General features: G+C 71.5%; 50 protein-coding genes (1 of these 50 only partly in view). 13 read left to right on the top strand and 37 right to left on the bottom strand.

Annotated features, from left to right (window positions below; translation table 11 throughout):
- From ABZ725_RS08385 to ABZ725_RS08350, 8 genes are all read right to left on the bottom strand, one after another.
- Positions 1–764: the 5' portion of a carboxylesterase family protein gene (locus ABZ725_RS08385; protein WP_358801945.1), read on the bottom strand. It extends 631 nt beyond the left edge of the window; the window shows 764 of its 1,395 coding nt (coding positions 1–764); its start codon is at positions 762–764; its stop codon lies off the left edge, out of view.
- 5 nt (positions 765–769) lie between these two features.
- Positions 770–1,651, bottom strand: coding sequence for a carbohydrate ABC transporter permease (locus ABZ725_RS08380; protein WP_358801944.1), 882 nt, complete (start codon positions 1,649–1,651; stop codon positions 770–772).
- Entirely contained in the window at positions 1,648–2,568 is a 921-nt protein-coding gene (locus tag ABZ725_RS08375) for a sugar ABC transporter permease (protein WP_358801943.1), read from the bottom strand. The genes ABZ725_RS08380 and ABZ725_RS08375 overlap by 4 nt, the downstream gene beginning before the upstream one ends.
- A gap of 7 nt (positions 2,569–2,575) precedes the next feature.
- Positions 2,576–3,874: an extracellular solute-binding protein gene (locus tag ABZ725_RS08370; protein ID WP_358801942.1), complete on the bottom strand. Its 1,299-nt coding sequence runs from the start codon at positions 3,872–3,874 to the stop codon at positions 2,576–2,578.
- Positions 3,875–4,097: 223 nt separating this feature from the next.
- The gene (locus tag ABZ725_RS08365) at positions 4,098–4,448 is read right to left on the bottom strand and encodes a helix-turn-helix domain-containing protein (protein WP_358801941.1); all 351 of its coding nucleotides are present in this window, start codon (positions 4,446–4,448) and stop codon (positions 4,098–4,100) included.
- Positions 4,449–4,515: 67 nt separating this feature from the next.
- Positions 4,516–6,057 (bottom strand): MFS transporter, encoded by a 1,542-nt coding sequence (locus tag ABZ725_RS08360; protein WP_358801940.1) that lies wholly within the window; start codon positions 6,055–6,057, stop codon positions 4,516–4,518.
- A gap of 460 nt (positions 6,058–6,517) precedes the next feature.
- Positions 6,518–7,387, bottom strand: a complete 870-nt coding sequence (locus ABZ725_RS08355) for a dienelactone hydrolase family protein (protein ID WP_358801939.1) — start codon at positions 7,385–7,387, stop codon at positions 6,518–6,520.
- A gap of 22 nt (positions 7,388–7,409) precedes the next feature.
- The gene (locus ABZ725_RS08350; RefSeq protein ID WP_358801938.1) at positions 7,410–8,072 is read right to left on the bottom strand and encodes a Tat pathway signal sequence domain protein; all 663 of its coding nucleotides are present in this window, start codon (positions 8,070–8,072) and stop codon (positions 7,410–7,412) included.
- Between the two features lie 315 nt (positions 8,073–8,387).
- Between ABZ725_RS08350 and ABZ725_RS08345 the strand changes: the two genes are divergently transcribed.
- Positions 8,388–9,083 carry a TetR/AcrR family transcriptional regulator gene (locus ABZ725_RS08345; protein ID WP_358801937.1) on the top strand — a complete coding sequence of 232 codons (696 nt, stop codon included), beginning with the start codon at positions 8,388–8,390 and terminating at the stop codon, positions 9,081–9,083.
- Between the two features lie 64 nt (positions 9,084–9,147).
- Here ABZ725_RS08345 and ABZ725_RS08340 read toward each other — a convergent pair whose 3' ends face one another.
- The 9 genes from ABZ725_RS08340 to ABZ725_RS08300 form a co-directional block, all read right to left on the bottom strand.
- Entirely contained in the window at positions 9,148–10,149 is a 1,002-nt protein-coding gene (locus ABZ725_RS08340) for an alpha/beta hydrolase family protein (RefSeq protein WP_358801936.1), read from the bottom strand.
- Between the two features lie 42 nt (positions 10,150–10,191).
- The gene (locus ABZ725_RS08335) at positions 10,192–14,271 is read right to left on the bottom strand and encodes a type I polyketide synthase (protein WP_358801935.1); all 4,080 of its coding nucleotides are present in this window, start codon (positions 14,269–14,271) and stop codon (positions 10,192–10,194) included.
- Complete coding sequence (locus ABZ725_RS08330; protein WP_358801934.1) at positions 14,268–16,097, bottom strand: fatty acyl-AMP ligase; 1,830 nt, start codon at positions 16,095–16,097, stop codon at positions 14,268–14,270. Before ABZ725_RS08330 ends, ABZ725_RS08335 begins: the two co-directional genes overlap by 4 nt.
- 65 nt (positions 16,098–16,162) lie before the next feature.
- Positions 16,163–17,755 carry an acyl-CoA carboxylase subunit beta gene (locus ABZ725_RS08325; protein WP_358802076.1) on the bottom strand — a complete coding sequence of 531 codons (1,593 nt, stop codon included), beginning with the start codon at positions 17,753–17,755 and terminating at the stop codon, positions 16,163–16,165.
- Between the two features lie 170 nt (positions 17,756–17,925).
- The gene (locus ABZ725_RS08320) at positions 17,926–19,041 is read right to left on the bottom strand and encodes an NAD(P)/FAD-dependent oxidoreductase (protein WP_358801933.1); all 1,116 of its coding nucleotides are present in this window, start codon (positions 19,039–19,041) and stop codon (positions 17,926–17,928) included.
- A gap of 191 nt (positions 19,042–19,232) precedes the next feature.
- The gene (locus ABZ725_RS08315) at positions 19,233–20,978 is read right to left on the bottom strand and encodes a putative PEP-binding protein (RefSeq protein WP_358801932.1); all 1,746 of its coding nucleotides are present in this window, start codon (positions 20,976–20,978) and stop codon (positions 19,233–19,235) included.
- Positions 20,978–21,247, bottom strand: a complete 270-nt coding sequence (locus ABZ725_RS08310; protein ID WP_358801931.1) for an HPr family phosphocarrier protein — start codon at positions 21,245–21,247, stop codon at positions 20,978–20,980. The genes ABZ725_RS08315 and ABZ725_RS08310 overlap by 1 nt, the downstream gene beginning before the upstream one ends.
- An 80-nt stretch (positions 21,248–21,327) precedes the next feature.
- Positions 21,328–21,939: a histidine phosphatase family protein gene (locus ABZ725_RS08305; RefSeq protein ID WP_358801930.1), complete on the bottom strand. Its 612-nt coding sequence runs from the start codon at positions 21,937–21,939 to the stop codon at positions 21,328–21,330.
- Positions 21,936–22,955 carry a Gfo/Idh/MocA family oxidoreductase gene (locus tag ABZ725_RS08300; RefSeq protein WP_358801929.1) on the bottom strand — a complete coding sequence of 340 codons (1,020 nt, stop codon included), beginning with the start codon at positions 22,953–22,955 and terminating at the stop codon, positions 21,936–21,938. Before ABZ725_RS08300 ends, ABZ725_RS08305 begins: the two co-directional genes overlap by 4 nt.
- Positions 22,956–23,381: 426 nt before the next feature.
- Between ABZ725_RS08300 and ABZ725_RS08295 the strand changes: the two genes are divergently transcribed.
- From ABZ725_RS08295 to ABZ725_RS08280, 4 genes are all read left to right on the top strand, one after another.
- Positions 23,382–25,292 (top strand): beta-glucoside-specific PTS transporter subunit IIABC, encoded by a 1,911-nt coding sequence (locus tag ABZ725_RS08295; protein ID WP_358801928.1) that lies wholly within the window; start codon positions 23,382–23,384, stop codon positions 25,290–25,292.
- 12 nt (positions 25,293–25,304) lie between these two features.
- The gene (locus ABZ725_RS08290) at positions 25,305–26,747 is read left to right on the top strand and encodes a glycoside hydrolase family 1 protein (RefSeq protein ID WP_358801927.1); all 1,443 of its coding nucleotides are present in this window, start codon (positions 25,305–25,307) and stop codon (positions 26,745–26,747) included.
- 78 nt (positions 26,748–26,825) lie between these two features.
- Entirely contained in the window at positions 26,826–27,689 is an 864-nt protein-coding gene (locus tag ABZ725_RS08285; RefSeq protein ID WP_358801926.1) for a PRD domain-containing protein, read from the top strand.
- A complete protein-coding gene (locus ABZ725_RS08280; protein WP_358801925.1) occupies positions 27,676–27,945 on the top strand; it encodes a PTS transporter subunit EIIB in 270 nt (89 codons plus the stop codon). Before ABZ725_RS08285 ends, ABZ725_RS08280 begins: the two co-directional genes overlap by 14 nt.
- Positions 27,946–28,002: 57 nt before the next feature.
- Here ABZ725_RS08280 and ABZ725_RS08275 read toward each other — a convergent pair whose 3' ends face one another.
- From ABZ725_RS08275 to ABZ725_RS08255, 5 genes are all read right to left on the bottom strand, one after another.
- Positions 28,003–28,908: an intradiol ring-cleavage dioxygenase gene (locus ABZ725_RS08275; RefSeq protein ID WP_358801924.1), complete on the bottom strand. Its 906-nt coding sequence runs from the start codon at positions 28,906–28,908 to the stop codon at positions 28,003–28,005.
- Positions 28,905–29,960, bottom strand: a complete 1,056-nt coding sequence (locus ABZ725_RS08270) for a maleylacetate reductase (protein ID WP_358801923.1) — start codon at positions 29,958–29,960, stop codon at positions 28,905–28,907. Before ABZ725_RS08270 ends, ABZ725_RS08275 begins: the two co-directional genes overlap by 4 nt.
- 3 nt (positions 29,961–29,963) lie before the next feature.
- Complete coding sequence (locus ABZ725_RS08265) at positions 29,964–31,754, bottom strand: FAD-dependent monooxygenase (protein WP_358801922.1); 1,791 nt, start codon at positions 31,752–31,754, stop codon at positions 29,964–29,966.
- A 131-nt stretch (positions 31,755–31,885) separates the two neighbouring features.
- Positions 31,886–32,845 (bottom strand): helix-turn-helix domain-containing protein, encoded by a 960-nt coding sequence (locus ABZ725_RS08260; RefSeq protein ID WP_358801921.1) that lies wholly within the window; start codon positions 32,843–32,845, stop codon positions 31,886–31,888.
- Between the two features lie 87 nt (positions 32,846–32,932).
- On the bottom strand, positions 32,933–33,814 hold the full coding sequence (locus ABZ725_RS08255; RefSeq protein ID WP_358801920.1) for a LysR substrate-binding domain-containing protein: 882 nt from the start codon (positions 33,812–33,814) through the stop codon (positions 32,933–32,935).
- A gap of 78 nt (positions 33,815–33,892) precedes the next feature.
- Here ABZ725_RS08255 and ABZ725_RS08250 point away from each other — a divergent pair, with 78 nt between their 5' ends.
- The 4 genes from ABZ725_RS08250 (at position 33,893) to ABZ725_RS08235 (ending at position 36,985) form a co-directional block, all read left to right on the top strand.
- The gene (locus tag ABZ725_RS08250) at positions 33,893–35,080 is read left to right on the top strand and encodes a thiolase family protein (RefSeq protein WP_358801919.1); all 1,188 of its coding nucleotides are present in this window, start codon (positions 33,893–33,895) and stop codon (positions 35,078–35,080) included.
- Entirely contained in the window at positions 35,077–35,772 is a 696-nt protein-coding gene (locus ABZ725_RS08245) for a 3-oxoacid CoA-transferase subunit A (RefSeq protein WP_358801918.1), read from the top strand. Before ABZ725_RS08250 ends, ABZ725_RS08245 begins: the two co-directional genes overlap by 4 nt.
- Positions 35,772–36,458, top strand: coding sequence for a 3-oxoacid CoA-transferase subunit B (locus ABZ725_RS08240; protein ID WP_358801917.1), 687 nt, complete (start codon positions 35,772–35,774; stop codon positions 36,456–36,458). The genes ABZ725_RS08245 and ABZ725_RS08240 overlap by 1 nt, the downstream gene beginning before the upstream one ends.
- Positions 36,459–36,547: 89 nt before the next feature.
- On the top strand, positions 36,548–36,985 hold the full coding sequence (locus ABZ725_RS08235; RefSeq protein ID WP_358801916.1) for a DUF4279 domain-containing protein: 438 nt from the start codon (positions 36,548–36,550) through the stop codon (positions 36,983–36,985).
- A gap of 38 nt (positions 36,986–37,023) precedes the next feature.
- On the opposite strand, the gene ABZ725_RS08230 is transcribed toward ABZ725_RS08235, so the two are convergent.
- Together ABZ725_RS08230 and ABZ725_RS08225 are read right to left on the bottom strand one after the other, a co-directional pair.
- On the bottom strand, positions 37,024–37,989 hold the full coding sequence (locus ABZ725_RS08230; protein WP_358801915.1) for a D-2-hydroxyacid dehydrogenase family protein: 966 nt from the start codon (positions 37,987–37,989) through the stop codon (positions 37,024–37,026).
- The gene (locus ABZ725_RS08225; protein WP_358801914.1) at positions 37,986–39,584 is read right to left on the bottom strand and encodes a PLP-dependent aminotransferase family protein; all 1,599 of its coding nucleotides are present in this window, start codon (positions 39,582–39,584) and stop codon (positions 37,986–37,988) included. Before ABZ725_RS08225 ends, ABZ725_RS08230 begins: the two co-directional genes overlap by 4 nt.
- 21 nt (positions 39,585–39,605) lie before the next feature.
- Between ABZ725_RS08225 and ABZ725_RS08220 the strand changes: the two genes are divergently transcribed.
- Complete coding sequence (locus ABZ725_RS08220; protein WP_358801913.1) at positions 39,606–40,553, top strand: EamA family transporter; 948 nt, start codon at positions 39,606–39,608, stop codon at positions 40,551–40,553.
- Positions 40,554–40,608: 55 nt separating this feature from the next.
- Here the strand turns inward: ABZ725_RS08220 and ABZ725_RS08215 are convergent, their stop codons facing one another.
- Genes ABZ725_RS08215 through ABZ725_RS08205 form a run of 3 tightly spaced genes read right to left on the bottom strand, consistent with a single transcriptional unit; the run spans position 40,609 to position 43,168 of the window.
- Positions 40,609–41,712, bottom strand: a complete 1,104-nt coding sequence (locus ABZ725_RS08215; protein WP_358801912.1) for a HAMP domain-containing sensor histidine kinase — start codon at positions 41,710–41,712, stop codon at positions 40,609–40,611.
- A gap of 37 nt (positions 41,713–41,749) precedes the next feature.
- The gene (locus ABZ725_RS08210; protein WP_358801911.1) at positions 41,750–42,469 is read right to left on the bottom strand and encodes a response regulator transcription factor; all 720 of its coding nucleotides are present in this window, start codon (positions 42,467–42,469) and stop codon (positions 41,750–41,752) included.
- A gap of 9 nt (positions 42,470–42,478) precedes the next feature.
- Positions 42,479–43,168: a VanZ family protein gene (locus tag ABZ725_RS08205; RefSeq protein ID WP_358801910.1), complete on the bottom strand. Its 690-nt coding sequence runs from the start codon at positions 43,166–43,168 to the stop codon at positions 42,479–42,481.
- A gap of 350 nt (positions 43,169–43,518) precedes the next feature.
- On the opposite strand from ABZ725_RS08205, the gene ABZ725_RS08200 reads away from it, so the two are divergent.
- Positions 43,519–44,046 carry a hypothetical protein gene (locus ABZ725_RS08200; RefSeq protein WP_358801909.1) on the top strand — a complete coding sequence of 176 codons (528 nt, stop codon included), beginning with the start codon at positions 43,519–43,521 and terminating at the stop codon, positions 44,044–44,046.
- Between the two features lie 16 nt (positions 44,047–44,062).
- Here the strand turns inward: ABZ725_RS08200 and ABZ725_RS08195 are convergent, their stop codons facing one another.
- From ABZ725_RS08195 to ABZ725_RS08170, 6 genes are all read right to left on the bottom strand, one after another.
- On the bottom strand, positions 44,063–44,647 hold the full coding sequence (locus tag ABZ725_RS08195; protein WP_358801908.1) for a hypothetical protein: 585 nt from the start codon (positions 44,645–44,647) through the stop codon (positions 44,063–44,065).
- Positions 44,644–46,053 (bottom strand): hypothetical protein, encoded by a 1,410-nt coding sequence (locus tag ABZ725_RS08190; RefSeq protein ID WP_358801907.1) that lies wholly within the window; start codon positions 46,051–46,053, stop codon positions 44,644–44,646. Before ABZ725_RS08190 ends, ABZ725_RS08195 begins: the two co-directional genes overlap by 4 nt.
- The gene (locus tag ABZ725_RS08185; protein WP_358801906.1) at positions 46,050–46,868 is read right to left on the bottom strand and encodes an ABC transporter ATP-binding protein; all 819 of its coding nucleotides are present in this window, start codon (positions 46,866–46,868) and stop codon (positions 46,050–46,052) included. Before ABZ725_RS08185 ends, ABZ725_RS08190 begins: the two co-directional genes overlap by 4 nt.
- A 23-nt stretch (positions 46,869–46,891) precedes the next feature.
- Positions 46,892–47,722, bottom strand: coding sequence for a zf-HC2 domain-containing protein (locus ABZ725_RS08180; RefSeq protein WP_358801905.1), 831 nt, complete (start codon positions 47,720–47,722; stop codon positions 46,892–46,894).
- A complete protein-coding gene (locus ABZ725_RS08175; protein ID WP_358801904.1) occupies positions 47,719–48,279 on the bottom strand; it encodes an RNA polymerase sigma factor in 561 nt (186 codons plus the stop codon). Before ABZ725_RS08175 ends, ABZ725_RS08180 begins: the two co-directional genes overlap by 4 nt.
- A gap of 100 nt (positions 48,280–48,379) precedes the next feature.
- Complete coding sequence (locus ABZ725_RS08170; protein ID WP_358801903.1) at positions 48,380–49,582, bottom strand: erythromycin esterase family protein; 1,203 nt, start codon at positions 49,580–49,582, stop codon at positions 48,380–48,382.
- Between the two features lie 58 nt (positions 49,583–49,640).
- Here ABZ725_RS08170 and ABZ725_RS08165 point away from each other — a divergent pair, with 58 nt between their 5' ends.
- Both ABZ725_RS08165 and ABZ725_RS08160 read left to right on the top strand, forming a co-directional pair.
- Positions 49,641–50,375 (top strand): TioE family transcriptional regulator, encoded by a 735-nt coding sequence (locus ABZ725_RS08165; protein WP_358801902.1) that lies wholly within the window; start codon positions 49,641–49,643, stop codon positions 50,373–50,375.
- A gap of 116 nt (positions 50,376–50,491) precedes the next feature.
- Positions 50,492–51,139: a dihydrofolate reductase family protein gene (locus tag ABZ725_RS08160; protein WP_358801901.1), complete on the top strand. Its 648-nt coding sequence runs from the start codon at positions 50,492–50,494 to the stop codon at positions 51,137–51,139.
- A gap of 24 nt (positions 51,140–51,163) precedes the next feature.
- Here ABZ725_RS08160 and ABZ725_RS08155 read toward each other — a convergent pair whose 3' ends face one another.
- From ABZ725_RS08155 to ABZ725_RS08140, 4 genes are all read right to left on the bottom strand, one after another.
- A complete protein-coding gene (locus ABZ725_RS08155) occupies positions 51,164–52,258 on the bottom strand; it encodes a magnesium and cobalt transport protein CorA (RefSeq protein ID WP_358801900.1) in 1,095 nt (364 codons plus the stop codon).
- 124 nt (positions 52,259–52,382) lie between these two features.
- Positions 52,383–53,504: a PP2C family protein-serine/threonine phosphatase gene (locus ABZ725_RS08150; RefSeq protein WP_358801899.1), complete on the bottom strand. Its 1,122-nt coding sequence runs from the start codon at positions 53,502–53,504 to the stop codon at positions 52,383–52,385.
- 107 nt (positions 53,505–53,611) lie between these two features.
- Positions 53,612–54,310 (bottom strand): alpha/beta hydrolase, encoded by a 699-nt coding sequence (locus tag ABZ725_RS08145; protein WP_358801898.1) that lies wholly within the window; start codon positions 54,308–54,310, stop codon positions 53,612–53,614.
- 141 nt (positions 54,311–54,451) lie between these two features.
- Positions 54,452–56,686, bottom strand: coding sequence for a helix-turn-helix domain-containing protein (locus ABZ725_RS08140; protein WP_358801897.1), 2,235 nt, complete (start codon positions 56,684–56,686; stop codon positions 54,452–54,454).
- Between the last annotated feature and the right edge of the window lie 103 nt (positions 56,687–56,789).

Here is a 56,789-nt window from a genome sequence, read left to right as displayed (position 1 = left end):
ACGGCGCGGCCGGCGAATCCGGCTCGCGTCACCGGCACGCCGAGCCGGCGCCCGAGCCGTCCGAGGAAGTCGCGTGCCGCGTCCCCGTCTGCTGTGAAGGTGCCGCCGGACAGGCTGGCCGCGCGGTGGAAGCGGCCGCTGCCCGCGGGCGACGAGAGCAGCGCGAGGACGGCCGCGCCCCCGGCCGACTGACCGGCGACGGTGACCCGGTCCGGATCGCCGCCGAAAGCGGCGATGTTGTCCCGCACCCAGTCGAGCGCGAGCAGCAGGTCGCGCAACCCGAGGTTCGCGGGGACGTCGTCCAGTACGGCGAATCCGTCGACGCCGAGCCGGTAGCCGACGGTGACGCAGACGACACCGTCGCGGGCGAAGGCGCGGCCGTCGTACCACGGACTGGCCGGGCTCCCCGCCAGAAAGGCGCCGCCGTGGATCCATACCAGAACCGGGCAGGGCCCGCGGTCGTCGTCGGCGTCAGGAGCGACGATGCCGAGGTTCAGCACGTCGTCGCCCGGCACCGAGGGCTCCGGCACTGTGGTCGTGGCGAACAGGGGCACCTGCTGCGCGGTGGCGCCGTGCCGGGAGGCGTCGAACGGCTCCGTGAACCGGCCGCGTCGGGCGGGCGCGGCGAACCGCCGTGCACCGGTGGGAGCTTCGGCGTACGGGATGCCGAGGAAGCGCCGAACCGAGCCGGTGCGACGGCCGATGATCGTGCCCGCTGGAGCGCGTACGGTGACCGACTCGCCGGGCGTGTCGAACGGGTCCATGGTGATCACCGCATTCCCGTTCCGGCGACGCCCTGCACGAAGTAGCGCTGCAGGAACAGGAAGAGCACCAGCACCGGCAGCATCACGACGATCGCACCGGCGAGCAGCAGGCCGTAGTCGGTGACATGCGCCGCCGCCTGGCTGGTGGCGGCCAGGCCCACCGGCAGTGTGTAGCTGGACATGCTCTGGGCGACGATGAGCGGCCAGAGGAAGTTGTTCCACGAATAGAGGAACGACATGATCGTGATCGTCGCGACAGCGGGTCCGGCCAGCGGGAGGAAGATCCTGAAGAAGATCCGGAACTCGCCCGCGCCGTCGATCCGGGCTGCTTCGAGCAGTTCGTCGGGGATCGACATCGCGTACTGCCGCATGATGAAGACCGACAACGGCAGTGCCACGCTCGGCAGCGCGACACCGGTGAGGGTGTCCGCCAGGCCCAGGTCGACCGTGATCACGAACTGTGTGACGAACACCGTGGTGAGCGGCATCATCATCGCGCCCATCACCGCGGCGAACGCGATCCGTCTGCCGGCGAAGTCGAGCTTCGCGAGCGCATAGCCGGCGGCGGACGCCGCAACGATGTTGCCGGCCACCACCATGATCGCGACCACGACGCTGTTGACCAGGAACCGGCCGAAGCCCTCTGTGGCGAACAGCCGCTCGAAGTTGTCGAAGGTGAGGTGCTGAGGGACCCAGGCACCCGGGTCGGAGCGAATCTCGTCGAGGCTGCGCAACGAACCACTGATCACCCAGATGAACGGCAGCAGCGTGAGCAGCGCGCACAGCACCAGCGCGCCGTACAGCAGGCGCGGGGAGACGGACCGGCGGCGCACCGCGATCCGGTCGGTGGTCATGTCGGCGTTCTCCAACACGGCGAGGGCGGTCATGCGCGGGGCCTCAGCAGTCGGAACTGGACGGCGCTCACCAGCATCACGAGCACGAGCATCACGAAGGACGCGGCCGAGGACGTCCCGAACTCTCCGGCCCCGAACTGGTGGTAGGTGTACAGCGCCACCGATTCGGTGGAGCCCAGCGGGCCGCCGTTGGTGAGCAGGTACGGCTCGTCGAAGACCTGCAGGTAGAAGACGGTCAGCAGCACCGACACCATGAGGGTGGTGGGCCGCAGCAGCGGCAGGGTGATGTTCCTCAGCTGCCGCCACCGGCCGGCCCCGTCGAGGGAGGCGGCCTCGTACACGTCCTGCGGAATCGCCTGCAGGCCGGCGAGGAACAGCACCATCGCGATGCCGAAGTTGCGCCAGACGCCGAGCAGGATGACCACGGGCATGGTCAGATTCGGGTCGTCCAGCCAGTTCGGCCCGGCGAAGCCGACGGCGCCGAGCATCTTGTTGACGGTGCCGCCCTCGTTGAAGGCGTACTGCCAGATCAGGGCGACCGCCACGATGTTGGTGACGACCGGTGCGAAGAAGACCGTGCGCAACACGCCGCGCAGCCGACGGATGCCGGAGTGCAGCGCGAGGGCCAGCGCGAACCCGATCCCCATGGTCAGCGGCACACCGACAACCACGAAGACGGCGGTGTTCAGGATGTCCCGCAGGAAGCTCTGGTCCTGGAACAGGCGGAGATAGTTGTCCGCTCCGGTGAAGTCCACCGCGAACGGATGACGCAGATCCGCGCCCCGCAGGTCGGTGAGGCTGAACCCGAGCGCGGCGACGGCGGGGATCGCCGTGTAGACCAGGAACACGACGCTGAACGGCGCCAGGAACAGCCAGCCCACAGCCGTTCGACGGACGCCCCGAGGACGACGCGTTCTGCGCGGCGCCCTCGGGAGGACGGTGACGGTCATCGGCGGATCACTCCGTACCGGTGCCGAGGCTCTTGGCGTACGACTGAAGGTTCGCGGCGGCCTTCGCGGCGGTCTCCTTGCCCTTGGCCACGGCCTCCATCTCCTTGCCCAGCCGGGTCGCGACCTGTGGCCAGGTGCTGACCTGCGGGAACGCCCGGGTGTTCGTCAACTGCGTCAGGAAGGCATCCAGCAGCGGCTGGCCCTTGATGGCGGAGTCGTCCCAGGCGGAGACGACCGCCGGCAGCGAGCTGTACGCCTTGTACTGCGAGACCTGCGTGCTCGGGCTGGAGATGTGTCGGATGAGCTTCCACGACGCGTCCGCGTTGTCGCTGTCGGCGAGCACTCCCCAGCTGCCGCCGGCGGAGAAGGAGGTGCTGCCCGAGGCTCCGGCCGGCAGCGGCGCGGTGGCGACGTGGGACGCCGTCCAGCCGGTCTTCTTCGCGGCGGTGTCGAGCTGACCGATGACCCACGGGCCCGTGATCATCGTGGCGGTCCTGCCCGAGACGAAGTACGGCTGCGAGTCGAGGAATCCGGGCCCGGTGGTGTCGGCGGTTCCCGAGGTGTAGAACGACGCGTTGTACTTGATCGCGTCGACCATCGCCGGCGTGTCGAGCGTCCACTCGCCGCCCGGGGACAGCAGCGAGCCGCCCGCCTGCCAGGCGTACATCGCGGCGTCCTGACCGTTGAAGATGTCCCAGCCGATGTCGGCCCCGAGGCCGTGCGCGGCTCCGGCGCCCTGAAGCGCCTTGAGGAACGGCACCATCTCGTCCCAGGTCTTCGGCGCCTCGACGCCCTCCTTCTTCGCCAGGTCGGAGCGGTAGACGAGCGCGTAGGTGTACGCGTACCAGGGCACCGTGTAGGCGACGTCCTTGACCACACCGGCGTCCCACAGGCTGGTGAAGAAGCTGTCCGGGTCGACGAGGCCGTCCGGAACGGGCTGGAGGATCGACGGGTCGAGGAACTGGGCCTGCGACTCGGGGAAGAACTGAGCGATGTCGGGCCCCTTGCCCGCCGCGATCGCCGACTGGAGCTTGGTGTAGTAGTCGGCGTTCGGGATCAGCGTGAACTTCACGTCGAGGTCGGGGTTCGCCGTCTTGAAGGGCTCGATGACCTTGTCGAGCACGTCGGCATCGCCCTGGGCGGCCCAGACACTGACGGCGCCCGTGGCCGGGGTGCTGTCGATGGGCTCGGCGGCGGCTTTCGCGGTGGTGTCGTCACTGCGACCACAGCCCGCCAGGGCGAAGCTGCCGAGGAGGGCTATCCCGCCGGTCAGCCGTAGGGCACCGCGTCTGGAGAGGTTGGACACTCGGGGCTCCTGTCACATGAAGGCGCTGAGGACAGTGATGCGCTTTCTGACGAAAGCAGCATTTTTGACCTGATGGACCTAATGCGTTCGATGGGTCCTATGCGGCCGATAGCGACGGTATGAATGGTGTGTTTCGGCGGTGTACCGGAGGCCGTCCCGGATAATTTCGGAACTTGTAGCGAAATCGACTCGTCACGCTCTGTTACGACCGTCGTCCGCTCGCTCACACACCCGAGGAAGTCCGGTCCTGCTGCCCCGTGCGGGGCAGCAGGTGTTCCGCTCCCCAGACAGCCAGCGCGGCCAGCGGAATCACGAACGCCTTGCCGTGCTCCGTGAGGGCGTAGTGCGAGCGGGTGGGCGGACCTGGGATCGCGGTGCGGGTGACGAGACCGGTGCCGGTCAGTTCGTGGAGGCGGTCGGCGAGCATGCGGTCGCTGATGCCGGGTACCCGCTCGCGCAACTGTCCGAAGCCGGCGGGACCGTGGGCGAGCGCGGCAAGGATCAGGCCGTTCCAGCGTCTGCCGAGGAGGGCGAAGGCCCGGGCGAGGCCGGGCAGGTAGTCCGTTGTCGTCATGGTGTCCTCCAGGGATGCGGGAGCCGCCGCCCGCCGGAACGGGCGACGGCTCTCGCGGTGTTCGGGATCAGCCCATGTGCACCGGGGCCGCCTCGCCCTCGGCGTGGTGCTGCTTGCCGGCGTTCACGGCGAACGCGGTGACGGCCAGGCCCGCCAGGAACATCGCGCCGGCGGCCACGAACGCCATGGTGTAGCCGTGGGTCACCGCGTCCCCGGCCCTGGCGACCAGGGCGAGGTCCTTGGTCGCCAGGCCCCGGTAGAGGGAGGAGGCCGCTTCGGGGAGCTTGTCGTCGGCCGCCGACGTGGAGATCGTCGACAGGACGGCGAGGCCGAGGGCGCCGCCGATCTGCTGGGCGGTGTTCAGCAGCGCGGAGGCGACACCCGTGTCCTGGTGATCGACCCCGCTGACCGCGCCGAGCGTCATCGGGACGAAGCTCATGCCCAGCCCGAGGGCGGTCACGAACATCGCGGGCATGAGGTGGGCCGCGTAGGAGGAGTCCGGTTCCAGCGTGGCGAACCAGAACATGCCCGCGGCGGCGACCAGCAGACCGGGACCGGCGATCAGCCGGGGCGCGTAGTGGGTGACCAGCTTGGAACTGATGCCCGCGGCCGCCGCCATGCCGAAGCTGAAGGGGAGGTAGGCGAAGCCGGTCTTCACCGGGCTGTAGCCCAGGATGAGCTGCATGTAGAGGGTCAGGAAGTAGAAGGTGGCGAACATGCCGGAGCCGATGAACAGCATCGTGGCGTAACTGCCCGAGCGGTTGCGGTCCTTGAACAGACGCAGGGGCATCATCGGGTCCGCGGTGCGGGCCTGGAGGAGCAGGAAGGCGACGAGCAGTACGGCGGCGGCCGCGAAGGAGGCCAGGGTCAGGCCGTTCGTCCAGCCGTGTTCGCCGCCGCGCGTGATGCCGTAGACGAGGGAGATCAGGCCGCCGGTGCCGGTGACGGCGCCGGGCACGTCGAGGCGGCCGGGGTGCCGCTCGGCCTCGACGAGGGTCTTTGTGCCGGCCAGGACGGCCAGGCCGATGGGGATGTTGACGAAGAACACCCAGCGCCAGTCGAGTACGTCGGTCAGCGTGCCGCCGAGCAGCAGGCCGACCGTGGCGCCGACACCGCCCATCGCCGCGTACACGCCCATCGCCGTGTTGCGCGACCTGCCCGCCGGGAAGGTGGTCGTTATCAGGGCCAGGGCGCTGGGCGCGGCGAGTGCCGCGCCGACACCCTGGAGGATGCGGGCGCCGATCAACAGCCCCTCGTTCGGGGCGAGTCCGCCCAGCAGCGAGGCAAGGGTGAAGACGATGACGCCGACCTGGAACATCCGCCGACGGCCGAACAGGTCACCGGCCTTGCCGCCGAGCAGCAGCAGGCCGCCGAAGGCCAGGGCGTAGGAGTTGACGATCCACGCCAGGTTCGCGTCGGACACGCCCAGGTCGGTCTGGATGGCGGGCAGGGCGATGTTGGTGATCGTGGCGTCGAGGACCACCATCAGCTGGGCGGCCGCGATCACGACCAGGGCAAGGCCCAGATGACGGCCTCCCCCTGACGAGGTCTCCGACGCCGCGGTGTCCCCCCGCGAGGACGCGGTGGTGACCGTACTGTCTGCAGACATTGACGTGCTCCCCCAAAGTGGATTGAAGAATTCCCGGCCGAACACGCAACAGGAAGAGAAGTCGCATTTCCTTTTCGGGAAAGAGGTCTGGGTGAACCATCATTGAAAAGATGGGGAACACCCGCCATGCAATCCGAGACGGCACGCCAGAACGGCATGTGACCTGAACTCGGGACGAGCCAGAAGCTTAACACCCCGAAGTCGCAGGTGACGGCACTGATCGTTACTCACAATGTGACCATGGTCGCGCTTGACACCAGCGCTCGACATGTGGGCACAAAAGGCCGGACCAAAGCCGTGCCCACACAATTGCTCACCGGTCAAGCGGAATGTTCGAGGATTCGGCGAGTTGCATTTGTGGCCCCCGTCGTAGGTCGCGCCCGGCATCCGGCGTCGCAGGCGAGAGCGCGGCAGGCACCGGCGGCCGTGAGGGCCGGCGCCTGCCGCGCTCTCGGTGGGGTTACAGCGGGCAGGTGTTCAGGAAGGCGACGGTGTTGGGGTCGTTCGGGATCGGGCAGAGGAACTGGTCGTAGCGGGTGTCGTTGTCGATGAAGCGTTTGAGCCAGGCGATGCTGTATTCGGCGACCGTGGTGTTGGCGACGGCGAAGGTGAAGTGGTCGGCGTTCCGGAGTTCGACGAACGCCTTGTTGCGGACGTTCGTCAGCTCGTTGTAGGCGGGCAGGGCGAAGGTGGAGACAGGGGCGACGGTGTCGCCGTCGGCGCCGAAGATCATGGTGGGTACCTTGATCTGGCTGGAGGGGTTGATGACGTCCCAGGGCGCAAGTGCGATGGCCGCCTTGAGCGACGGGGTGCTCGCCGCGCTCTCCAGCGTGCCGCCGCCGCCCATCGACCAGCCCATCACGGCCGATCGCTTGGGGTCGATCCTGTTCTTGACCACGCTCTGGGTCGTCAGATAGGTGAGCGCGGCGAGTTGCTGATTGCTGCGGTCGGTCGGGAAGTCCCACAGCGCGTTGCTGTCCAGGGTCATCACCACGAAGCCCTGGGAGGCCAGCCGGGGCCCGTACCAGGCGATCTCCGCCTGCGGGGCGACGAAGCCCGGCATGATGACGACGGAGCCGAAGGCGCCCTGGCCGGAGTCGATGGGGAAGTAGACGGTGCCGGTGTTGAAGCCCGGGCCGCTGCCGGACGGCACGGTGACCGAGGCGACGGTGAACGGACCGGTTTCGGCGGTGATGCTCGCCCAGGTCGGGGCCGGGCCGCGCTCGTAGGGGTTGGCGGGGGCGGCCTGGGCGGGGGCGACGAGGGCGAGGGCCAGCGCGGCGAGGACGGCGAAGATCGCCATGAGCGCCCGGGACGGGAACAGTTTCACGGGAGTCCTCTCGGACGGGCCGTCAGTTGATGTAGACAGCGGGGGTGCCATCGACGCTGCTGTCGACCACCGGGGCGTAGGTGGCCGTGAAGTAGCCCTTGCCGGTGCACAGCAGCGAGCCGGAGACCTTGCTGAACACCTGGTTGGTGAAGGTCAGGCTGGTGTCGCTGTTGGAGCTCACCGCGGAGAGGCTGGGCGCCTGATAGACGCAGGTGACGGAGCCCAGCAGGGTGGAGAGCACCACCGTGGTCTGGATCGCACTGCCCGAGGCCGGAGTCACCGTGACGGTGCCGTCGGAGGCGGCGGAGGTGGTGTACGGCATGTCGTTGACCGTGATGCTCTGCACCCCGCGGACGCCGAAGACGTTGCTGGTGCAGCCGCTGAAGGTCTGGGCGGTGGCGGACTCGGTGGCGGTGCCCGGCGCGGCGGGGTTGTCCGTCACCGTGGCGGAGAGCGTCGAGCCGGTGCAGGTGATGCCGGAGGTGCCGGTGCTGCTGGTGGCGAGGGTGGCCGTGGTGCCGTTCGCCAGCGAGGCGGTGAGCACGTCGCCCACGGAGACGGCGTTGCCGGCGGCGCTGCCGTAGGTGAGCACGGCATCGTCCGCCGAGGCGGCGGTGGCGGGGAGGAAGGCCAGGGCCGTCAGGACTGCGCTGGCGGCGAGGGCGGGGACGGTGTGTCTGCGCATGCGGGGTCCTCTGTTACAGGTGCGGGTGGCGAAGGCGGGTGCCGATCCCCGGCTCGGGGTGAAGGCGGTGACCCGCGCGGGGTGGTTCCCGAACTGCGGGAACGACCGGACCAGTGCGCGTCTCTGACCCCAGATCAGGGACGCGAGCACACTTGTTGGCGGCCTTGCGGGTGCGTGACACTGTCGGCTTCAGCGGGTCTCCGGCCGCAGGTCCGCGCAAGAAGAAAACCTGTGAGAGTTGTAAACCTGACGGGTATTCAAGTCAAGACGGTGCGCGCAAGTCGGTGTGTGCAAGTTCCCGAGGGAGGAAGTGGAATGGCAACAGGCCCGTCGGCTACGCCCGCGCTGGTGCTGCCCGGTACGCGTACGGGACGCGACCCGGAGCGCTCGCTGCGGCGAGGACCGCGCCGCACCTCTCCCGAGGCGGTCGCCGCCAACCAGCGCGACCGGCTGCTCGACGGGTTCGTCCGCACCGTCGCCGAGGTCGGCTACGCCCGCACCCGGGTCAGCGACATCTGCCAGGCGGCGGGCGTGACCAGGCCGGTCTTCTACGAGCTCTTCAAGGGCAAGGAGGACGCCTTCCTCGCCGCCCACCGCTACGGCACGGCCATGGTCATCAAAGCCATGGAGGAGGCGCACGCCCGGACCTCCGACTGGCCCGGGGCGGTGCACGCCGGGCTCGGCGCGCTGCTCGACATCCTCGCCGAGGCGCCCGCGTTCGCGACCATGGCCATCGTGGAGATCGACGCGGTCGGCCCCGCCGGGTGGGAAGCGCGCGAGGCGCTGCTGACCCGCTTCCGGGACTTCTTCACCGACGTTCCCGAGAGCGGACTTCCCATCCTCACCGAGGAGTTGGTCGACTTCGTGGTCGGCGGAGCGTACTCCGCGATCCACCGGCGGATCGTCGCCGGCCGGACTGCCGAGCTGCCCGGCCTGCTGCCCGGCCTGACCTTCTCCGTACTGGCCCCCTTCCTCGGCCCGGAACGCGCCGCCGCCCACCTCGCCGGGTGAGCATCAGTGCGCGACAAGGCGTGCGGCGGCGACGGCACGCGGCATGCAGACAGGTCCGTACAGGTCAGACCGGCAGGCCGAGCGCTCCGGCGAGGACCGGCCACGAGGCGGTGAACTCCCGCTGCCAGTCGCTCCATTGGTGCCCGCCGCCCTGGTAGAGGTGCTGGGTGGCCGGGATGCCCAACTGGCCGAGTGTGGCGACGAAGCTCTGCGTGGAGGGCGCCACCAGGCTCTCCAGGACCCCGGGCAGCACGGCGCCGATGCCACCGCTGATGATCTGCGCGAGAGCGAGGATGGTGCCGAGCCCGCCGGTGAGGCTGCCGGTGCCGACGGAGACGTAGAGCGCGGTGCCGCGCAGGGCGCTCGCGCGTGCCAGGGGGTTGAAGTCCTGCCAGGTGGCGGAGTCGCGGGTCGGATCGCCCCACAGCGACAGGGGGTTGAGGCTCTCCCGGCCCACGATCGCCTGGACGATCACCGGCATCCGCGTCACCAGGGTGTCGGGGATTCCGCTGTACGACGCCGCGGCCACGAACGTTCCCGGATGGCGCGCGGCGTGTGCCATGGCGCCGTATCCCCCGGTCGAGACCCCGGCGACGGCCTGGACGGTGGAGGCCCGGTAGGCGGCGCGCAGGACCGCGGGGACCTCCTGGAGCTGGAAGGTCTCGTAGTCGGGGCCGGACTTCCAGCGGGTGGGAATGCCGGTGGGCCCCGCGTCCGGCATGGCGACGATCAGGTCCCGACCGGCGGTGAACGCCTCGATGTCGGTCTCGCGGGTCCACGAGTGGTAGTCGTCGTGCGCGCCGTGCAGCAGATGGAGCACCGGCCAGGTGCGGTCGGGCCGGGCCGCGTAGGAGGTCGGCAAGATGATCCGTACGGGCGCGGTGCGGCCCAGTGCGGCCGAGGGGATGCCCAAGTCGTAGGTACGGGGCCCCAGTTGGGTGACGGTGACGTCGGCGGCCGAGGCAGTCCAGGCGCCGGTGAGCGCGCCCGCGATCCCGAGGGCGGCGGCCTTGGCGAGAGTGCGGCGGGACAGGCCGCGGTGGGGAACGGACGGACGGTCGGACATGGCGGGCGGCTCCTTGTGGAGTGCTGGCGGGGCACGGGGTGTTCAGCCGAGCGCCCGGTTCAGGTGGTCGGCGATGGCCTGGGCGTGCGGCGGGTCGAGCAGCGACAGGTGATGTCCGGGGACCCGGACGATCTCCAGGTCCGGGCAGAGTTCGTCCCAGCCGAGGGCGTCGTCCTCGCGCTCGTACGCCGGGTCGCGCACCGTGTGCGGCGCGGGTTCGGTGGCTCGGTAGAGGATCACCCGGCCGTCGTAGGGGCGGGGGGTGTGCGCCTCGCCGGTCCGCAGGTCCAGGTACGAGGCGCGTTGGTGCTCCAGCGCGGCGGGCGGGATGTCGGCGACCGCGCTCAGGGCCGCCAGCACCAGCTCGATGCGGGCCCGGTCGTCGAGCCCGGCGAGTTCCCCGTACGGCAGCTCCAGTCGCGCGCCGTAGGTGCGGGACACATACGCGGCGAAGCCTTCGAAGTGCTCGCGTGCCACGTCCCACGCGGTCCGTCCGGACGGGCGGGGCAGCGGGCGTACGGCGTCGATGAGGACCACCGCGTCGGGGGGTGCGAACTCGGCGGCGAGCAGCCGGGCGGTCTCCTGGGCCACGAACCCGCCGAACGACCAGCCGCCGATCCGGTAGCGGCCGTCGGGCCACGCCTTGCGGATCGCCTCGGCGCACAGTCGCGCCTTCGCAGCGACGGTGTCCGCCTCCTCGACCCGGTCCAGGCCGTACACCGGAATCCCGGGGGCCAGCAGTCCGGCGAGCGGCCGGTAGACGTCCGGGGTGCCGCCGGCGGCGTGTGCCAGTACCAGCGGCGGTCGGTCGCCGCCAGGCCTGAGGGCGCGCAGGGGGTACGGCATGGACCTTGCTGCCGGGCGAGGAGCAACCGGAGTGTGGAGCATGCGTTCCCGCCGGTCGTCGTGCGGGGAGAGGGTGATCACGTCGGCGGCGGCCCGTACGGTGCCGGCCAGGAGCAGGTCGCTCAGCGCGAGCGGGACGCCGAACTCGCGCACGGCGGCCTCGCGCAGCCGGACGGCCATGAGTGAGTCGAGGCCGAGTTCGGTGAGTGGGGTGTCCGGGGTGATCTGCTCGGGGAGGTGTCCGGTGACGGCGGCGATATGGCGGATGAGCCGTTCGGTGACCGTGCCGCCGCCCTTCCCCTGTTCCGGCGCCGGTACGGGATCGGCTGCCGGAAGCCCGCGCCCGTCGTGCGGAACGTCGTCCGACGGGCTGCCGCTTTCGTGCGTCCACCAGTGCCGGGTGTGGCGCCAGGCCGGCAGCGGGACGTCGACGACCTCACCGTGCGGGTGGAGGAGGCGGGCCGGGAGGGGCCGGCCCGCGGTGTGCAGGGCGGCCAGTTGGGCGCGGAAGGTGAGGGCGGGGTTGTTGCCTCTGCGCAGGGTGGGCAGGTGGAGGGCGTCGGGCAGGGTCTCGGCGAGGGGGTGCAGGAGCACGGGGTGCGGGGAGATCTCGATGAAGGCGGTGTGCCCGTCCGCCGCGGCGGCGGCCAGCGCACCGGCGAGCCGGACCGGGTTGCGCAGATTCGCCGCCCAGTGCGCGGCGTCGAAGTCGCAGGGGCCGGTGGGGTCCTGGTGGACGGTGGAGTAGAGGCGCACGGCGCCGTCGGTCCGGCCCCGGATGCCGCTGAGACGGCTGAGCAGTTCGGGCAGGAGCGGGTCGACCTGGGGCGAGTGCCCGGCACCCCGGACCAGCAGGCCGCGGGCTGTGCGGCCGTGGGCGGTGAGGTGTTCCACCAGTCGGGAGACGGCCAGTGCCGCACCGGTGACGGTCTTCTGCCGGGGCGAGGAGTGCACGGCGAGGTGCACGCCCGGGAACTTCCCCTCCAGGTCGCCGAGTTCGTCGTCGGTCAGGTCCACGACCGCCATCGCCCCGCCGCGCAGCGTGCCGAGCAGCCGGGACCGTACGGCGATGACCCGGGCTCCGTCGGCGGCGTCGAGCGCCCCGGCGACGACGGCTGCCGCGACCTCGCCCATGGAATGTCCGACGACGGCGGCGGGTTCGACGCCGTAGGAGCGCCAGAGTTCGGCCAGCGCCAACTGGGTGCCGTAGAGGAGGGGTTGGGCGATCTCCACCTGTCGCAGGTCGTCGTCCGGGCAGTCGTCGAGCAGTTCGTGCAGGGAGATGCCGCACCCGGCCGCGAGCACCGGCTCCAGTTTCTCCACGGCGGCGGCGAACGCGGGCTCGCGGTCGAGCAGTTGGCGGCCCATGGCGGCCCACTGGGTGCCGTAGCCGGAGAAGACCCAGACCGGGCCGGGTCCGAGCCGGTCCCGGTCGCCGGTGCTGACGTACGGATGGGGGCGCTCGGCGGCCAGCGCGCGCAGGGCGACGGTGAGTCCGTCGCGGTCGTGGGCGACGACGGCGGCGCGAGCGGGGCCTCGGCCCGCGCGCCCGGCGAGGGTGCGTCCGACGTCCTGGAGCCGGGCGGCGCTCCCCTCGGGCGTGTCCAGCCAGTCGGCGAGCCGGCCGGCGGTGTGCCGGACCCGGGCCGGGTCGGCGTCGCTGAGCTGCACCAGGATGGCGGTGCCGGGGGCGTGCGGGGTCCGGTCGGCGGGCCCGCCGGGCTGCCACTCCTCCAGTACGGCGTGCGCGTTGGTGCCGCCGAAGCCGAAGGCGGAGACTCCGGCGGTCGCGGTGCCGCTGTAGCGGGGCCAGGGTTCGGGTTCGGTGACGACCCGCAGCCGCTCGTCGTCCAGGGCCGGCCGGTCGCAGTGCAACGAGCCGGGGACGATGCCGTGGTGGAGGGCGAGGACGGTCTTGACCAGCCCCGCCATCCCGGCGGCCGCCTCCAGGTGGCCGAGGTTGCTCTTGACCGAGCCGAGCAGCAGCGGTTGGTCGGGGTGGCGGGTCCGGCCCAGGACGGCGGCCAGCGCCCCCGCCTCGATGGGGTCGCCGAGCGGGGTGCCCGTGCCGTGGGCCTCGACGTAGTCCACGGTGGCCGGATCGACGTCGGCGCGCGCGTACGCCGTCTCCAGAAGGGTGCGCTGGGCCGCCGGGTTGGGTGCCGTGAGTCCGTTGGAGCGGCCGTCGGAGTTGACGGCGGTGGCCGTGATGACGGCGAGGACCCGGTCGCCGTCGCGCAGTGCGTCGCTGAACCGCTTGAGGACCACCACGGCACAGCCCTCGGCGCGGCCGATGCCGTCGGCCGTCGCGGAGAACGGCTTGCAGCGGCCGTCGGGTGCCAGGGCCCCGGCCCGGCCGAAGGCGACGGTGACGACCGGTGACAGCAGTACGTTGGCCCCGGCGGCGAGCGCTGTGTCGCATTCGCCGCCGCGCAGCGCGACACAGGCCTGGTGGACGGCGACCAGGGAGGAGGAGCAGGCGGTGTCGACGGCGACGCTCGGGCCGCGCAGGTCGTACACGTAGCTGAGTCTGCCCGCCGCGACCGAGGTGGCGGCCCCGGTGGTCGCCCAGGCGTCGACGGCTGCCGGGTCGGCGCCGGTGAGCCGGCCGTAGTCGGGGGCGGAGACGCCGACGAAGACCCCGGTCGCGGTTCCGGCCAGGGAGGCGGCGGGGAGGGCGGCGTGGTCGAGGGCCTCCTGGGCGACCTCCAGCAGCATGCGCTGCTGCGGGTCCATCGCGTCGGCCTCGCGCGGGGAGACGCGGAAGAAGGCGGAGTCGAATCCTGTGAGCGTGGCGTCGTCGAGGTATCCGCCCCAGGGATCGGCGTCCGGCGGCGTCTGGGTGACGAAGTCCCGGCGGCGCTCCTCGGACACCCGGCCGACGGCGTCGGCGCCTTCGACGAGCAGCCGCCAGTAGTCGTCGGGACCCCGGACACCGCCGGGGAGGCGGCAGCCGACGCCGACCACGGCGACCGGTTCCTCTTCGGCGTCGGCCCAGGGGGTGTGCACGACCTCCGGGCCGGGGGCCGTACTACCGCTGAGCAGGGTGACCAGCCCGTCTACGGTGGGCGTCTCCCACAGCAGGGTCGCGGGCAGTTCCCGGCCGAGTACGTCGGCCAGCTCTCCGGCGATGGCGACCGCGTCGCGGGAGGACATGCCGAGCTCCGCCAGCGGCCGGTCCCCGGCGATGTCCGCGCCGGGCACCCCTGACCGGTGGGCGAGCCGTTCGATCACCAGCCGTCGCAGGCCGACGGGGTCGGCCGGGAGCGCGCTCATTCCGTGCCTCGCTCAACGCTGTCGTAGAAGCCGTCGAGGTAGCGGGAGCGGGTCAGCGTCCGGGAGACCTTGCCGCTGGTGGTGCGGGGCACGGTGCCGGGCGGGACGAGCAGTACGTCGGCCAGTCGTAGGCCGTGCCGGGCGGAGACGGCGGCGCGGACGGCGGCGGCGACCTCCTTGGGGTCGCGGGCCTGTGCGGGCAGATCGCGGGCGTGTTCGGCGACGATCACCGCGGACTCCGCGGCTGCCCCGGCACCGGCCTCGGCGCTTGTGACGGAGTCCCGGCCGGTGGGGAGTGGTCCGGCCGGGACGGCGAAGGCCGCGAGACGGTCGGGGCGTATGGCCGGGTGAGCGGCCTGCACGGTGCCCTCGACGTCCTGCGGGTAGTGGTTGCGGCCGTCCACGATGATCAGGTCCTTCAGACGGCCGGTGACCAGGAGCTGTCCGTCGAGCATCGTGCCGAGATCGCCGGTGCGCAGCCAGTGGCCGGGCAGGCGCCCCAGGCGGGCGTGGAAGGTCTCGCGGGTCTGCGACTCACGGCCCGCGTAGCCGCGCCCGACGTTGGGTCCCTGGACCCAGATCTCGCCCACCTCACCGCCGGGCAGGAGGATCGCGGTGACCGGGTCGACGATGCGCACCGACTGTCCGACGGGTTCGCCGCAGGCGGCGAGCAGGACCGCGGCGGGGTCGTCGGGAGCGAGGGGCAGCGCCTTGCCCGCTGCCAGCGCCTCACGGTCCAGGGCGTACCGGCGCAGCGGCTGTCCGGGCCGGTGGGCGCTGACGAAGACGGTGGCCTCGGCGAGCCCGTACGACGGGCAGTGGACGGTGGCCGCAAGGCCCTGCCCGGCGAAGGCCGCGTGGAAGCGGTCGGCGGTTTCGGGCCGTACGGGTTCGCTGCCGTTGGCGAGCACGGCGACCCGGTCCAGCCGCAGGCCTGCCTTGTCCTCGTCGGTGACGACGGCCGCGCAGTAGTCGTACGCGAAGTTCGGGGCCGCGGTGAGGGCGTTCGGGTGGTCGGAGAGCAGGCGCAGCCAGCGGGCGGGCCGTTGCAGGAAGGCGACGGGGTCCATCAGGACGGACAGCAGTCCGCGTACGACGGGGGCGGCGACGCTGAGCACCAGTCCCATGTCGTGGTAGAGCGGCAGCCAGCCGACCATGGTGACGGGGCGGGTGTCGGCGCCGTACGCGGTGAGCGCCTGGCGGGCGTTGGCCACGACGTTCGCGTGCGAGATCTCGACGCCGGCGGGGAACCGGGTGGATCCGGACGTGTACTGGAGGTAGGCGGTCGCCTGTTCGTCCGGAGCGGGCGGCAGCCTGCCGCCGGCCTGGTCGTCGGGGACGAGGTCGGTGACGATCAGGCGGGGCCGCAGGCCGTGGGCGTCGAGGAAGGCGCGTACGGTGTCGGCCGCGCCGCTGGTGGTGAGGACGGCGGAGGGCCGCGCGTCGGCCAGGACGCCGGCCAGGCGGTCGGCGTGTCCCGGCAGGTCCGGTGTGAACAGGGGGACGGCGACCGTGCCGGCCCTGAGCGCGGCGAGGAAGCCGATGACGTAGTCGGTGCCCTGGGGGCTGAGCAGCGCGACGCGTTCGCCGGGCGCCACGGTCTCGGCCAGCCGGGCGGCGACCGCGCGGGTGCGTATGTCGAGGCGGTGCCAGGTGAGCGTACGGAGGCTGCCGCGCAGGCCGAGGGTGTGGTGGTCGGTGAAGGTGAACGCGCGACGGCCGGGGGTGTGGTGGGCCCAGTGCGCGAGATGGGCGGGGAGGGTGGGCAGGTGTTCCGGTGCTGCGGGGGATGTGCCGGGGGCGTGCGGAAGGGCGCGCGCGGGCATGGGGGAACTCCTCACGTCACTGGTCGTGTCCGCCGTGCGGGGGGGTTGCTACGGCTGCGCCGCGCTCACAGCGGGATGTTGCCGTGCCGCCGGTCGGGGACGGCGGCACGTTTGGTGCGCAGGGTGCGCAGGGCCCGGGTGAGGTGCGCGCGGGTGGTGCTCGGTGCGATGACCGCGTCGATGTAGCCGCGCGAGGCGGCGGCATAGGGCGTGGCGCAGGCCGTCTCGTACTCCGCCACGAGCTTCGCCCGCAGCTCCGCCGCGTTCTGCTCGCCGACGGCCGCCGCCGCGGCGAGTTCACGGCGGTGCAGGACGCTGACCGCGCCCTCGGCGCCCATCACGGCGATCCTGGCGGTGGGCCAGGCGAGGTTGACGTCGGCTCCCAGGTGCTTGGAGCCCATGACGGCGTATCCCCCGCCGTAGGCCTTGCGGACCACGACGGTGACCCTGGGCACGGTGGCCTCCGCGTAGGCGTACAGCAGTTTGGCGCCGCGCCGGATGATCCCGGCCTGTTCCTGGTGGGTGCCGGAGAGATAGCCGGGGACGTCGGCGAAGGTCAGCAGCGGGATGCCGAACGCGTCGCAGAAGCGGACGAAGCGTGCGGCCTTCTCGGAGGCGTCGATGTCGAGCACGCCGGCGCTGTGCAGCGGCTGGTTGGCGACGACGCCGACGGAGCGGCCCTCGACGCGGGCCAGGGCGCACAGGATGTTGGGCGCGAACAGCTCATGCACTTCGAGGAGTTCGCCGTCGTCGACGACCGTGCGCAGGATCTCGCGCATGTCGTACGCGGCCTCGGGCCGGTCGGGGACGATGCCGTCCAGGCGCAGGTCGTCGGGGGTGGCGTCGAAGGCCCGTGGTGCGTGGGCGTATTCGGGCGGGCTTTCGCGGTTGTTCGCCGGTAGGTAGGCGAGCAGGACCCGGACGAGGTCGAGGGCGTCGTCCTCGTCCTCGGCGAGGAAATGGGCGTTGCCGTTCCCGGAGTTGCTGGCGCGGGCGCCGCCGAGTTCCTCGGCCGTCGTCCGTTCCCCGGTGACGGCCTCGATGACGTCCGGGCCGGTGACGAACATGTGGGAGGTGCCGTCGACCATCACGGTGAAGTCGGTGATGGCCGGCGAATAGGCGGCGCCGCCCGCACACGGCCCCATGATCACGGAGATCTGCGGGATGACGCCCGACGCCTGGACGTTACGGCGGGCCAGTTCGGCGTAGAGGGCGAGGGAGGCCACGCCCTCCTGGATGCGGGCCCCGCCGGAGTCGTTGAGGCCGATGATCGGGCACCCGATGCTCAGGGCCAGGTCCATCGTCCTGACGACCTTCTCGCCGAACGCCTCGCCCATGCTGCCGCCGTGGACGGTGGCGTCCTGCGCGAACACGCACACCTGACGCCCGTTCACCGTGCCGGAGCCGGTGACCACGCCGTCGCCGTACGGTTCGACGCCGGCGCCGGTGCCGCTACGGGCGCTCACCAAGGCACCCGTCTCGACGAAGGACCCCGCGTCCAGTAACCGGTCGACGCGCTCGCGGGCGGTGAGCCGGCCGCGGGCGGCCTGTCGGGCGACGGCCGTCGCGGAGCCGCCCGCCAGGGCGCGCCGGTGCCGGGCGGCGAGGTCCGCGAGGCGTTCCGCCGTGGTGCGTGCAGCGGGCGCGGTCGATCCCAGGGTTTCCGCAATCGAGGTCACAGCCACCTCCGTCGGGGCTTGTGAGCATGGCAACTCAACAGGCTGTGGTCTTCCTTTCCGCCATGAATGTGAAGTTGTTGAGTGACCTCGGGCCCGCGTTCATCAACGGACTACAAGCAACGGACTGCAAGCAGACGGGATCCGCGTGATCAGCTCTGCGTCCGGAAGAAGTCGATCACGTCTTCGAGTGCCGGGTTGTCGGGGGTCTCGGCTTCGGCTTCGGCGACCGCGGCGCTACGGGGGAACATCGCTCGCTCGTATTCGGTGAGGGCGGTCTCGATGTCGTCGGGGTGCGCGGCGAGGGCCTCGCCGAGTTCGGCGCCGTCCAGCATGGCCAGGTTGGCGCCTTCTCCGTTCGGGGGTATGAGGTGGGCGGCGTCGCCGATCAGGGTCGCCCCCGGCACCCGGTCCCACCGGTGGCCGACCGGCAGCGTGTGGTGGGGGCGCAGCAGCGGTGCGGTGTCGCTGTCGGTGATCAGGGCGGTGAGCTCGGGGGCCCAGCCGTCGAACTCCTGCGCGATCCGCGTGGCGGCCGCGGTGGGGTCGGTGAAGTCGATGCCGGCGAACCAGTCCTGCGGCTTGGACAGCATCGCGTAGGTGTGGAGAGTTCCGCCGCTCTCCCGGTGGGCGCTGATCTGCCTCTTGCCGGGCTCGAGTGCGAACATCGACCCGCCGCCGACCGCCTTCGCGGCAGCGGGGTGCCGTGTGTCGGCGTCGAACAGACAGGTCTCGACGAAGGACGTGCCGGTGTACTCGGGCACGGCGTCGGAGAGCAGCGGGCGGACCCGTGACCACGCGCCGTCCGCGCCGACCAACAGGCTTGTGACGACGGTGCCGCCGTCGGCGAAGGTCACCTCGTGGCGGCCCTCGCCCAGGGCACGGACACCGCTGACTTTGCGGCCCCACCGGACGGTGCCGGCCGGGAGCGAGTCGAGCAGCAGCTGCCGTAGTTCGCCGCGCTGTACCTCGGGGCGTCCGCCCGTGCCGTCGTCGGGCTGGTCGAGCAGGACGCCGCCGTCCCGGTCGAGGATCCGCATCGCCTGGCGGCCCTCCAGGACGATGCCGCGGAACTCGTCCATCAGACCGGCCGCCTGCACGGCCAGTTGGCCGTTGTAGTCGTGGATGTCGAGCATCCCGCCCTGTGTGCGCGCCGTCGGCGAGGGCTCCGCCTCGTGGACGGTGGCCTGGATGCCGTGGACGTGCAGGACGCGGGCCAGGGTGAGGCCGCCGAGTCCGGCGCCGACGATCGTGACGGGGGTGTGCATGATGGCTCCTCGAGATGGGGCCTGCCCGGTGAGCTCCGGCCGGCCGTTTCTGGAAAGGTGCCAGCGCCCGCCGACGAACCGCCGACATCCGACCGACAGCCGCCGACACACGACCGCCCCGCAGCCGTCTTCCCCTGGTGCACCCGGACCAGCCGCCCACGTGTCCTGGTGCCTACGCACCAGCGGAGGATTCAGCCGCCGAGCCCGAGCAGCGCTGCCACCTCCGCGTCGGCGAGGGCGAGGGCGGCCCGGCGGGCCTGGGCTGCGGTCGGTGCGGACAGTGCGGCCTCGGCGATCGCCCGGCACCGGGCGAGGGTGTGGTGGCGGAGGGCGTGACGTACCGCGGGCAGTGCGGGTGCGGACATCGAGAGGCTGGTCACGCCCATTCCCGCGAGGGCCAGGGCCATCAGGGGGTCGGCTGCCGATTCCCCGCACACCCCGACCGGCTTGCGCGCGGCCGTCCCGGCGCGGGCGGTCGCCGCGACGAGGTCCAGCACGGCGGGCTGCCAGGGGTCCAGCAGGTCCGCGAGTTCGCCGCTGAGGCGGTCGGTCGCCATCGTGTACTGGGCGAGGTCGTTGGTGCCGATGGAGACGAAGTCCACCTCGGCGAGGATCGAGGAGGCCCGGAGCGCGGCGGCCGGTACCTCGATCATCGCTCCGACGGTCTCGACCCCGTGGGCGCGGGCGAGGCGGGCGAAGGTGCGGGCCTCGTCGGGGGTGGAGATCATCGGAGCCATCGCCCAGACACGGGCGCGGTCCCCCGGCGGCAGCGCGCGCGTGGCCTCGCCCAGGGCCGCGAGTTGCTCTTCGAGGAGTTCGGGCAGCGTACGGACGAGCCGGTAGCCGCGTACCCCGAGCGCCGGGTTCTCCTCGTGCTCCTGGGCGGCGAACGCGAGAGGTTTGTCGGCGCCGGCGTCGAGGGTGCGGACCACTGTCCTGGCGCCCTTCGCTGCGGCGAGGGCGCGCGCGTACACCGGGGTCTGCTGCTCGCGCGACGGTGCCTGCACGGCGTCGAGGAAGAGCACCTCGGTACGGAAGAGCCCCACGCCTTCGGCCGCCGAAGGGCCGAGCTGCTCGATGTCGTGGACGGTGCCGACGTTGGCGAGCAGCGCGACCGGATGGCCGTCGGCGGTCGCGCCGGGAGCGGTGTCCTCGGCGAGCGCACGCTCACGATCCGCCCGGGCTCGGAGGGAGTCGACCAGGGCCTCGTCCGGGTCGGCCGTGACGGTGCCGTTCGCGGCGTCGACGGCGACGACCGTTCCCTCGGGGATGCGCGTCGCGCCGGACGCCCTTACGACGCACGGTATGCCGAGCTGGCGGGCGATGACGGCCGTGTGCCCGGTCGGCCCGCCCGACTCCGTCACCAGGGCGGCCACCTTCGTCAGGTCGAGCGAGGCGGTGTCGGCGGGAGAGAGGTCGACGGCGCAGACGACGGACGGCTCCCGCAGTTCGGGCAGCCCGGGAGCAGGCAGCCCGAGGATCCGGGCGACCGCGTGATCGCGCACGCTCCTCAGGTCGGTCGAGCGCTCGGCGAAAAGGCCCCCGGCCGCGGTGAGCAGCGCGATGATCTCGGCGACGGCTTCGTCCACGGCGGCGGCCGGGCCCTGCCCGGCCTCGATCAGGACGCGCACCCGGTCGGCCAGTTCGGGATCCGCCGCCATGTCGGACGTGGAGCGGAGCACGTCTGCGAGTGCGCCCGGCGCGGCGACGGCCCGTTCGGCGAGTTCGGCGGCCACCTCGGCCAGCGCCCGCCGGGCCAGGGCGAGCGCCTCGGGGGCGTCCGACGGATCGCGCAGCCGTTGCGCGTCCGGGGGGATGGCGGGCACGGACCGGACGAGGACGAGCGGTGCGACGGCGGCCGAGCGTCCGACTCCGAGTCCGGACACCGTCGGTGGCTGGGTCGGGGGCTGGATCCGGGTCCGGTTCGCGGTGGTCATCACTGTCCGTCGAGTTCGGTGGCGAGCAGGGCCGCGAGGTGGTCGAGTGCGGGCCCGGCCGTCTCGTCGTCGGAGGCGAGGACGACCTTCTCGCCCTCTTTGAGGCCCAGGCTCATCAGCATGAGCGTGCTGCTCCCCGAGACCGGGTTCCCGTCCGTCCTGCGGATGGTGATGCGATGGCTGGTCTCCGCCGCCGCACGGGCGAAGGCGGCGGCAGGCCGGGCGTGCAGCCCCTGTGAGCACAGAACGGTGGCGTGGCGCTCAGGCATTTCCCACTCCTGGGGGTGTCGTTTCGGCAAGGCACGGGCGCCGCTCATTTCGCGGCGCCGAGGGGATAAAGGGAAAACGGTCAGGCGGTGGTCCGGCCGACGGATACAGGGGGTACGAACCCCACGTCGACGACCTCGGCACGGGACCCGGTGATCTCGACGGTCGACACGCTGCAATTGCCGAGAGGTACGACTCGGGTGGTCCCGACGAGTGTCAGGTAGGTAACCAGCGTGATGCCGTGACCGACGACCAGGACCTCGCCGTCCGGATGGGCGCGCACGATCCGTTCGAAGGCGTCGGCGACGCGGGCGAGGTAGTGCGCGGCCGGTTCCCCGCCGGGCAGCCCGGGATGTCTCCCACTGATCACATCCGCAAAGAACTCGCGGGGGTCGATCTGCCCGAACAGCTCGCTCTCGGGGTGTCCGTCCAGCGCGCCGAACGCGTACTCCCGTAGTCCGTCGTCCGCGCGCAGCGGCAGTCCGTCGTGGTGGCGGAGGATCTCCCGCGCGGTGGCCATCGTCCGCCCGGAGGGGCTGGCCCAGGCCGCCGTCAGCTCGATGGAGCCCAAGTGGGCGGCGGTGGCCCGCAGTTGTTCGAGGCCGTCGGGCGTCAGGGGTGAGTCGCACCAGCCCTGGAGACGGCCGGCGACGTTGTACTCGGTGCGCGCGTGCCGTACGAGATGCAGTCTCATCGCAGCCCTGCCAACGGTGCGTCCGCCGGTGCGGCGGGGGCGACCACCCGGCCGCGGATCTCGTCCAGGGCGTCCATCACCGCGACGCTTTCGTCCAGCGGCATGAGCGGGCTCTCCCGCTCTCCCTCACGCAGGCAACGCTCCACTTCGAGAGCCTGGAGGTGCATGCCGCGTCCGGGCAGGGCGGGCGGGTCATAGCGGCGTACGGGGCTGCCGGGACGGCCCGCGTCGTACAGCGTGAAGCCCGTCGAGGTGAACCAGTAGGGGTCGAGCTCGATCCAGCCCTCCGTGCCGATCACAGCGGCGGTGTTCGGACCGGGGGTGTCCATGCTCGTGACGGTGGTGGACGTCGTTCCCCCGCCGTGCCTCATCAGGACCGACGCGCTCGTGTCGACGCCGCTCGGCGTCGCGGAGCCCGTCACGGTGATCCGGTGCGCTGCGCCCAGCAGGTGGAAGGCGCACGAGACCCCGTACACGCCCAGGTCCGCGACGGCGCCGCCGCCGAGCGCCGGATCGTAGTGCCGGCCGGTCGGTGAGTCGTCCAGCTTCTGGAAGTGGTGGGTGACGACGCTTCTCAGCTCGCCGAGCGAACCGCGGGCCAGCTCGGCGCGTACCTCGCCGAAGGTGGGCAGGAACCGGGTCCACATCGCCTCCATCAGGAACACCGACCGGCTGCGGGCCGCGGCCACGAGCCGCCGCGCCGAGGGGGCGTCGGAGGTGAACGACTTCTCGACGAGCACCGCCTTGCCCGCCTCGATCGCGAGCAGCGCCTGGTCGGCGTGGAAGGGCTGTGGCGTCGCCACGTACACGACGTCCACGTCCGGGTCCTCGACGAGGGCCCGGTAGGACCCGTGGGACCGCGGGATGTCGGTCTCCTGCGCGAACCGCGCCGCACGGGCGGGGTCGCGTGCCGCGACCGCCGACACCCGGAGTCCGGCGGCGGCGAGGTCCTTCGCGAAGACGCGGGCGATCCGGCCCGCGCCGAGGATCCCCCACTGGATGTCACGCGTTCGCATTCGCCACTCCCCGTTGCCGTTCGGTCGCCTCCGACGGGCGTACCCGCACAAAAAAAGACCCGGGAGCGCTTGCCTCTCGGCAACTCGTCCCAGGTCTTGCCCGGCTCACGCCGGTCACAATCCGTGCTCCGGACGGTAGCCGCGAGTCGGTCCGCGCGTCAACGGGATGACCGCCACACCGTATACGACCCCGTCCGGGGAAAAAGGTCGTGCATGATGTCTGGACACGGATAAAACCGGCGTCTACTGTCTCGCCCCAAGACACCTCCAGGTGTCGCAACAAAGCTGGGATTGTTACTGGACCACAGGCAAAACCCAAGCTGAGACCCGTCATTCTCCGGAATGGCAAAAGGGCCGCGGCTTGGGTTTTTTTGTTGCCCGATACCGGGCAGGCAGGTCCGGGACAGCGGGGCTCGAGGAGGAGCCGTGACAACTACAAGCAAGTACGCATCGATCGCCGAAGAGGTCCTGAAGGGCGTCGGCGGCAAGGACAACATCAGGTCCCTCACCCACTGCGCGACCCGGCTGCGTTTCGTTCTCGTCGACCCGGCCAAGGCCGACAAGGCCGCCGTGGAGTCCACCCGCGGTGTCATCACGGTCGTCGAGGCGGGCGGCCAGTTCCAGGTGGTCATCGGCAACACGGTCGACCGTGTCTACGAGGCGGCCGTCGCCCAGGGGGCGGAAGGGGGCGGCACCAGCTCTTCCGGTGGCCTGCTCGCGCGGACGATCGACCTCGTCACCAGCATCTTCACCCCGTTCCTGTGGGTCCTGGCAGGCGTCGGCCTCCTCAAGGCGTTCCTCGCGGTCGCGGTGAAGATCAGCCCGGACTTCGGCGCCACGTCGACGTACGCGATCTGGTTCACGGCCGCCGACGCCACGTTCCAGTTCCTGCCGATCCTGCTGGCCGTCACCGCCGCCAAGCGGTTCAAGGCGAACCAGTTCACGGCGATCGCCGTCGCCGGCTCCCTGGTCTACTCCGCCACCATCGCCGTCATGCCCGGCCCGGACGGCACGAGTCTGACGCTCCAGGCCTTCGACCAGGGAGGCGGGAAGCTCACCTTCCTCGGCATCCCGGTCGTGATGGTCAGCTACCTGTCCGCCGTCATCCCGACCATTCTGGCGGTGTACTTCCAGTCGCACGTGGAGCGTCTGGTGGAGCGGGTGACACCGGACGCGGTGCGCAACTTCGTGACTCCGCTGGTCACGATCGCGGTCGTCGTACCCGTCACGTTCCTCGCCATCGGGCCGGCCTCGACCTGGATCGGCGACGGCCTCGCCTCCGGCGTCGACCGGCTCTGGGGTCTGGCTCCCTGGGCGGCCGGCGGTGTGCTCGGCGGGCTCTGGCAGGTCTTCGTCCTCTTCGGCGTCCACTGGGCCTTCGTGCCGATCATGGCCCAGCAGCTGGCGACCTCGGGCCACTCGGAACTGACGGCGGCGCTGTTCGCCCCGGTGCTGGCCCAGGCGGCCGCGACGTTCGCGGTGTTCCTCAGGACCCGTGACCGCGACCTCAAGGTCGTGGCCGGCCCGGCCGCCGTCTCCGCCTTCCTCGCGGGCATCACCGAGCCGGCCATCTACGGTGTCACGCTGCGGCTCAAGCGTCCGTTCGTCTTCGCCTGCATCGGCGGCGCGGTCGGCGGCGCCGTCGCGGCGGCGGGCGGCTCGGCAGTCGAGGGGTTCGTCCTGCCCGGCGCCATTACCCTGACCGCCGCCCTGGGCATCGGCAACTTCGCCCTCCAGCTGATCGGCTGCGCGATCGCCATGGCCATCGCCTTCGCCCTGACGCTGGTCCTTGGATTCAAGGACCTGTCCGCGAAGGACCTGTCCGCAGCGGACGGCACCGCCACGGGCGCCCCGGACACGGCAGCCGAGAAGGCGGCGGCCGAGGACGTGGTGGCGACGCTCCAGGTTCCGGTCGCGGGGAAGGTCGTACCACTCGACGAGGTTCCCGACCAGGTGTTCGCCTCCGGAGCCATGGGATCCGGCCTGGCGGTGGTCCCCAGCGAGGGCAAGGTGTACGCGCCCGTCTCGGGAACCCTCGTGAGCGCGATGCCGCACGCCTTCGGCATCCGCAGCGACGCCGGCGTGGAGGTGCTCGTGCACATCGGTCTGAACACCGTCGAGCTGCAGGGCAGGGGCTTCACCCCCGCCGTCACCCAGGGACAGCGGGTGAACGCCGGTGATCTGCTGACCGACGTCGACCTCCAGGTGGTCGAGGAGGCGGGCTACAACCCCATCACCGTGCTGATCGTGACCGACCCGGGCAGCCACACCGCGGTCGTGCCCACCGCCAGCGGTGACGTACAGCCCCGGCACGCCGCACTCGACCTGATCGGCTGAGGAGAGAGACCCATGACCGACCCCACCACCCCCCGACCCTTCCCGGCGAGCTTCCTGTGGGGCGGCGCGACGGCCGCCAACCAGATCGAGGGCGCCCACGACACGGGCGGCAAGGGCGTCTCCATCCAGGACGTCCTGCCCCGTGGCATCACGGGCCCGCGCACCGAGCACCCCACGCCCGACAACCTCAAGCTCGAGGGCATCGACTTCTACCACCGCTACGCCGAGGACATCGCCCTCTTCGCCGAGATGGGCTTCTCCGTCTTCCGGTTCTCGATCGCCTGGAGCCGTATCTTCCCGAACGGCGACGACGAACTGCCCAACGAGGAGGGCCTGGCCTTCTACGACCGCGTCCTCGACGAGCTGGAGAAGCACGGGATCGAACCGCTCGTCACGATCTCCCACTACGAGACACCGCTGGCGCTGGCGGAGAAGTACAACGGGTGGGCGAGCCGCGAGCTGATCGGCTTCTACGAGCGGTACGTCCGTGTGCTGTTCGACCGCTACGGCCGTCGTGTGAAGTACTGGCTGACCTTCAACGAGATCAACTCGGTGCTGCACGTGCCCTTCATGAGCGGCGCGATCGCGACGCCGAAGGAGGAACTGTCCCGGCAGGACCTCTTCCAGGCCGTTCACCACGAACTCGTGGCCAGCGCGCTGGCCACCAAGATCGCCCGTGAGACGGCGCCGGACGCGAAGGTGGGCTGCATGGTGATCGCCATGCCCCTGTACCCGCTCACCCCGCACCCCTCCGACGCCCTCGCCGTGATGCACGCCGACCACGCCAACCTCATGTTCGGCGACGTCCACGTACGGGGCGCCTACCCGGGATACGCGCTGCGCCACCTGCGCGAGAACGGCATCGAACTCGACATCACCGACGAGGACCGCGAACTCCTCACGCACACCGTCGACTTCGTGTCCTTCAGCTACTACATGAGCATCTGCGAGACCGCCGACCCCGAGCTGCGCAAGGCGGGCGAGGGCAACATCATGGGCGGCGTGCCGAACCCGACGCTCCAGGCCAGCGAATGGGGGTGGCAGATCGACCCGACGGGTCTGCGCATCGTGCTCAACCAGTTCTGGGACCGGTGGCAGAAGCCCCTGTTCATCGTCGAGAACGGCCTCGGTGCCAGGGACGAACTGATCGAGGTGGACGGCCGGCCCACGGTGGACGACGACTACCGCATCGCCTACCTCAACGACCACCTGGTCCAGGTCGGCGAGGCGATCGCCGACGGCGTCGACGTCCTCGGCTACACCACCTGGGGCTGCATCGACCTCGTCAGCGCCAGCACCGCCCAGATGAGCAAGCGCTACGGGTTCGTCTACGTCGACCGTGACGACGACGGCAGCGGCACCCTGGCTCGCCACCGGAAGAAGTCCTTCGACTGGTACGCCGACGTCATCCGCAGTCAGGGCGCCTGCCTGCTGCGGGGCGACGGGAGACCGTAGTCCCCGCCATGCTCCCGGCGAGGCCCAGGAGCGCGGCTATCCTGCTCCTGGGCCTGGCCAGTAAGGACTCACGCAACGATGCGCGTCAAGAAGATCTTCAACAACAACGTCGTGCTCGGCGTCGATGAGCACGGCGCCGAAACCGTGTTCCTGGGACGGGGGCTCGGTTTCCAGGTCAAGCCCGGCGACGCGGTGGACGCCGGCCGGGTCGAGCGTCAGTTCGTGGCACAGGCGATGCCCGCCGAGCGCCTCGCCGCCCTGGCCGCCGAGATCCCCCTCGAAGAGATCGCGGTCATGGAAGAGGTCGTCGCCGCCGCACGGGCCCGGCTCGGCGAGAAGATCAGCGAACACGTTCTGCTGCCCCTGGCCGACCATGTCCACTTCGCGCTCGCCCGAGCCCGCGCCGGAGCCTCGATCGAGTACCCGCTGAAGTGGGAGATCGAGAACCTCTATCCGGCGGAGGCCGAGATGGGCACAGTGGCCCTGGACATCATCGAGCGGCGGCTCGGCGTGCGGATGGACGAGACCGAGGCACTGCCCCTCGCCCTGCACTTCGTCAACGCCCAGATCGGATCCGGCGACATCGCGGCGACCGTGCAGATGACGCAGTGGCTGCGGGTCGCGCTGGAGACGATCGGTGAGGACTTCGGAGTCACGATCGACCAGCGCTCCCTCGCGGCGGCGCGGTTCGTCACCCATCTGCGCTACCTCTTCCTGCGCGCCCGGGACGGCAAGCAGTCTCCCGAGGTCGGTGACCAGATCGGCGAGGCGGTCAAGAACGCCAGGCCGCTCGAGTACGCCTGCGCCGAGCGACTGGCGCACCGGATGGAGGAGCTCTTCGACCGGGAGGTCGGCCGGGAGGAGATCCTCTACCTCGCGCTGCACGTCAGCCGCCTGACGGGACAGTCCGACACGACGGAGGGCGCCCATGCCGGCGCCTAGCGGCGAGCAGGACGCGGACGCGATCCTGCGGGGCGTCGGCGGCCGGGAGAACGTCACCCGGCTGACGCACTGCTTCGTCCGGCTCCGGTTCGGGCTGCTCGATCCGGCAGCCGCCGACCTCGATGCACTCCGAGCGCATCCCCTGGTCGCCTTCGCCGTGTGGCAGGCGGACGAACTGCACGTCGCGCCCCGGCGCGACCTCTTCCGGCTGTTCGCGGAGCTGCGCGACGCGCTCGGCGACACCGGCACTCCCTGAAGCAATGCCCTGCAACGGGCGGGCCGGGTGTCCCCGGCCCGCCCGTTGCAGGGCGCGTCACCCCCGGCCGTCGGCGGGTGCCAGGACGATGTCGAAGCGCACCTGCGTCCAGGTGCCGTCGACGACGCGCCCGTCAGGCGTCGGCGTGCCGGCCGGCCGGCTCTCGAAGGTCTTGACCAGGGACTCCTTGACGCCGAACACGGTGTCGGAGTCGAGCAGTTCGTCGCCCCTGACGAAGATGTGGGTCACCAGGGTCCGGCACCCGGGTGCCTCGACCATGAAGTGGAGATGCGAGGCCCGCATCGGTGAGCGACCGGTCGCCTCCAGCATCTTCCCCACGGGGCCGTCGTGCGGGATCGGGTACGGCGTCGGCGTGACGCCCCAGAAGCGGTAGCTCCCGTCGGCGTCGGTGAACAGGTGCGCCCGGGCCGCCACCCGTTCGTCGTCGTACTGCACGTCGTAGAAGCCGTCCTCGTCCGCTTCCCAGACCTCGATCTTCGCCCCGGGAATCGGCGTGCCGTCGGAGTCGCGGACGGTTCCCTCGACCCAGCACGGCTCGCCGGCGGCCCCGAAGGACATGTCCCCGCCCGGCTCGACCCTGGGGGATCCCTCGACGAAGAAGGGGCCGAAGACCGTGGCCTCGGTGGCGTCGCCGTAGGCCTCGTTGTTGATCGCGATGGTCTGCATCGACGCCCCGAGGGTGTCGGAGAGCAGGATGAACTCCTGACGCTTGTCGTCGGTGAGGTGTCCGACGGCGGTGAGGAACTCGATGCCCTTGTTCCACTCCTCCTCGGTGAGGCGGACGTCGCGCAGGAACGCGTGGAGGTGCTTGACGACCGCCCGCATCAGCTCCTGCAGACGGGGGTCCCGGCAGGAGTCGAAGGAGCGCTGCACCCGCTCGATCAGCTCCTCCTCGCGGGCCGTCTGCTCCGGGGAGACGTCATGGGGGGACGTGAGGGTCATTCGGGGTCACTTCCTTCCCAGGCTGCACGCAGCAGCGCGGTGAGGTTCTCCTCGGTCAACGCAGTGGGGTTGTCGGCGGGCACGGCGGCGAGGACGGGCGCCACCGCCCGGGCGATGCCGTCCTCGGGCATGCCGTAGTCGCGCAGCGCGCGCGGAGCGTCGAGCGCCTCGCGCAGGGCCGCGAGTCCCGCCACCGCGGTCGGGCTCCCGAAGCCCTGGGCGATACGCCGCTCGGCCTCCGGCGCGGCCGGGGCGTTGAAGGCCAGCACGTGCGGCAGCACCACCGCGTGGGTCTGGGCGTGCGGCAGGTTGAACATCCCGCCGAGCACATGGCAGATCTTGTGGTGCATCCCCGAGCCTGCCGACGCGAAGGCGACGGCGGCCAGGTAGGCGCCGTAGAGCGTCTGTTCGCGTCCTTCGAGCCCGGTCGGGTCGGCGGCCACGGCGGGCAGGCCGCGGGCCAGGCCCCGGATGCCCTCCCCCGCCAGTGCCCGGTCGATCGGGTCGGCGCGGGGGGCCCACATGGAGTCGACGCAGTGGGCCAGGGCGTTGAGGCCGCTGGCCACGGACATCTCCACCGGCAGGCTCAGCATCAGCGAGGCGTCGTAGACGACGGAGCGGGGCAGGACGCGTGGGTCGACGCCGGTGGTCTTCACCTCGCCCTCGGTGAGGCCCCAGACGTTCGTCGCCTCCGAACCGGCGTACGTGGTGGGGACCGCCACGATCGGCAGACCGGTCGTCAGCGCCACCGCCTTGGCCAGACCGGTCGTCGAACCGCCGCCGACGCACACCAGCGCGTCCACGGCGCCCTCCGTCGCGGCCTTCCTGGCGCGGTCGGCCACGTCGACCGGAACATGCATGACGACCTCGTCGTGGCGCACCGCGACCGGCAGGTCGGCGGCGACGCGATCGGCGAGGGCCGACTCCGCCGGCCCGGCGATGAGCATCACCTTCGTCGCCTTCAGTCCGGCCACTTCGGCCGCTGCCGCGGTCGGTGCCTCACCGGGGGCGAAGACGACCCGCTGCGGCAACGTCTCGTGGGAGAACCGCATGGTTCACGCCTTCCCGAGGATCTGGGCGAGGGCGCCGCGAAGCGCTGCCTCGGGATCGTCGGCGAGGCTCATGGAGCGCCAGGCGACGTGTTTGTCGGGCCGGACCAGGATCGCGCCGGACTCCTCGACCTCCCGGAGCTTGGCCCAGTCGTAGTAGAGGTCCGTCACCTCGCGGCCCGGGCCGATCACCACGGTTTCGAGCGGGATCCCGAGGTCCTGCGCGACCTTCTCGGCCGCGCCGCTCCAGTCCTCGCCGGCGATGCCCGTGATGAGGGTCCAGCGGGTGTAGGGCGCCAGGTCCATCAGGGCGAGTCTGGTGGCATGGTCGCCGACCCAGGCGTGCGGGATGTGCGCGCCGGGGCTGGTCGACATGACGTGGTAGAGGTCCTCGTCCCGGCTCGGCGCGGGGCGGGTGCCGTCGGAGACGACGGCGGTGGACTCGTAGAACTGGCCCAACTCGACGCCGTGCGCGTTGAACTCGTAGTTCTTGGTCTCCATCGCCGCCACGAGGGCGGCCCGCTTGGCCGCGCCCTCGGGGGTGTTGGCCTTCCGCTCCTCGATCCGGGCCTGCATCTGAGCCTCGTCCTTCGCGTCGAGGACGCCGAGTGCCTCGAAGATGTCGGCGAACTCGCGGCTCGACCTGTTGGCCCGCTTGACGATCCGCTCGGCGACGGGCGCACGCTCCGCCGAGTACGTCTGCAGCAACGAGGGGTCGGCCTGCCCGCGCAGCACGGCCGCGAGCTTCCACGCCAGGTTGTAGGAGTCCTGGATGCTCGTGTTCGACCCCAGCCCGTTGCTCGGCGGGTGGCGGTGGACGGCGTCGCCCGCGCAGAAGACACGGCCCTTCTGCAGGTGCGTGGCGTACATCTCGTTGTTGCCCCAGAGGCTGGTGCCGGTGATCTCCACCTCCAGATCCGGGATCCCCAGCAGCTGGCGCACGATGCGGACGGCCTCGGCCTCGTCGACCACCGGGGGCTCGGAGTCGATGTCGTAGCCCCACACGATGAGCCACTCGTTCCAGGGGCGGACCATCCGGACCAGGCCGGCGCCGATGCCGCCGACGTTGGCGCCCGGCTGGATCACCCAGTACAGGACGGAGGGCCGGTGCCCGACGTAGGACTCGATCTCGGCCTTGAACGTGATGTTCATCGACCCGGCGATGTCCATCGCACCCTCGTAGGGCAGACCGATGTCCTCGGCGACCCGCGAGCGGGCGCCGTCGGCGCCGATGAGGTACTTCGCCCGGATGTCGTACTCCTGGCCGGTGAGCCGGTCGCGCACCTGGACCGTGACGCCCGTGTCGTCCTGGGCGTGCGAGACGTACTCGGTGGAGAAGCGGGTCTGGGTCCCGCGCACGGTGGCGTTCTTGACGAGGATCGGTTCCAGGTAGGTCTGCGGGATGTCGACGGTGAGACAGGGGGAGGCCAGCCGGTAGTCCGCCTCCCGGTCGGGCCGGGTGCCCCAGGTGTGGATGCGGCCGATCTCCTCCCCCGCGATGGAGGTGCAGAAGACGGTGTCACCGACGAGGTCGTGCGCGGTGGCGTCGGCGAGCACCTGGTCCTCGATCCCCATGTCGCGGAAGATCTCCATCGCCCGCTGGTTGGTGATGTGCGCCCGAGGAGTGTTCGCGGTCCACCGGTACTTGGTGATCACGATGTTGTCGATGCCCAGGGCCGACAGGAACAGCGCCGCCGAGGAGCCGGCCGGACCGGAGCCGACGATCAGGACGTCCGTCTCCACCTGCGACGATGCCGGAAGTTCGGTCACTCGCTGACCGTCGTTGAATTCGGGCATGTGGTGTCTCACCTTCTTCTCGCGGTGTTCTGCAGCCAGAGTGCCCGCGGCCCCGTGCCCACCGGGCCGGATGGTGGGGATGACGGCCGAAATCCGTATGGCTCGGCCGTTCGGTCGAGCTGCGCGTCCGCTCAGGGGCGCTTCGCGGCCGTACGGCGCAACTCGCCTGCGGTGACGCCGAACCGGGCGTGGAAGGTCTGGGAGAAGTGCGCGGCCGAGTTGAATCCGCACATGGTCGCCACCGTTGCCGTACTCGACACCGCGGCGCCCGGTCCGCTCAGCATGCCGTGGGCGAGTTCGAGCCGCCGTCCGAGCACATGGCGCGGAAACGTCGTTCCCGCCTCGGCGAAGACGCGGGTGAGCTGACGGACACTGATGCCCACCGCGTCGGCGACCTCGGGCGCCGACAGGCGCGGATCACGCAGTCGGTCCTCGATGCAGGCGCAGGCGAGCGCGCGGTGGACGATGTGCGGACGGGTGAGGCCGTTGCTCGCGAGCACGGAGACGAGGTCCACGATCGTCTGCTCGTCGGGGCGCGTCGTGTCCTCGACGCCGACGGCACGTCCGACGAGGCGGGCGATCGCGCGACCGTACGGGTTCCGCTCGCTCTTCCGGACGATGACGGGTTCTCCGGGCTTGGGGACGCCGGCCGCGCCGGGCAGCGCACGGCGGTCCACCCGCACCGCCAGTTCGTCCAGACCGTGGCCGAATCCACGGACGAAGTGCCCGTCCGCGTCGCAGACCAGAAGGTCACCGGCGCGGACGAGCTGCCGCCTGCCCGCCTGCTGGAACAGCGAGTCCCCGCGAAGGGAGATGTAGATCGCGACGGAACCCGTGGGCTGCCGTTCGATGAGATCGGCGGGGCGCTCGACGACGTGTGCCGTGGTGCGGACGCGAGCCAGGTGAACCCGCCCGAGCTGAAGGTTGTCCTCTCGCGCCCGGAAGTCCGCCCCGCTGGACGTGCGGCACTTCAAAGCGATCAGCGCGGCGGCGTTGTGCTCCTCCCAGGCCCGCAGCCGCTCCGCCGACGGCACCTGGGCCGTCGAGAACACGTGCGCCGGGCGGGGCGCTGCTGCTTGAACCGACTGCATGGTCTCGAGAGTAGGGCCGTGGCGGCAGCGGGTGTAGAGGCCGGTCACGCGAAGAAGGCGATCACGCCGCAGATCGGGCGGTCCGCGTCAGAACATCCGGCGAACGACCTCGATCGTCCGGCTCAGATGCGGCTCCGTCCGGTCGGACCGGTGCGCGACGGCGAGGTCGACGGTGGTGGCCGGGCGGACCAGCGGTCGGTAGACGACCCCCGCGAGCGCCAGCGCGGTCACCGGCTCGGGCACGACCGCGACGCCGAGCCCGCCGGCCACCAGGGTGACCAGGGTGGAGGTCTCCCCCACCTCGTGCCGGATGTGCGGATCGACGCCGGCGTCCCGGAGCAGCCCGAGCACCACGCCGTACATCACCGAGCGCCGGTCGGCGGAGTGGACGATGAGATCGCAGCTTCCCAGGTCCGCGGCCCGGACCTGTTTCCGCTGGGCCAGCGGATGGTCGGCGGGCAGCGCGACCACCAGCCGGTCGCGCCGCAGCGGCGTGACCGCGAGCGACGGGTCGGCGACCGGCGGTCGCAGCAGGGCGATGTCGATCTCGCCAGAGCGCAGGGCCTCGACCTGATCGGGCGCGAGCATGTCGCCACGGAAGGCGAAGTCCACGCCGGGCAGCTCGGTCGCGAGTCGGCGGGACAGCGCCGGGAGCAGGCTGTAGGTCGCCGAGCCTACGCAGCCGATCGCGAGGTGGCCGACCGCTCCGGCGGCGACCCGACGGGCCTCGTGGGCGGCCTCGTCCACGTCGGCGAGGATCGCGCGCGCCCGGGCGAGGTAGGCGCGGCCGGCGTCGGTGAGGTCGACCCGCCGCGTGGTGCGGTGCAGAAGCTCGACCCCGAGTTCGGTCTCGAGTTGACGGATCGCCTGGGAGAGCGGCGGCTGCGCCATGTGGAGCCGGTCGGCGGCCCGGCCGAAGTGGCGCTCCTCGGCGACGGCGACGAAGTAGTGGAGGTGACGCAGGTTCACTATTAAGACTTCCTGCATCTCAATTGGGTCGAATATCGGTCCTTCACCGTATCAAGGTCTGCGCTTAGCGTGGTCGGCATGACTGCTTTCGTCTATGCCGCGGCCCGTACGCCGTTCGGGCGTTTCAACGGCTCCCTCGCCGGTGTCCGACCCGACGATCTCGCGGCGTCCGCGATCAACGGGGTGCTCGCGAAGACGCCCGGTCTCGACCCCGCCGCGATCGGGGAGATCGTGTGGGGCAACGCCAACCAGGCCGGTGAGGACAACCGGAACGTCGGTCGGATGGCCGCCCTGCTGGCCGGGCTCCCCGTCTCCGTGCCCGCCACGACGGTCAACCGGCTGTGCGGCTCGTCGCTCGACGCCGCGATCATCGGGTCGCGGACCATCGAGGTGGGAGACGCCGACGTCGTGCTGGTCGGTGGAGTGGAGTCGATGACCCGGGCCCCTTGGGTGCTCCCCAAGCCCGACCGCGCCTTCCCCGCCGGCAACATCGCCGCGGTCTCCACCACGCTGGGCTGGCGACTGGTGAACCCCAGGATGCCGGCGGAGTGGACGGTCCCGCTGGGCGAGTGCAACGAGCAGCTCAGAGAGCGGTTCGGCATCGCGCGCGAGCGGCAGGACGAGTTCGCCGTCCGCTCCCACCAACTGGCCGCCGCGGCCTGGGACAAGGGGTTCTACGACGACCTGGTCGTGCCGGTCGACGGTGCCGACCTCGTCCGCGACGAGGGCATCCGGGCCGACTCCACCGCGGAGAAGCTGGCCGCGCTGAAGCCGTCGTTCCGCACGGACGGCACGATCACCGCGGGCAACGCCTCGCCGCTCAACGACGGCGCATCCGCCGTCCTGCTGGGCTCCGAGGCGGCGGCGGACGTCATCGGCCTGGCGCCGCTCGCCAGGATCGCCGGCCGGGGCGCCTCCGCGCTGGAGCCGCAGGCGTTCGGATTCGCACCGGTCGAGGCCGCCGAGCGTGCGCTCGCGCGGGCCGGCATCGGGTGGGACCAGGTCGGCGCGGTGGAGCTCAACGAGGCGTTCGCGGTGCAGTCCCTCGCCTGCGTGGACGCCTGGGGCATCGACCCCGACATCGTGAACGTCAAGGGCGGCGCCCTCGCGATCGGCCACCCGCTCGGCGCGTCCGGCGCCCGCCTCCTCGGGACGCTCACGAAGGTACTGGCCGAACGCGGCGAGCGGTACGGCGTGGCGGCGATCTGCATCGGCGTCGGGCAGGCGCTCGCCGTCGTACTGGAGAACGTGGAGGTCGGCGGATGAGCCGGGCAGAGGTACTGGAGACCGTCGACGCGGCGGTGGCCGGGATCGAGGACGGCAGCACCGTCCTGGTGGGCGGCTTCGGTCTGGCCGGCATGCCCTTCGACCTCGTCGACGGGCTCATTCGGCAGGGCGCGAAGGACCTGACGGTCGTCAGCAACAACGCCGGCAACGGGGAGGTGGGCCTGGCGGCGCTGCTCAAGGCCGGGCGGGTGCGGAAGGTGGTCTGCTCCTTCCCGCGGCAGAGCGACTCGTACGTCTTCGACGAGCTCTACCGCGCCGGCAAGGTCGAACTCGAAGTCGTCCCGCAGGGCAATCTGGCCGAGCGGTTGCGCGCGGCCGGTGCGGGCATCGGCGCGTTCTACTGCCCGACGGCGGTGGGCACACCGCTGGCCGAGGGCAAGGAGGTCCGCACCATCGACGGGCGCGACCACGTGCTGGAGTACCCGATCAGGGGCGACGTCGCCCTCGTCGGCGCCCACCGTGCCGACGGGATGGGCAACCTCGTCTACCGCAGGACCGCGCGCAACTTCGGTCCGGTCATGGCCACGGCCGCCGCCCTGACGATCGTCCAGGTCGCCGAGGTCGTGCCCGTCGGCTCCCTCGACCCCGAGGCCGTTGTGACACCGGGCATCTACGTCGACCGGATCGTGCCGGTCCAGCCCCGCCGGTACACCTCCGAAGGAGCCCGCTGATGGCACTCACCCCCGACGAGCTCGCCGCCGTCGTCGCCCGCGACATCCCGGCCGGCTCCTACGTCAATCTGGGCATCGGCCACCCGACCAAGGTGGCCGACCATCTGCCGGAGGGCTCCGGCATCGTCCTGCACACCGAGAACGGCATGCTCAACATGGGCCGCGCCGCCGTCGGCGACGAGATCGATCCGGACCTGACCAACGCCGGCAAGGTGCCGGTGACCGAGCTGCCGGGCGCGTCGTACTTCCACCACGCCGACTCCTTCGCCATGATGCGCGGCGGCCATCTCGACGTCTGTGTGCTCGGCGCCTACCAGGTCGCCTTCAACGGGGACCTGGCCAACTGGCACACCGGCCGCCCCGACGACATCCCGGCCGTCGGGGGTGCCATGGACCTGGCCATCGGCGCCAAGGACGTCTACGTGATGATGACGCTCTTCGCCAAGAACGGCTCCCCCAAGCTGGTGCCGGCCTGCACCTACCCACTCACCGGGCAGGCCTGCGTGAGCCGGGTCTACACCGACCACGGGATCTTCGACCTCGCGGGCGGCGAGGTGAAGATCCTGGAGACCTACGGCACCACGGCCGAGAGCCTGTCGGCCCGTCTCGGCCTGCAGCCTGTCGAGTCGGTACGCGACAGCTTGCCGGAGAATCCCTGCGCGGCGAGTTCACCGACGCGGCGATGATGCGCGACCGACCGCGCCTGGCGTCGCTGTTCACAGGGAGCCTGAGGAATGCGGTGGCCTGCCGCTGAGCGGCCTGCGATCGTGAGGACGTGCCAGAACACCTGCCGATGCACTCGTCGTTGCCGGACACGAAGTGGTCGGCCGGATCGATCCGGATCACGAGCCGGACGGTCCGCGCCGAGGAGATCTCGGCTCGCCTGGGGATCGTCCCCGACGAGCAGTTCGAGAAGGGGAGCTTGACGAGTCCCCGAAACCCCGGCAGCGCCCGGCGGGAGACCAGCGTCTGGATCCGGCGGAGCGGACTGGGAAGCGACAGCCGACTCGAGGAGCACGTCGCGGCGCTGGTTCGACTGGTCGACGGGTGTCGTGAGGAGCTGACGCGTCTGTCTGTCGACGGTGATCTGGAGCTGTATCTCGGTTTCGGCAGTGAGAACGGTCAGGGAGGCTGCGTCCTGCCGGCCCACCTGCTCGCCGACGTCGGCGGACTGGGGCTCGACATCGTTCTCGACCTCTATCCGCCCGCGTAGAGGTGCAGGTCGTCCATGTCGGGTCGGTGACCCGCTGATCACCCGGCTGTGAGCGGCCTGACCGGAGTGCCGGAGAGGAACGCGGTGATGTCCTCCACCGTCTGCGTGTAGAAGGTGCGGTAGTTCTGCTCGGTGACATAGCCGAGGTGCGGGGTGGCGAGCACGTTCGGCAGGGAGCGCAGGGGGTCGTCGGCGGGAAGCGGCTCGGTGTCGAAGACGTCGAGCCCCGCCCCGGCGATCCAGCCCTCGCGCAGAGCGCGCAGAAGTGCCGTTCGGTCGACGATGGCGGCGCGGGAGGTGTTGACCAGGTAGGCGTGCGGACGCATGGCGCGCAGTTCCGGTTCGCCCAGCAGGCCCCGGGTGCGGTCGGACAGCACCAGGTGGACGGAGACGAAGTCGCTGCGACGCAGCAAGTCCTCCTTGCCGGCGGCCGGTTCGACCCCTGCGTCGGCCGCTCGCTCGGCGGTGAGGTGCTCGCTCCAGGCGAGGACCTCCATGCCGAAGGCGGTGGCGACGGCGGCGACCCGGGTGCCGATCTTGCCGAGTCCGAGCAGGCCCAGGGTGCGGCCGTGCAGGTCCTGGCCGACGGTGGACTGCCAGGGGCCGCCGGCGCGCAGCGCCCGGTTCTCGGTTGTGACATGCCGGGCCAGGCCCAGGAGGAGCGCCCAGGTCAGCTCGACGGGCGGGGTGGAACTGCTCGCCGTGCCGCAGACGGTCACGCCTTGGGCGGCGGCCGCGGCGAGATCGATCGAGGCGTTGCGCATGCCGGTGGTCACCAGCAGGCGCAGCCGGGGCAGGCGGCGCAGCAGATCGGCGTCGAAGGGGGTGCGCTCCCGCATGGCCACGACGATCTCGCAGTCGGCGAGTTCGGCCACGAGCTTGTCCCGGTCGGCGATGTGTTCACGCAGGGTGCGGACCTCGACCCGGTCGGCGAGGTGGCTCCAGTCCGCCAGGGTGAGGGCGGCGCCCTGGTAGTCGTCCAGCACGGCGCAGTGGAGAGTCATGCGGGCATTCTGCCTTTCACCGGTGCGCACGCCGGGTGCGGGGGGGGGTTCCGCAGGGCGGCGCCGACGATGGCGATGCCCTCCTCGATCTCGTGGGCGGGGCCGGCGGCGTAACCGAGCACCAGGCCCGGCGGGCCGGGGCTGATCCGGTGCCAGGACAGCGGGTGCGCCTTGACGCCCTGCGCGAGGGCGGCCGCGGCGAGGTCGGTGTCGCGGAGGCCGCCGCGCGGGTCGTCGAAGGTGACCATCAGGTGCAGGCCGGCGGCCGCTCCGTGGACGCGGGCGCCGGGCAGGTGCGTGTCGATGGCCCGCAGCATCACGTCCCGGCGCCGACGATGGCGCAGCCGTACATGGCGCAAGTGCCGTTCCAGCTCCCCGGAGTCCATGAGTCGGGCGAGGACCAGCTGGGTGAGGATGCCGTTTCCGAGGTCGGCGTACCGTTTGGCGGTCACGGCGGCGTCCAGTCGGCCCGGTGGTACGAGGAGCCAGCCGACCCGCAGCGCGGGAGCGAGCAGTTTGGACACGCTGCCCGCGTAGCAGACGCCCTCGGGCATCAGTGAGCGCAGCGCCGGCACCGGCGGCCGGTCGTAGCGGTGCTCGGCGTCGTAGTCGTCCTCGATGACCACCCCGCCCTCGACCGCCCAGCTCAGCAGTTGGCGACGGCGTTCCCCGTCGAGGACGACGCCGGTGGGGAACTGGTGGGCCGGAGTCATCAGCACCGCACGGGCGCCACTGGCACGCAACGCCGCGACGTCCAGGCCGCCGGCGTCCACGGGGACGGGGACGGTCGTATGGCCGCCGTACTCCAACTGCTGGCGCGCGCCGAGGGATCCAGGGTCCTCGACGGCGATACGGCTGATCCCGTCCGCCCTCAGGAGCTGCCCGAGCAGACCGAGGGCCTGGGCCACACCCGCGACGATCACCACCTCGTCCGGGTCGGCGCGGATGCCGCGGTTGCGGGCCAGCCAGCCGACCACGGCCCGTCTGAGCGCGAGGGCGCCCTGAGGATCGCCGTAGCCGAAGTCGGCCGGGGTGACCCCGGCGAGGACGGCACGCTCGGCGCGCAGCCACTCGGTGCGGGGGAAGGCGGCGAGGTCGGGGACGCCCGGCGAGAGATCGATCCGGCAGGGCAGGGCGCGCAGCGCGTCGACCACGCCCTCGCGGTCGTCCGAGCCGAAGAACGCGGGCCCGGTCTCCGTAGCGCCCGGGACGCGTTCGCGAGGCACGGCGGGAGCCGCCACCACCACGGTTCCGAGCCGGCCGCGACCGGCGATCTGACCGGACTCTGCCAGCCGCCGGTAGGCCTCGGTGACCACACCCCGGGTGACCCGCAGCTCTTCGGCGAGCACCCGACTGGCGGGCAGCCGTGCTCCGACGGGCAGCCGGCCGTCGGCGATGGCCGACCGCAGCCGGTCGGCGAGCCAGGCGGTACGCCCGCCGGACGGCGCCTGGCCGATGTCCAACTGGAGGAAGTCCGAGCCGACCCCCGCGACGGAGGCCGGGTCGGACGCCGGGTCGGACGCCGGGGTCGCCGTCGCGCGTGGCTTTTTGGACCCCTTGACCGATGGCTCTGTGGACCTGCCCATGGCGTCCATTGTGACGGCAGGGTGGACGGCATGGACACACCTTCCACTCGGTTCGCCCAGCTCATCCCGGGAATGGTCGGGATGGTGCTCGTCGGCAGCAGCGTCACGGTCTCGCACTCGCTCGTCGACGCCCCGCTGCTCACCGCCCAGGCCGTCCGGTACGCGGCCGCGACCGTCATCCTCCTGGTCGTCGCCCGGTTCGCCGGTGCTCGCCTGGTGTGGCCACGCGGACGGGAGTGGCTGTGGCTGACCGGGCTCGCGGTCACCGGGCTGGTGCTGTTCAACGTGGCCGTGGTCCGGGGCGTCGCGCATGCGGAGCCCGCGGTGGTCGCCGTCGCGGTGGCGTGTGTCCCCCTGGTTCTCGGGGTGGTGGGCCCGCTGCTGGAGGGACGCAGGCCGAGCCGGCAGGTCCTGCTGGCGGCTCCGGTCGTGATGACGGGCGCGGTGCTGGTGGAGGGAACCGGTCGTACCGATGCCGTCGGGGTTGCCTGGGCGGCGCTCACTCTGGGCTGCGAGGCCGCGTTCACGCTGCTCGCGGTGCCGGTGCTGCCCCGGCACACCCCGTGGGGGGTGTCCGTGCACGCGACATGGCTGGGCGGTCTGCTGCTGGCCGTACTCGGCGCGACACGGGAAGGGCCTTCGGCCGTACGGCAGTTGTCCGGGGTCCAGTGGGCGGCCGTCGGCTACCTGGCGCTGATGGTGACGGCGGTCGCCTTCGTCCTGTGGTACTCGACGGTCCGCTCCGTCGGGGCGGGGCGAGCCGGGTTGCTGACCGGCATCGCGCCCCTGGCCGCGGCGGCCGTCGGCACCGTCTCGGGCGTCGGCGTGCCGGGGCCGTGGGTATGGCTGGGCATCGCCGTGGTGATCGCAGGTCTGGTCGGTGGCCTGCGGCCACGAGACGTGCCAGCCGGAACGATCACGGACGTCGACCGCACGGCCCAGGCGGATCCCCCGCCGGCCGCGGTGCGCTCAAGGTAGCGCCGACCGGTCGGCGGCCCACGGCACTCGCAGCCGGCGCACATTCTGACGACGCCTACGGCGTGCTGGGCAGCCGAACCGTGACGAGGAGGCCGCCGGCGGGGCGAGGGGCGAGGTCGAGGGTCCCGTCGTGGGCGCGGACGACGCTGTGCACGATGGCCAGACCGAGGCCGGCGCCGGCGTGCTCGTCGGTGCGTACACGTTCCGTGCCGCGCTGGAAGGGTTCGGTGAGGGTCGGTACCAGTTCCGGTGGGAGCCGACGGCCCGTGTTCTCGACCCGCAGCACGCTCGTGTCGCCGTACGCCTCGGTGTGGACGGTGACGGTGCCGCCGACGGGAAGGTTGTGGACGACGGCGTTCTGGACGAGGTTCGTCACCATCCGCAGCAGCAGCTCCGCGGAGCCGCTGGTCGGGGCCGCTCCGCCGGTGACGTCGAGCGTGATCCGGCGCTGTTCGGCGAGGGGGAGCAGCGTTTCGGCGGCTTCCTCGGCGACGAGGGAGAGGTCGACGCTCTCGCGGGCGAAGTCTGCGCGGTCGCCGCGGCTGAGCAGCAGCAGGGCCTCGGTGAGGTCGATCGCCCGAGTATTGACCGTGTGCAGGCGTTCGATGAGTTCGCCCCGGTCCCGCGTGGGGTCCTTGCGGGCGACGTCGAGGAGCGTGCGCGAGATCGCCAGCGGGGTGCGCAGCTCGTGGGAGGCGTTCGCGGCGAACCTCTGCTGCTCGGCGACGTGGGACTCGAGTTGGTCGAGCATCGAGTCGAACGCGTCGGAGAGTGCACGGAATTCGTCCTGGCGGCCCTTCATACGGATCCGGTGGGACAGCGATCCGTTCCCGGCCCGCCGTGCCGCGTCCGCGATCCGTGTGAGGGGTGCGAGCATCCGGCCGGCGAGGATCCATCCTCCCAGCAGGCCGAACACGAGGAGGAAGGCCAGTGCCGTGGCCGCGGCGGGGGCGAAGCCGCGCAGGAGGTCGGAGCGGTTGGGCCCGACGATGATCACGGCGCCGTACGTCTTCTGGAGGGCTCTGGGGTCGCTGGTCGGCAACCAGCGCAGCACGAACACCCACATGACGGCCAGCAGAAGAGTGCCGGCGACGAAGAGGAATCCGGCATAGCTGAGGGTGAGCTTCAACCGGGCGCTGCGCCCTGCGCGTCTGCTCATGAGGCGTCTGCTCATGAGGCCTCTGTTCATGAGGCGTCTATTCATGCGTGCCGCCGGGGTGAGTGGCGTCCATACCGGTGCCCGTGCCGGTGTCCCTGCCGGTGTCGATCCGGTAGCCGACGCCGGGCACCGTGGCGATGATCCATGGTTCGCCGAGCCGTTTGCGCAGTGCGGAGACGGTGATGCGCACGGCGTTGGTGAGGGGGTCGGCGTTCTCGTCCCAGGCCCGTTCGAGCAGCTCTTCGGCGCTGACGACCCCGCCCTCGGCGACGACGAGGACTTCCAGGACGGCGAACTGCTTACGGGTCAGCGCGACATGGCGTCCGGCGCGGAAGACCTCCCGGCGGAAGGGGTCGAGCCGCAGGCCCGCGATCTCACGGACCGGGGGCCGGGCGTACGCGCGTCTGCGGTCGAGCGCCCTCAGCCGCAGGACGAGCTCCCGCAGCTCGAACGGTTTGGTGAGGTAGTCGTCGGCGCCGAGCTCGAAACCGGAGGCCTTGTCGTCGATCCGGTCGGCGGCGGTGAGCATGAGGATCGGGATGCCGCTGCCGGAGGCGACGATGTGCCGGGCGACCTCGTCGCCGGAGGGGCCGGGGATGTCGCGGTCGAGGACTGCGAAGTCGTAGGAGTTGACGCTGAGCAGTTCCAGGGCGGAGTCGCCGTCGCCGGCGATGTCGGCGGCGATCGCCTCCAGCCGCAGACCGTCACGGACGGCTTCGGCCAGGTAGGGCTCGTCCTCCACGATCAGTACGCGCATGTCCGAAGCCTAGGCAGCGCACGATATCGCCGGCGTATGCGCGGTACGAGTACGCCACCAGCGGCGCGACGCCAGCCCGGCCAGCACGGCGCCGACGGCGTTGACCAGTACGTCGTCCACGGAGGACACCCGGTCCAGTTGCAGGACGTACTGTGCGGTCTCGACCAGGACCGAGCAGCCCGCCCCGAGTGCCAGGATCCGCGGGGCCGACGCCGGCGCCGCGAACCGCATCGGGGCGAAGAACCCCAGGGACGCGAAGACCAGCAGGTTGCCGACGATCCCGAGCGGCCCCATCGTGACCAGGTCCCGCAGGGGTACGAGGCTCACCCGGGCGGGGACGACGCCGGCCCCGCCGCCCGGCATCATGGTCATCCATACGAACGGCACCGTCCCGTGGACCATACCCACCTCAGCTAGCGACATCGGCCACGCCGACGCGACACCGGCGGCACGCCGACGGTGCGCCAGAGCCCACGCTGCCGACACGGCCAACGGCAGCGCGACCAGCGTCATGAGCACCACACCGTTGAACGTGTCGAGGCAGCCGTGCCACCGCCCGGCCATGCACCGCGGAGCGGACATCAGCAGCGGCCCCCGCACGGCGAACACGGCGCTCGCCATGCCGAGGATCGCCAGGCTGAGGAGCACGCTCCTGCGCGTGCGGCGGGGCGGTCCCGACAGGGATGCGTTGTGGTTCATGGCCCCCATTGGAGAGGGAAGGCCGTTGCGGCGGCGTATGCGATTTTCGATACGCCCGCGAAAGCTGTCACGCATCGCCGAAGTCGGTGCAACTCACCGGTGCAGCACCTCGGGCAGAGCGTTCACCCTCACCTCATCGCAACGGCCAAGCTTAGAATCATTGCGTTACCGTCAAATCGTTGCAACGATTTCTCGACCCCTACCTGCAATGACCGCGATCGCGCGCAATAAATACGTTGCTGGTTCCGTGAATGCAACGTAGCGTTTCCATCACAGGAAACAGCGAGCCGAGGCCTCCCGGGCCGAGCGGGTGCGCGTTTCGCGGGGTGAGCGGTCAAGGGGGTCGGATCATGGAGACGGCGCAGAGTCGGCAGCAGGCGGCGCCCGGCGCCTTCACCGCCTTCGCCCGCTTCGTGGTCTGCGGCGGCGGGGTGGGGCTCGCTTCCAGCTTCGCCGTGGCGGCCCTGGCCGCCTGGCTTCCCTGGGGCCTGGCCAACGCTGTGATCAGCGTGGTCTCCACGCTCCTCGCCACCGAGCTGCACGCCCGCTTCACCTTCGGCGCGGGCGGGCACGCGACCTGGCGCCAGCACACGCAGTCGGCGGGATCCGCCGTGGCCGCGTACGCGGTGACCTGCGCGGCGATGTTCGCCCTGCAGCAGCTCGTGGCGGCGCCCGGTGCGGTGCTCGAACAGGTCGTCTACCTGTCGGCCTCCGCACTCGCCGGCGTCGCACGATTCGCGGTGCTGCGCCTCGTCGTCTTCGCGCGCAACCGCTCACAGGCCGCCGCCACCGCCGCCCGCACCCCCCGTCCCGTGCAGGCGACCGTGGCCCGCGCCTCGGCCCCGGCCGGCCCGGCGGCACTCTCCCGCGCCGCCTGACTCCTCCGCCGAGCAGTTACCGTCTCGGTCCCGCGACGGCGTAGGCCGCGGTGCCGGCGACCGTGAGGAACAGGGCCGTCCAGGTGCCCGCCGCCGTGTCGGCCGGCAGCAGCATCCAGGTCGCCACCTGCGTCGGCGCACTCGTCGGGGGCGGCGCGAAGAACGAGAACGAGAGCCAGGCGTACGGCAGCGTCCATGCGTACTGGCCGCCCGAGACCGCCGCGCCCAGGGCGACCAGTCCCATCAGGCCCGCGCTGTCCCGGACGACGAACGCGGCGGTGGCCATGCCTCCGCCGTCCCCGCCCATGCTCTGCACCGTCAGCAGCACCGTGCCGACGACCGCGCCGGCGAGCAGCACATGCGCCGCTCTGCGGGGCATCCAGCGGATCGCGGCCGTGCGGTCCAGCGCGAGGTCCTGCCCGCCGAGCCCGATCGAGGCTGCCATCGCCCCGGTGGCGAGGACGAGCACGAGCAGGCGCGGATCGCCGGGCCCCTCTCCCCCGCCCCGGGCGAGTGCCCACACCGCCACCGCGCTGATCACCACCGCGGCGAGCGACGCGGGGACCTGACGCGAGCGTGCGTACAGCGTCAGCCATCTCACCGGGACGCACCCCTGGACAGCACCTCGAACGGGTCACCCTTGCAGGAGAACGCGGCGGCGCGCATCGCGCCGATCCGCGAGAGCTGTTCGGCCCGCGGCAGCGCCTCGAGCTTCTTCCACACCGGGCGGGCCTCGGCGTCGACCTCGCTGCGCAAACCTGCTGACAACGTGCCGGGAAGCGGCTCGAGGTCCCCGAGGACCCAGCCCACCGCGACGGTCTGTGCGAAGAGATCCGACCCGAAGCTGGTCCAGCCGGTGGGGGTGCACCCGGGCACCATGCCTTTGGCGATCAGGGCCAGGGTCAGTTCCTCGCCCTTCGCAGCGCCCTTCGCGGCGGCGATGAGGTCGTCGTCGAAGTCGAAGAGCACGGTCGAGCGGGACCACTGCGGCGTGCTGCCTTCCGGCAGCAGGTCGGTGTTCTCCCGGACCGAGACCGGTGCCTCGTCGCCCAGGACGCTCCGAAGCAGGCCCAGCGCCTTCCTGCCGGGACCCGCGAGGTCGGCGAGCCGTCCCTGCTGGGTCTTCGTCACACACACCGGGCCGTCGCACACCAGCTCCGCGGCGGCCTCGTCGACGACATGGATCCGGCGCGGGTCGGACGGGAGGACGAGCAGGGCGATCACCGCGCCCGCCATGATGGGCGTCAGGGCGGTCAGCCGGGCGCGCGGAGTCGCCGCGACCAGCAGCGCGAAGCCCGTCGCGGCCATGCCGAGCAGCCAGATCGTCTGCCCGACGTGCACCGGGGCGGAGAGCGTGACGAGCACATCGCGCACCTCCTGCACCGCAGGTGACAGCAACGAGACCCGGTTCGGCTCCGTGATCGGGACCCCCGCCGCCGTGGTCGTCTCCGTCCGGCCGAACGACATCTGCATGAGGGCCGTGAACACGAAGGCGCCCATGGCCAGCGCGGGCGGGGTGAGCACGGACGGCAGGGCTCGCCCGGCCCCCATGCCCAGCACGGCCCCCGCGACGAGAGAGAGCGCCCCGACCAGCGAGATCGGCAGCCAACCGAGGTGCATGTACTCGGTGTTGGCGAGCACCTGGACCCCACCCACGAGGACGAGGAGCGCGAACGCCGAGGTCAGCGTGAACGCCGTCGTGCCCGCCAGCGTGGCCGCGCGGTGCCGGGCGGGCCGTGGCGTGCTCGTCAGCAGCTCGGACATCTTCGAGCGGCGGTCGCGCAGGCCCTGCAGCGCCCCGAGCCCCACGGCGAGCGGCCACAGGTAGAACAGCAGGGAGCGGGTCCACAGGGCCATGGACGTCCACTGCGCCGTCCATGCCGTGGTGCCCGTCCACCACGTGCCGTTCAGCAGGTACAGGAACGCCAGCGGCGCCGTCAGGACCACGGCGCCGGCCCAGGGGGCGACGGAGCGCTTCAGCTCGATGCGCAGGACGCTGATGTTCACCAGGCGCCCCTTCCCTGACCGGCGCGGTCGGGGCCCTGCAGCAGCGCCGAGTAGCCGCGCTCCAGGGGGCTGTCGCCCGGATGCTCGGGGCCGCCCGCCGCCGCCAGGTCGTCCGGAGTGCCCTGGAAGACCAGCCGCCCCTCGGCGAAGAGCACCACGTCGGTGCAGGCGGCGGCGACGTCCTCCACCAGATGGGTCGAGACGAGCACGCAGGCGTCCGTGCCCAACTCCTGCAGCAGCTCACGGAAGCGCAGCCGCTGCGCCGGGTCCAGACCGACCGTCGGCTCGTCCAGCAGCAGGATCGTCGGGTCGTTGACGATGGCCTGGGCGATGCCGACCCGGCGCACCATGCCGCCCGAGAGGGCCTTCATCCTGTCGTCGGCGCGGTCCGCCAGCCCCACCCGCTCCACGGCGCGCTGCACCGCCGCGGGGATCTCCGCCTTCGGCACCTCCTTCAGCCACGCCATGTACTCGACGAACTCGCGTACCGTGAAACGCTTGTAGTAGCCGAACTCCTGCGGCAGGTAGCCGATCCGGCGGCGCAGCGCACGGTGCTCGCCCGTGCCGCCCGCGGACTCGCCGAGCATCTCCAGGGTGCCCTCGCTGGGGCGCAGCACGGTGGCCAGTGTCCGGATGAGGGTGGTCTTGCCCGCCCCGTTGGGGCCGAGGAGTCCGTGGACGCCGGTGCCCAGCGACAGGTCGAGGCCGTCGACGGCCATCCGCTTCCTGCCGACCCTGACCTTCAGCCCGGTGGCCTGGATCTCCCAGGCGTAGGCCGTCGGTGCGATGTCGGCCGCGCTCACGGCGGACGTCATGGCGGGTCCTGCCTTTCTCTTGGTCATCGATGGGCTCCCAGCACGGAGTACGCGTCTCTGCGGGCGATCACGACGCCGATGCCGAGTGCGAGGATCAGCCCCCACGCGGGCAGACCGTCCCTCTGCAGGGCGAAGGTCGTACGACTGGTGGCCAGGGTCGGCGCCACGACGACGGCGGCCCAGACGGCGGCCAGCGCGACGGCGGCGCGGGTCACCCCGACGACTCCGCCGAGTGCCAGCGTCGTCGCCGTGAAGGCCAGACAGGGCAGCAGCCACTGAGCCACCATCACCCCCGTCAGCCATCCGCCGACCAGCAGCGCGGGGACGACCACGCCGAGCACGGACGCGGTGCGCCGCAGCACCAGGTACAGCCCGGCCCTGGGCACCGAGGCCGTCAGTTCGTACGCCGGGTCCAGACCGCGCGACCAGGACGCCGCGACGCCGAGCACGGGCAGGACCGGCGCGAACAGCAGCACCAGCGACACCTCGCCGGAACCGGAACCGGAACCGGTGTCGGCCAGGTCGAGCAGCAGGGCCAGCAGCGTCACGCCGACGACCATGGCCAGCCAGGGCACCATCGTGGGCGTCATCCACCTCGACAGCCGTGCCGACCGGCGCCGTCCGCGCGGCATCGTGGCGGTGACCGCCAGCCGGGGTTCGAGGCCGGACCACACGGTGTCGACCATGGACGCCACGGCGGGCGCCTCGGCGCCGACAGCGGCGGACAGCCGGTCCCGGCACACCCGGCACGTCTCCAGATGGGACTCCACGGCCCACACCTCGTCGGCGGCGAGGTCCGTGCCGCCGCGCGCGTAGCCCTCGATGATCCGCATCGACGCATGTTCCACGCTCACGCCAGCGCCCTCCGCATCGCGATCCGGGCCCGGCGGGCACGGGTCTTGACCGTGCCCTCGGGCAGCCCGAGCAGGACCGCGGTCTCCCGGACGGACAGCCCGTCGAGCACCATGGCCTGCAGTACCTGTCTCAACTCCGGTGCGAGGCACCGCAGCGCGTCCCCGACATGACCGCCGACGGTCGCCGCGAGCGCCTCCTCCTCCGCGGCGGGCGCCGCTTCGGGCACAGCGGCGGCCGGCGGCGGCTCCGCGTAGTGCGCCCTGCGCCGGAACGCGTCGACCAGGCGGCGCGCCGCGATCGTCCACAGCCAGCCGACGGCCGTCCCGCCGACCGCGGCCCCCGCGAACGCGCCCGCCGCGCGCCACACCGCCAAGTAGGTCTCCTGCATGACCTCCGCGACGATCTGCTCGTCCGCACACCGGCGGCGCAGCCGCACCGCCATCCACGGCGCCGTACGCCGGTACAACTCCTCGAAGGCGGCACGGTCGCCCTTCGCCACGAGCCGGACGAGACGTTCCTCGTCCCACTCGTGCAGCGCTGTTCTGACTGATCTCACACCGGCTAGACGCCCGAGCCGGGCCGCAGGTTTTCCCCCCGACGTGATCCCCGCCACACGGGAGAGCCTTGGGTTGTCCGAGCGCTCCGGAACGCGGTGATCACGTCTTCGGGACGTCCCTGACGAACACGATCCCGTCGTATCCGGCCAGATGGGCCGCGTCGAGCGGGGCGTAGCCGTAGTACGGGGACACGCGGGGCGCGGGCCGGGTGTCCCCGAGGGCGGTGGCCAGCCGGGCGGGGTCGACGACACAGCGGTCCTGCGGGAGCGCGTGCAGGAGTCCTTCGACGGTGTCCGGCGGCGGGGTGTCCACTCCCTGGTGCCGGAGTGTGCCGAGGGCCGTGGCCAGGAAGGCGTACTCCTCGCCCAGGCGGGCGTTCACGAGCGCGCCGGCGCTCCACCACTCCAGCGGCAGACCGCCCATCCGCATCGTGCTCCTGTCCCGCTGGAGATGGCCGTTGTGGGCGTGGACGAGTGCCGGGGCCCGTTCGGCGAGGGCGAGGAGGTTGTCGGCCATCATCTGGTCCCGCAGGCCCACCAGCCGGGTCATACGGGCCGGTGAGGTGTCGGCCATCCAGTGGTGGTAGCGCAGCAGGCCCATGGCGGTGCGCCCGTACAGGCGCGCCCGGTGCCAGTCCTCCCGCGAGGTCGCCGTGATCAGGTGCGGTGTCTGTGAGTCGAGCAGCGCCACCAGATCGTCGGCGAGCAGTCGCAGTCGGCCGGCGTCGGCCGACTGTCCCACGGACCGGGCCGGGTCCATCATCGCGGCGGGATCGGTCCACCGGTCGTCGGCGCCGAGCAGGCGGTCGAGCGTGTCCGCGGTGCAGGGCAGCAGGTCCGGGTCCACCTGGGCCGCGAGGCAGCCGTGGAGTGCGGTGAGGGCCTGCCGGGGACTCGCGGCGCCGGTGATCTCCAGTGGGCCGTCGAAGCCGGCGAAGCGGAGCCGGTCGGACGCGGGCCGGCCGTCGTTGTGGGCGCGCATCCAGCGCACGAGTTCGCGGTTGGCCGCGGACGCGCCCCAACCGTGGCTGAATCCGCGCTCCATGACCTCGTCGAGGGTGCCCGTGCCCGTGGTGACGTAGTCGTCCACGACCAGGCCCATCATGCAGTCGCTCTCGATCGTGATCGTCCGGTATCCCTCCTCCTCGACGAGTTGCCGGAAGAGCTCGTTGCGCAGGTCGAGCAGAGTGTCCTCACCGTGGGTGGGCTCGCCCAGGGCCAGCAGCCGCGGCCGGGCCGAGAGCAGCCTCATGACGGCGGCGGCATCGATCGCCTGGGCGGTTTCCTTGAGGTCGGTAGCCATGCCTTCAACGGTATCGTTGAACTTTCGGTTGAAGCTTTTTCGTGATATCGGCAGGGTCATGGGACGAAACCTTCAAAGCGGTGAGCGGCTCAGGCCGGTCGACCTAGCGCGCGGGCACGGTCTGTCCACGCAGGCGATCAGGAACTACGAGGAGGCGGGCATCCTTCCGGCCGCCGATCGCACACCGCACGGCTACCGCACCTACACCCCGCTGCACGCGCAGGCCCTGCGCACGTTCCTCGCCCTGCTGCCCGGCCACGGCCACCGGACGGCGACGTCGATCATGCAGGCTGTGAACCGAGGCGCGGCCGAGGAGGCGTTCCGCCTCATCGACGAGAGCCACGCCCAACTCCTGGACGACCGGCGGACCCTCCAGGCGGTGGAGCGCGCCCTCGGCGGCCTGGAGCCCACCGGTGCGAAGGCAGATCCAGCCGTGTCCTCCGGGCCCGGCGGCATGTTCATCGGGCCGCTGGCGGAGCAGCTGGGCATCCGGCCCGCGACGCTGCGCAAGTGGGAGCACGCCGGGCTGGTCCGCCCGCGCCGCGACCCGCTGACCGGGTATCGCGTCTACGCCGACGCCGACGTACGGGACGCCCGGCTGACCCACCAACTCAGGCACGGCGGCTATCTGTTGGAGCAGATCGCCCCGCTGATCGCCCAGGTGCGGGAGGCCGGCGGACTGGAGCCGCTGGAGACTGCCCTGCGCGACTGGCACGGGCGGCTGTCCGCCCGCGGTCGGGCGATGCTGACCGGGGCCGCCGAGCTGGAGGCATACCTCCGTCGGCGCGGATGAGAGCGCGGCGATGACGGCCGCCGAGCCTCCAGGTTTCATGAGCGGGCTGTTCCGACGAGACTGGACGGAGGGAAGGAGGCGAGACTGGACGGAGGGAAAGGAAGGAGTCGCCAGCCATGTCACTCGTCCGAGTCCACAACTTCTCCATCTCGCTCGACGGCTTCGGCACCGGTGAGGGCCTGAGCCGTGACGCGCCGTTCGGCCACGCCGGCGAAAGGCTGCACGAGTGGATGTTCGCCACCCGGTTCTGGCACGAGATGACCGGCCGACCCGGCGGGACCGGCGGTGTCGACGACGCCTTCGCGCGGCAGTTCACGCCCGGGATCGGCGCCGAGATCATGGGCGCCGGGAAGTTCGGCCCGCCCGGATGGCACGAGGACCCGGAATGGAAGGGGTGGTGGGGGCCCGACCCGCCGTTCCACACACCGACCTTCGTCCTCACCCATCACCCGCGCCCGTCGATCGAGATGGCGGGCGGCACGACGTTCCACTTCCTCGACGCTTCACCGGCGGAGGCGCTCGCGGCGGCCCGCGAGGCCGCGGGCGACCTGGACGTCCGCATCGGCGGCGGACCCACCGTGATCCGTGACTTCCTTGCCGACGGGCTCGTCGACCGCATGCACGTCGTGGTGGCCCCGATCCTGCTCGGCCGAGGAGTACGCCTCTGGGACGGCCTGGAGAGCCTCGAGAAGGACTACAACATCGAGACTGCCTCCTCACCCAGCGGAGTCACGCATATGACCCTCACCCGTACGGGCTTCTGAGCCGTACGGCGGGCGGCCTCGCGATCAGAGCCACCCGTTGCGCTTGAACCCCCGGTGGATGACGAAGCAGGCGGTCGCGATGACAGCGAGGACGAGGGGGTAGCCGAAGCGCCAGCGCAGTTCGGGCATGTGGTCGAAGTTCATGCCGTAGACGCCGCACACCATCGTCGGTACGGCGACGATCGCGGCCCAGGCGGTGATCTTGCGCATGTCCTCGTTCTGGGCGACGGTGACCTGCGCGAGGTGGGCCTGGAGGATGGAGTCGAGCAGGGCGTCGAAGGCGGTGATCTGCTCGGTGACACGGGCGAGGTGGTCGGCGACGTCCCGGAAGTACGCCTGTATCTCCTTGTCGACACAGGCACGGGGTTCGGTGGCGAGCCGGTCGACGGGGCGGGCGAGCGGGACCACGGCCCGCTTGAGTTCGAGGAGTTCGCGTTTGAGCTGGTAGATGCGGCCGGCGTCGGCGCTTCGGGGGCTGTGCGGGGAGAAGACGTCGGTCTCGACCTGGTCGATGTCGTTCTGGACGGCGTCGGCGACGGTCACGTAGTCGTCGACGACGTGGTCGGCGATGGCGTGCAGAACGGCGGAGGGGCCCTTGGCCAGCAGATCCGGGCGGGCTTCGAGGTCTTCGCGCAGGGGGCCGAGGGAGCCGTGGCGGCCATGGCGGACGGTGACGGCGAAGTCGGGGCCGGTGAAGACCATGATCTCGCCGGTGTCGACGACCTCGCTGGTCGCGGTCAGTTCGGTGTGCTCGACGTAGGTGACGGTCTTGAAGACGGCGAACAGGACCTCGCCGTACTGCTCGGCTTTGGGACGCTGGTGGGCGTGGACGGCGTCCTCGACGGCGAGCGGGTGCAGGCCGAACAGCTCGGCCACCCGCGCGAACTCCGTCTCGGTGGGTTCGTGCAGGCCGAGCCAGACGAAGCCGTGGTCGCGCTTGCGCACCCGGGCGATGGATTCCTCGACGGTGGGAGCGGCCTCCTGGCGGACGCCGTCGCGGTAGATGACGCAGTTGACGACGGTCGAGCCGAGCGGGGAGCGGGCCGGGTGACTGAGGTCCACGCGCCGTCCCCGCCACGCGAGACGGGCGACTTTGCGCAGGTTGCCGACCATCGACATGCGGTGTACTCCTTCGCCGGGATCCGACCAGTCTGCCAGGTGACGAAAAGGGAACCGTCAGCCCCAGGACCTGGGGCGCAAGGCAGTGGGCCGGAACCGGCCAGGGCGAGGTCGGCGCGCGGGATCAGACGGTCAGGCGGCGGATCGCGACGACGGCCGCGTCGTCGCCGAGGTGTCCGTGGACGTAGGCCAGCAGGTCGTCCCGGAGACGGCGCAGGAATTCGTCGGGCTCGTCCTTGGTCCACTCGGGCGCACGTTCGGTGAAGGGGTAGAAGACTCCGTCGGCATCGCGTGCTTCGATGACGCCGTCCGTGTAGAGCAGCAGCAGGTCACCGACCTCGAACGGAAACGTCTGGACGTCGTAGGCGGCGATGCCGAAGACTCCGCCGAACCCGATCGGGAGGTGGCTCGCCTCGGCCATGAGCGGGGTGAGGCGACTGCCCTGCAGGAGCAGCGGCGGTGGGTGGCCGCAGGTGATGAGGTGGACGACCGGATCGTGGTCGGGGATGTCCAGCAGCGTGACGGTGGCGAAGTCCTCGTTGGTGTCCTGCTCCGCCTGTGATCGCCACTGGCTGGTGTCCCAGCGGAACGCGGCGTCCAGGTGGACGGCCAGACGAGGGAGGGTGGCCTGCCGATGGGCGGCTGCGCGGAAGGCGCCGAGCAGCAGGGCCGCGTTGTTGATCGCGGCCAGGCCGCTGCCGCGTACATCGCCGATGAGGAGCCGGGTGCTGTGCTGGGCAGTCCGTGCGGCCGCGTACAGGTCTCCGCCCAGGTCGGCTTCCTCCTCGGCAGGGATGTACATGCCTGCGATCCGCAGCGCGCCGGTGTGTGCGGGCAGCGGCCGCAACAGCACACTCTGCGCCGCCTCCGCCACCGACCGCACCCGGTGCAACTGCCGCTCACGCCGGTCCCGCACCACGCAGACGGTGACGCAGACGATGGAGACGACGATCAGGGCGGCGATCTGGGCCTGGATGTTGGCGGTGGGCAGAACCCCTCTGAGCACGCCGATCAGCACCTGGGCCGCCACCGCGAGAGCCCCCATCAGCGCCGTCACGCGGGCGCCGGCGAACGCCACCGTGATCGCGGGTGCCGCCACCAGCAGCGGACCGAGGTGGATGTGCGGCGGAGCCAGCACATCCACCACACAGACCGTGACGATCAGCCCCACCGGGAGCACGACCAGCGCGGGCGCGTGACCCGGCCGCCAGGGACGCCGCAAGTCCAGCCATGGTCGAAGGGCCATGCCTCAAGCCTGCCACTGACACCAGGGCGGTGGACTTCCCCGTCGGCCGACCGGACTCCTGGAAGACAGGCGGAGCACCGCACCTACAGGCGCAGCGCCGGCAGACGCTAGGCCTGGCCGTTGGTTCCCTGGGCGGCCTGGGCGATGACGGCGGCCACGACGGCCGGGCGGGAGACGTAGACGGCGTGGCTGCCGGGGGTCTCGGAGACGGTGGCCTTGGCCCGCTCGGACATGGCGCGCTGGGCGGCCGGCGGGATCATGCGGTCGTCCGTGGCGACCAGGTACCAGGACGGCTTGCTCTGCCAGGCCGGTTCGGAGACGGCCCCTTCGAGGGCCTCGACGCCCCATGGGACCTGCGAGTCGGCCATGAACGCCGCCTGCTTCTCGGGCACGTCGGCGGCGAACGAGGCCGCGAACCTGTCCCGGTCCAGGAACAGGAAACCGTTCTGGGGCGGCAGGATCGGCGGGACCGGCGCCCCGGGCGGCGGATCGGCGATCAGGGAGCTGACCGACTCGCCCTTGTCCGGCGCGAACGCGGCGATGTAGGCGAGCGCCGCGACGCCCGGATGGCTGCCGGCCTCGGTGATGACGACACCGCCGTAGGAGTGGCCGACCAGCACGGCCGGGCCGTCGAGGCCGTCGAGGACCTGGCGGGTGGCCGCGACGTCGCCGGCCAGCGAGAGGGTCGGGTTCTGCACGACGGACACCTTGTATCCGTCGGCGCTCAGATGGTCGTAGACCCCCTGCCAGCCCGATCCGTCCACGAAGCCGCCGTGCACGAGCACGATGTTCCTGATCGTTGCCATGGTCACTCCTGACCTGGAGGGACAGCGCCTTGACGGCTGTCCCGGTGCACACCAGTCAAGTCGAAGAGAGGCGGCCGGACCACGCAGAACAGCACGCAGAAGTACCCGCCCGATCCCCCGCCGGCAACGCCTTGGACGAGGTCAGCGCGTCGCGGTCGCCGCGGCCTGGCAGCGGCTGCTCGCCTCGGTGTCCCCGATCGCCTCGAAGACCTGCGCGGCCCGCGCGTAGGCATGGCGGCTCTCGTCGGTGCGGCCTTCGTCGGCCAGCAGGGCGGCCAGTGTCTCCAGGGCGCCGGCCTGCCGGAAGTCGGACATCTGAAGCGTGTCGACGGCGTCGGTGCCCTCTGTGAGCGTGGTGATCGCCTCCGTACGGCGGCCGAGGCGTTCGAGACAATGGCCGATGCGGATCAGCGCGAGGGGCCGGCTGAGGGCCACGACGCTCGATGTCATCCCCGACTCCGGGTCCTCCAGCAGGGCGAGCAGTCCGAGGTACTGCTCCAACGCTTCGGCGTGGCGCCCTTCGTCGAGACGGCAGTGGGCGATGTGGGCGAGGCACTGGACGCAGGAGTCGATGTCGCCGATGGCCCTGAACATCTCCGACGACCGGGACGACGCCGCGACGGCCTCGTCGAACCGGCCGAGCAGACGCAGTGCCGAAGACGTGTACTCGTGTGCCCAGGCGATCTGCGCCGTGGCACCGGCCCGGGTGGCCAGCTCCATCGCCTGGGCCGAACACCGCAGCACGGCCTCCGGGTCGCTGGGCGGCACCGAGTGGACCCAGGCCAGATAGTTCAGCTGGGTCGCCTGCTGCGCCAGGTCGCCGAGGGCGTCGGCCGCCTCCGCTCCGAGCGTGAACACCTCGCGCCAGTGCGGGCCGTGCGCCCACAGATCGGAGAACCAGTGCATCGACTCCGCGCAGTCGAGGACGAGGGCGTGCCGGCCGCTGCCCGCCGCGGCCCGCATCGCGCCCAGCCAGTTGTCCACGTTCGCCCGCAGCCACCCTTCGGCCTCCTCCGGGGAGGACAGGACGGCGAGATCGGGGTCGGGCCGCTCGGGGCGGCCGTAGCCGGGTTCGAACCATCGCCCGGACAGCGTGGCCGTCCGCAGCAGCCACGAGGTCACCCTCCCCGTCAGCGCCTCGCGCTCGGCCGCGGCATCCTCCTGGTGGAGCCGGTCGCGGGCGAACAGACGGACCAGGTCGTGGAAGCGGTAGCGGCCCGCGTCGCTGTCGTACAGCAGGCCGAGGTCGACGAGGTCGTCCAGAGCCTCCCAGGCGTCCTCGACCGGCACCCCGCCGACGACGGCGGCCAGGGCGGCGTCGAAGTCCTGCCCCGGCACCACGGCGAGCCGCCGGAACATCCGCCGCGCGGAATCGGCGAGCTGCTCGTACGACATCCCGAACGCGTTGGCAATCTTGAGATCACCGGCCTTGAACTGATCCAGCCTGCGCTCCTCGTCCCCCAGCCGGGCGGCGAGTTCGGCGGCGTCCCAGCCAGGCCGGCTGACCAGGCGGTTCCCGATGATGCGCAGCGCCAGCGGCAGACCACCGCACAGCTCGGCGAGCCGTGCGAGGGCCGATTCCCCGTCGGAGGCGGAACGGTCGCCCAGAATCCCGGTCAGCAGTCGCGTGGACTCCGGCAACGCCAGGGGCCCGAGGACGAGCCTGCGGACGCCCTCCAGACCCGACAGCAACCGCCGGGTGGTGATCAGCGCCCTGCCCGCGCCCCCTCCCGGAAGCAGCGGGCGCACCTGTTCCTCCGACGCGGCATTGTCGAGAACGACAAGGACACGCCGGTCCCGCAGCAGCGACCGGTACAGGGAGGCGCGTCCCTGGGTGTCGGCCGGGATCTGCTGATCCGCGACCCCGAGAGCGCACAAGAGCTGCTGCAGTGCGTCATCGGCGGCCAGAGGCCGCTGGGACATGCCGAACAGGTCGAGGAAGAACACCCCGTCGGGGAAGCTCGGCCGCACCGAATGAGCGGCGCGGACGGCGAACGTGGTCTTCCCCAGGCCCGCAGCGCCGGTGACGACCCCCACCACGCCGACCCCCGGCGAGCTCTCGGCGTACACCAGCTCGCTCACCCAGACCAGTTCCGCCGCACGGCCGGTGAAGTCGTCGACCGACCGGGGCAGTTCGCACAGACCCGTCGGACGCGCCCAGTGATCGCGCAGCCGGCCCTCGCGCGCCAGCTCGATCAGCTGTTTGCGCGCATCGCCCTCCAGCCCGAGCGCGTCCGCCAAGGCGTTCACGGTCCGATGTTGAGGTCCCCTGCTGCGTCCGCGCTCCATGTCCGACAGGGTCCGCGCACTGACCCCCGACACCTCGGCCAACTGATCCAGCGTCAGACGTGCTGCGCGCCGATGAGCGCGTAACACCTCTCCGAAACCGAGACGTCCAGTGATGGAGCCACACCCCCCTCAGCGACGAAGGCGCCCCACCCCCGCCGCAAGCGAGCCGAAAGCCGGCTCGTACGATCTT

The organism is Streptomyces sp. NPDC006872 (assembly GCF_040635845.1).
Classification (GTDB): domain Bacteria; phylum Actinomycetota; class Actinomycetes; order Streptomycetales; family Streptomycetaceae; genus Streptomyces.
The sequence above is the reverse complement of the archived record's forward strand: the minus strand, read 5'-3'. Positions and strand labels throughout refer to the sequence as shown.

Coding starts and splice junctions, on each gene's coding strand:
- ABZ725_RS08380 (WP_358801944.1), bottom strand. CDS start 1,651: ATGACCGCCCTCGCCGTGTTGGAGAACGCCGACATGACCACCGACCGG.
- ABZ725_RS08375 (WP_358801943.1), bottom strand. CDS start 2,568: ATGACCGTCACCGTCCTCCCGAGGGCGCCGCGCAGAACGCGTCGTCCT.
- ABZ725_RS08365 (WP_358801941.1), bottom strand. CDS start 4,448: ATGACGACAACGGACTACCTGCCCGGCCTCGCCCGGGCCTTCGCCCTC.
- ABZ725_RS08360 (WP_358801940.1), bottom strand. CDS start 6,057: ATGTCTGCAGACAGTACGGTCACCACCGCGTCCTCGCGGGGGGACACC.
- ABZ725_RS08350 (WP_358801938.1), bottom strand. CDS start 8,072: ATGCGCAGACACACCGTCCCCGCCCTCGCCGCCAGCGCAGTCCTGACG.
- ABZ725_RS08345 (WP_358801937.1), top strand. CDS start 8,388: ATGGCAACAGGCCCGTCGGCTACGCCCGCGCTGGTGCTGCCCGGTACG.
- ABZ725_RS08340 (WP_358801936.1), bottom strand. CDS start 10,149: ATGTCCGACCGTCCGTCCGTTCCCCACCGCGGCCTGTCCCGCCGCACT.
- ABZ725_RS08335 (WP_358801935.1), bottom strand. CDS start 14,271: ATGAGCGCGCTCCCGGCCGACCCCGTCGGCCTGCGACGGCTGGTGATC.
- ABZ725_RS08330 (WP_358801934.1), bottom strand. CDS start 16,097: ATGCCCGCGCGCGCCCTTCCGCACGCCCCCGGCACATCCCCCGCAGCA.
- ABZ725_RS08320 (WP_358801933.1), bottom strand. CDS start 19,041: ATGCACACCCCCGTCACGATCGTCGGCGCCGGACTCGGCGGCCTCACC.
- ABZ725_RS08315 (WP_358801932.1), bottom strand. CDS start 20,978: ATGACCACCGCGAACCGGACCCGGATCCAGCCCCCGACCCAGCCACCG.
- ABZ725_RS08310 (WP_358801931.1), bottom strand. CDS start 21,247: ATGCCTGAGCGCCACGCCACCGTTCTGTGCTCACAGGGGCTGCACGCC.
- ABZ725_RS08305 (WP_358801930.1), bottom strand. CDS start 21,939: ATGAGACTGCATCTCGTACGGCACGCGCGCACCGAGTACAACGTCGCC.
- ABZ725_RS08300 (WP_358801929.1), bottom strand. CDS start 22,955: ATGCGAACGCGTGACATCCAGTGGGGGATCCTCGGCGCGGGCCGGATC.
- ABZ725_RS08290 (WP_358801927.1), top strand. CDS start 25,305: ATGACCGACCCCACCACCCCCCGACCCTTCCCGGCGAGCTTCCTGTGG.
- ABZ725_RS08285 (WP_358801926.1), top strand. CDS start 26,826: ATGCGCGTCAAGAAGATCTTCAACAACAACGTCGTGCTCGGCGTCGAT.
- ABZ725_RS08280 (WP_358801925.1), top strand. CDS start 27,676: ATGCCGGCGCCTAGCGGCGAGCAGGACGCGGACGCGATCCTGCGGGGC.
- ABZ725_RS08275 (WP_358801924.1), bottom strand. CDS start 28,908: ATGACCCTCACGTCCCCCCATGACGTCTCCCCGGAGCAGACGGCCCGC.
- ABZ725_RS08270 (WP_358801923.1), bottom strand. CDS start 29,960: ATGCGGTTCTCCCACGAGACGTTGCCGCAGCGGGTCGTCTTCGCCCCC.
- ABZ725_RS08265 (WP_358801922.1), bottom strand. CDS start 31,754: ATGCCCGAATTCAACGACGGTCAGCGAGTGACCGAACTTCCGGCATCG.
- ABZ725_RS08260 (WP_358801921.1), bottom strand. CDS start 32,845: ATGCAGTCGGTTCAAGCAGCAGCGCCCCGCCCGGCGCACGTGTTCTCG.
- ABZ725_RS08250 (WP_358801919.1), top strand. CDS start 33,893: ATGACTGCTTTCGTCTATGCCGCGGCCCGTACGCCGTTCGGGCGTTTC.
- ABZ725_RS08245 (WP_358801918.1), top strand. CDS start 35,077: ATGAGCCGGGCAGAGGTACTGGAGACCGTCGACGCGGCGGTGGCCGGG.
- ABZ725_RS08240 (WP_358801917.1), top strand. CDS start 35,772: ATGGCACTCACCCCCGACGAGCTCGCCGCCGTCGTCGCCCGCGACATC.
- ABZ725_RS08230 (WP_358801915.1), bottom strand. CDS start 37,989: ATGACTCTCCACTGCGCCGTGCTGGACGACTACCAGGGCGCCGCCCTC.
- ABZ725_RS08225 (WP_358801914.1), bottom strand. CDS start 39,584: ATGGACGCCATGGGCAGGTCCACAGAGCCATCGGTCAAGGGGTCCAAA.
- ABZ725_RS08220 (WP_358801913.1), top strand. CDS start 39,606: ATGGACACACCTTCCACTCGGTTCGCCCAGCTCATCCCGGGAATGGTC.
- ABZ725_RS08215 (WP_358801912.1), bottom strand. CDS start 41,712: ATGAGCAGACGCGCAGGGCGCAGCGCCCGGTTGAAGCTCACCCTCAGC.
- ABZ725_RS08210 (WP_358801911.1), bottom strand. CDS start 42,469: ATGCGCGTACTGATCGTGGAGGACGAGCCCTACCTGGCCGAAGCCGTC.
- ABZ725_RS08205 (WP_358801910.1), bottom strand. CDS start 43,168: ATGAACCACAACGCATCCCTGTCGGGACCGCCCCGCCGCACGCGCAGG.
- ABZ725_RS08200 (WP_358801909.1), top strand. CDS start 43,519: ATGGAGACGGCGCAGAGTCGGCAGCAGGCGGCGCCCGGCGCCTTCACC.
- ABZ725_RS08185 (WP_358801906.1), bottom strand. CDS start 46,868: ATGACGTCCGCCGTGAGCGCGGCCGACATCGCACCGACGGCCTACGCC.
- ABZ725_RS08170 (WP_358801903.1), bottom strand. CDS start 49,582: ATGGCTACCGACCTCAAGGAAACCGCCCAGGCGATCGATGCCGCCGCC.
- ABZ725_RS08165 (WP_358801902.1), top strand. CDS start 49,641: ATGGGACGAAACCTTCAAAGCGGTGAGCGGCTCAGGCCGGTCGACCTA.
- ABZ725_RS08160 (WP_358801901.1), top strand. CDS start 50,492: ATGTCACTCGTCCGAGTCCACAACTTCTCCATCTCGCTCGACGGCTTC.
- ABZ725_RS08155 (WP_358801900.1), bottom strand. CDS start 52,258: ATGTCGATGGTCGGCAACCTGCGCAAAGTCGCCCGTCTCGCGTGGCGG.
- ABZ725_RS08150 (WP_358801899.1), bottom strand. CDS start 53,504: ATGGCCCTTCGACCATGGCTGGACTTGCGGCGTCCCTGGCGGCCGGGT.
- ABZ725_RS08145 (WP_358801898.1), bottom strand. CDS start 54,310: ATGGCAACGATCAGGAACATCGTGCTCGTGCACGGCGGCTTCGTGGAC.